The organism is Gemmatimonadota bacterium, assembly GCA_040388625.1.
Lineage (GTDB): Bacteria > Gemmatimonadota > Gemmatimonadetes > Gemmatimonadales > Gemmatimonadaceae > Fen-1247.
The window spans coordinates 460,770-518,440 of record JAZKBK010000004.1 but is presented as its reverse complement, the minus strand read 5'-3'; the positions used below and the strand labels follow the sequence as shown (position 1 = coordinate 518,440).

Sequence of the window (57,671 nt, the reverse complement as noted above, 5' to 3'; positions counted from 1 at the left end):
ATCGTCGAGTAGACGATCCGGTTGTCTTCGTTGTCTTCTACGAGTAACACTAACTTTCCAGATTCGCTCATCCACTCCTCGCACGGGTATTGCACGCCGTCTCAAGCAAGATTCTTACCAGCTTCAGTTCTCACAAGACTAATGGATACTATTCACGACTCACCCGAAGAAACATTTGGCGCACGTTCGCGGCGCTTCTGGAGGCCCAAACTCAGCCGCAAAAAGAGCGCTGACGCCACCAATATTCCACGCGGCCGCCCATTCAAGCGCGAAGCCGACTGGCGCTCGGTCGCCCTGGTCGCTGCAGGGGTTGCCGCTGGCGTGGTACTCGGCGCCGGCATTGCACTTCTGGTCGCTCCGCAGTCGGGGGCCCATACCAGGCTGGCCCTGAGTCGTGAGCTCCGGCGTCGCCGCCCATGGCGCCGCAGTCCATGGGAGCAACTCGGCAAGGAGTTGAACAGGGCGGCGCGGACGCGCGCCGGCCAACGTCGTCCGGCCGACGTCGCATAAGGCGGTTTCAGCGAACGGCATTCGGGGCGGACGGGTTCCCGCTTTCGCGGCCATCGACGGGCCGCCCTGTGCCGCAGCACCAACCTCGTCACTGCAGCTTTTTCAACGCCTCAGCCGCTTCGGCCTTGTACTTCGGGTCGTTGTAGTCGACAAGCTCGCCTGACAGGACGGCCTGATATTCCGTTTTCGCGAGTGAGGGGAGACCCATGTCGACGTACACCTTTGCGAGGTCAAGGCGATGCACGATCCGGCGTGGATCGTTGGTCACGGCCTGCTCCAGATAGCTCCGCGCGTTGGCCCAGCTTGCCTGGCTGAAGACCTGACCTCCGAGGAAGTTGCGCGCGATCATGCGCGTGAAGCCGTTGAGGCGCATTACTTCGGCGTTCCATACTCCCATTACGTGCAGGCATCCGGCATGCTTTGGCTCGATCCTGAGACACTCGAGTGCCTGGTCGCGCACCTTGCCTGCGTATTTCACGCGATCGCGGGCGCCAAGTGTGAGCGCCATGCGTCCGAGCGCTTCGGCCGATACGAAGTGGCCATCTGCGCCGGAGGGGTTGACCTGAATGGCGTGAGCCGCCTCGTCCTGCGCCGCCTTGTACATGGCGCTCCGCTTGCCCGCGTCTGATTCGCTCAGTGCGAGGTCCACCTGCGAGCGAGCTGCACGCCACGACGCGTCATAATTGTTCGGCTCGATTGCGAGCGCTTTTTGATACGCTTCCAGTGCCGCGGTCGCGTTGCGGGCATCGTAGGCCGAATCGCCACGAGCTACCCACGTAACCGCAGACTGGGCGCCGGCCGAAAGTCCCGGGATGGCCAGGGACAGGGCGATCAATCCCGTGGTGGCAAGCTTACGAACCATGATTGGCATCTCCAAGAGCGTAAACGTTGCTTAGAATACCCCGATGATCGTTCCACGGCTTATCGAGCGCAAGCGCGACGGCGACAAACTTACGTCGTCCGAATGGCGCGAGCTCATTCATGCGTATTCGGCAGGCGACGTGCCGGATTATCAGATGTCGGCGCTGTTGATGGCGGTCTTCTTCCGCGGCATGTCTCGTACCGAAACCGACGCGCTGACCGATGCGATGCTCAGCAGCGGCGCCAGGCTGGATCTGTCGGACATGGCCATCCCCCGACTCGACAAGCATTCGACGGGCGGCGTGGGCGACAAGGTGTCGCTCGTGCTTGCCCCCCTTATAGCCGAGCTTGGCGTGGCGGTGCCCATGATGTCGGGGCGCGGGCTGGGACACACGGGCGGCACGCTGGACAAGCTGGAATCGATCCCCGGATTCCGGACCGACCTGTCTCTTGCGGCCGCACGTGCGCAGCTGGACCGCATCGGCTGTGCGCTCATCGGGCAGACCGGTGAGATCGCCCCTGCGGACCGCAAGTTGTACGCGCTCCGCGACGCAACCGGAACTGTCGAGGCGATACCGCTCATCTCGGCCAGCATAATGAGCAAGAAGCTCGCCGAGGGACTGACGGGTCTGGTACTCGATATCAAGAGTGGCAGCGGTGCGTTTCTCCCCGAGCTGGATCGCGAGATCGAGCTCGCGAAGACGATGATCGAGCTGGGCGCCGATCGCGGCTGTCCCGTGGTCGCGCTAGTCACAGCAATGGACCGTCCGCTCGGTGACGCGTGCGGCAATGCGATGGAGGTGCGCGAGGCGATCGAGTTTCTGCGCGGCCATCCGCCCGAGGATCTCGCGGCGGTAACGTATGCGCTTGGCGCGGAGATGCTGCTGCTCGCCGGCGTCGCAACAACGCATCAGGATGCTCAACTGCAGATGCGCGAAGCGATCAGGAGCGGCAGGGCTGCAGAGCGCTTCCGAGCCATAGTCGCGGCGCAGGGCGGCGATCCACGCGTCGTCGACGATGTATCACTGCTTCCGTCGTCGCCACTTCGTGCTGAGTACCGTGCATCGCGCGACGGAATCGTGCAGCGCGTGGAGCCGCGTGCCATTGGTCATGGTGTGGTCGCGCTTGGCGGCGGCCGGCGCGCAATGCACGATGTCGTCGATCCGGCCGTCGGCTTCGACATAATGGTGAAGCCGAACGCGGCCGTTACGGAAGGCGACGTGATTGCATTCATTCACGCTGCGGACGATGCCGGCGTGGCGATCGGCCGCAGCGTGCTCGACGCTGCGATCTCGATTGGTGATGCGCCGGTTGATGTCCTGCCGCTGGTGTCGCATCGAATAACGTCGGATGCTGTCGAGCGGCTTCAGTAAGCAGCGTCACGGCGCTTCGTCTCTCCTTGCGGCAAGGATGGCCGCAACGGGGTTTGCCTGGAGCAGCATGTTGCGCGGTACGTCATGCCGATCTGTGGAAAGCGACACGGCGACGGAATTCCCGTCGAGCGAAGCTTCGGGCGGAATTGGGATCGTCCAGCGCGGCCGCATGGTGCGATACACCGCGATCTGACGATCGGCGGTCGCGACGAGATGGCCCGCGGAGTCGTGCACGATGAGGTGAGCGACACCGATGAATGCACCGTTGCCGTTCCGCGTGAGCGTCGCGCGCACGTCGATCACACCGCGTCGTGCGACGGCCTCAACCGATCCGATCGCGACTCCGGTGGAAACCATACCCTTGCGGAAGAATACCGGGAGAACCGTCGCGGTCTCCAGTGCGATATGCAGCCGCGGTGCGGTCGTATCGGCCGTATCGATTGAAATGGGCGGTGCGTCGTCTCGCGCGTGAACGGTAATGCGGGCCCAGTACTCACCGTCGGCAAGTATTGCTGGCGGTCGCGCGAGGAGCCGAACGGTGCGGGTCGCACCAGGCTTCAGCACAAACCGACTGGGATATGGAATGATCCATCCGGCCGCGCTTGCGTTGTCCGGCTCGTCGTTCAGCTCGACGCGCAGCTGTCCTGCCGAATCCGTGGTCGCGTAACCAAAGCGCAGATCGACGCTGAACTCCGCACGCGTTGCGTGCGGGTTCAGCACCGTTATCTCTCCGGCGGGACGGGCCGGCGTCAACACGACCATGTGCGGATCGACGCCTATTCCGGCAACCTGCGCACCGGCGAGCCTGCCGAGTGCGCACCACGCGACTCCGGTCTTGGCCGCTCGGCCACCGACGAGACGCAGCCTCACAGATCGGAATACGCGACCGTAATCTGGCCGGTGCCCGTGTAGGCCGTGGTGGGTTGGGCTGCGGAGGCCTGCACCGTCGCGCCGATTCCGAAGTACAACTTCGTCGTACCGGCAAACGTCTGAAAGTGCGCCGCGATCGGGTCGCTCGTACCGGAGTTGAAGGTGACCGGTGTTCCGGTCAGCGTTGGGCTGTCGCCGAGGAGGTAGGTCCAGTTCGTGACCGGCAGGTTGGTTCCGGCCGGCGGATTGAGCTGCGACGGCATCGATAGCGTCACGGTGACTGCGGAGCCGCCCTGGCCGATCAGCTCGAAGCGGCCACCAGTCGCCGCGCTCGGAGCGATGGTCTTGGTAGTGGCCGTGAGCATGCGGCCGAAATCGAGTGCGTGTGTTACGATGAGCTGGAGCGGTGCCACGACCTGTGCGGTGATGGCGATCGAGCCCGACGCGCTGGACTGCGCATGGGCCGGCGTTGCGATTACCGTGGCGGCGATCAACTGCGCCGCGAGCAACGTTCGGCGAATTACTCTCTGCATTATGACACTCCTGCCGCATCAGCGGCGAATCGGATGAGTGATACGCGCCGAGTATAGGGCGGAGGAGTGGGCGCGAGACCAAGCTGGGGTAAGCGGGTGTGGGCGATTCGTTGCTGCAGGACGCGTCGCCCGATTCTGTGAAGCAGGTAACGCAAGAGCCCGGCAATCGATGGAAGATTGCCGGGCTCTTGCGTTCGTCAAATCGTCTTACATGGACGTGTGCTACACGTCCAGATTGCTCACGAACTTCGCGTTTGCCTCGATGAACTGTCTGCGCGGCTCGACGTCATCTCCCATGAGTGTCTGGAAGATCTCGTTGGCCTGTACGGCGTCCTGCATGTCGACCTTGAGCAGGGTGCGCGTGTTGGGGTCCATCGTGGTTTTCCAGAGCTGGTCGGGGTTCATCTCACCGAGCCCCTTGTAGCGCTGGATGTTGACCGACGTCTTGCCGTCGTTGCCGCCAAGGCGCGCGATGAGATCGTCGCGCTCCTTCTCGTCGTAGGCGTAGTACTCTTCCTTCCCCTTGGCGACGCGATAGAGCGGCGGCTGAGCGAGGTAGATGTAACCGGCCTCGATGAGCTCCGGCATCTGCCGGAAGAGGAAGGTCAGCAGCAGCGTGCGGATGTGCGCGCCGTCAACGTCGGCATCCACCATGAGAATGATCTTGTGGTAGCGCGTCGATTCAAGTGTGAAGTCGTCGCGGATGCCGGCTCCGATCGCCGTGATGATCGTGCGGATTTCCTCGTTGGACAGCACCTTGTCGATACGTGCCTTCTCGACATTGATGATCTTGCCGCGCAGAGGAAGGATCGCCTGGAAGTTGCGGTTGCGGCCCATCTTGGCCGAGCCACCTGCGGAGTCGCCCTCGACGAGATACAGCTCGCAGAGAACCGGATCGCTGAGCGAGCAATCGGCCAGTTTGCCTGGCAGGTTGCCGACGTCGAGCGCACTCTTCTTGCGCGTGAGATCGCGTGCCTTGCGCGCAGCTTCGCGAGCGCGCGACGCGGAGAGCGCTTTCTCGATGATGATGTTTGCGACCTTCGGATGCTCGTCCAGATAGCGGTTGAGCAGGTCGTTCATCACCGACTTGACGGCGCCTTCGACTTCGGAGTTGCCGAGCTTGGTCTTGGTCTGACCTTCGAACTGCGGCTCGTGAACCTTGACGGACAGGACGGCCGTGAGACCCTCGCGCACGTCGTCGCCGGAGAGTGTCGACTCCTTGTCCTTCTTGTTGAGATTGCTGCGGCCGAGGTACTGGTTGATGACGCGTGTCAGGCCGGACTTGAAGCCCGTGAGGTGAGTTCCGCCTTCATGGGTGTTGATGTTGTTGACGAAGGAGAAGACGTTCTCGTTGTAGCCGTCGTTGTACTGAAACGCGATCTCGATCCCGATGTCGTCGTGGGTGGTGTCGATGTACACGACCTCGGGATGCAGCGGCTTGGTGCGCGCGTTGAGATACGCGACCATCTCCTGCAGACCGCCGCGGGCGATAAATGTCTCCGCCTTCTCCTGTCCGACGCGCTCGTCCGTCAGCGTGATACTGACGCCCTTGTTGAGGTACGCCAGCTCGCGCATGCGATTGGCAAGCGTGTCGTACTTGTAAACGAGGTCGGTGAATATCAACTCATCCGGCTTGAACCAGGTCTTGGTGCCGGTGTCGTTTTTGGGAACCGTGCCAACGACCTTGAGCTTGGTGACGGTCGTGCCGCGGTTGAAATCCATGTAATAGATCTTGCCGTCGCGCTGGACCCACACCTTGAGCTGCGACGACAGCGCGTTGACGACTGAAACGCCGACTCCGTGCAGACCGCCCGAAACCTTGTAGCTGTTCTTGTCGAACTTGCCGCCGGCGTGAAGCACGGTAAGTGCGAGCTCGACACCGGGCAGACCTTCGGTCGGGTGCACGTCGACCGGAATTCCACGTCCGTCATCGACTACGGTGATCGAGTCATCCTTGTGGATCGTGACTGAGATCTCGCTCGCATGTCCGGCGAGCGCTTCGTCGATGGAGTTGTCGACGACCTCGTAGACGAGGTGATGAAGACCAGTTGCGGATGTCGATCCGATGTACATGCCGGGCCGCTTGCGAACCGCCTCCAGCCCCTTGAGAACCTGAATGTTCTCCGCATCGTAATGCGAAGTCGTGCGATCGATCTTTTCTTTGACAGCCATTTACGCGACCAAAATTGGCGTGGGACGGCTACCGAATAAATACCGAATGCAACGGTGCCGTAGACTCTATAATATAACCGGAACGGACCCCATTGGCAAGCGTCGTGGCACGCTGTAAGCTATTGTGCGACAACAACTTGGCGGTGTCAGACCGGCCGCGCCAACTGGAACCGGAGCTTTCGGACCCGCGGGCGCGCGGGATCGGTATTCAATGCCCTTACCAGCTGCGGCTCCATGAGCTGCAGCTCAGTCATCCAGGCATTTGTCCGGACCGCCACGAACAGCGATCCGTCGGGCGTCACGAACAGCGGCTCGGTCACGGCGGCAATGTCGCGCCCAACCAGCTCGGCCCATTCCGGCACGACTGCGGACTGGACCATGCGGACGTCCAGCCCGGCTTCCTTCAGGTAGAAACTGAGTGCGTCGGAGATCCGTTCAGGAGTGCGTTTTTTATCGGACACTCTCGCCCCCGGGTGCCACTCCAGACGCGATCGCGCCGGCGGCTATGTGCCACCGCACCAGTCTGCTCAGGTTTGGCGGTATGTCGCCCGCGCGTGGCACGGTCAGGATCGTCTGCCCGGTCACAGCCTCCTGAAGCAACGCGAGGATGTGCGCGCTGCGACGCACGTCCAGCTCCGCGAACGGATCGTCCAGAAGCAGCAACGGATCAGTGCCAGCATGCGCCTTGAGTGTCTCTGCCTCCAGCAATCGGAGCGTGATGGCGGCGGTGCGCTGCTGACCGCCGGAGCCAAAAGTGCGCAGATCATGTCCGCCGATCTGCATTGCAACGTCGTCCCGATGCGGCCCGGCGTGCGTCAATCCCCTGCGAATATCCAGCGTGCGCTTGCGAGCGAGCGTGTCGCTCAATTCGTCGGCAGCGTCTCGCGGATTCGCGGTCGACGTCACGTAGCGCATGGTCATCGGCTCGGGCTCGCCGATCGCGGCGGTGATGCGCGTGTACTCGCGCTCGTGCTGATCCATCCACGCGATCCGCTCAGCCAGTAGAACTGCACCGCTCGCGGCAAGCGCGGGCTCCCATGCAGCCACGCTTTCATCGGACTGGACTCCGCGCGCAACTCCGCGCAATGCGGCGTTGCGCTGCGTGAGTGCCGCACGGTACTGCTGCAGCGCGCTGAGGTAGCGTGGTGAAGTGAGCGCGAGCGCGACGTCCAGAAATCGCCGTCGCTCACTCGGCGATCCGCTCACGAGCGCGACATCGCGCGGCGATATCACGACGGCCGGAAGCGAACCGAGCGCGCCACTCAAGCGCTTCACCTCCGCGCCGTCGGCGGTCACGCGCTTTCGCCCGCGACCGAACGCGGCGGAGATCTCGTGCTCACCGTTGGTTGCAACTGTTGCGTGCAGATGAAACGCGCTTGCGCCGAAGCGCACGAGATCTGCGTCGCGCGCTCCGCGAACCGAGCGGAGAAGCTGGAAGTAGTAGATCGCTTCCAGAATGTTTGTCTTGCCCTGGCCGTTGTCGCCAATGATGACTACACCCTCGGCCGGAAACGCGAGCTCTGCACGCACGACGTTGCGGAAGTCACGGATCGATAGACGATCGAGAAGCGCCATTGGTATGCAGCCAGCCGTCAGGGCGACGCTTCCGCGTCTCCGTCAGCGTCCGTTGAAGCCCGGCGTGCGCTTCTCGAGAAATGCCGACATTCCTTCCTTCATGTCGTCAGTTGCGGCGAGCAAGCCGAAATGATTCGCCTCGAGTGTCAGACCTTCGTCGAGAGTCATGCCGAGTCCACGGTCCACGGCTTCGATGCTGAGCGCGACCGCGAGCGGCGCGTTCTGCATGATCTGCTTCAACATTATCTGCGCGGCTCCGATCAGCTCGGCAGCGTGCACGACGCGGTTCACGAGTCCGATGCGAAGCGCTTCCTCCGCGTCGATCATCTCGCCCGTCATGAGCAGCTGCAGCGCGCGCCCCTTGCCAACGAGGCGCGGGAGCCGCTGGGTGCCACCGTAACCGGGAAGGATGCCGAGCTTGACTTCGGGCTGGCCGAACTTGGCGTGCTCCGATGCGATGCGCACATGACACGCCATGGCGATCTCGCATCCGCCGCCCAATGCGAATCCATTGACCGCCGCTATGACGGGTTTGGGGCACATCTCGTAGCGGCGAAAAACTTCCTGGCCGGCGCGAGAACGGCCTTTCGCCACGAATGGCGATTGCCCCTGCAGCTCACTGATGTCCGCGCCGGCGATGAACGCGCGTCCGGCGCCGGTGAGAATCACGCCGCCAACGTCCTGTCGCACTCGCGCGTCGTCGATCGCCGCGCCGAGCTCGGCGATCGTAGCGGAGTTGAGCGCGTTGAGCTTGTCGGGGCGGTTGACCGTGATCGTAGCGATCCGGTCGGCGACTTCAAAGGTGATAAAGTCATAGGAAGACATGCGCTGAATATAAGCGCCGCCGGACCGCCGGTCCCGGAAGGCAGCCTTCTTGCTTGGATCGCCGGACATGCGCCAAACCTGGCTCTCGAGAACCGGCAGGAAGCGCGGGCGTTTCAGCTACGTGACGTCGTCGGGGAAGGCGGTGAGTGCTGCACGCGCCGCGCAGATCGACGCGCTGGCGATCCCGCCCGCGTGGACAGACGTTCATATCGCTGCGAGCGAACGCGCCGCGATTCAGGCGTGGGGTTTCGACGCTCGCGGTCGCAAGCAGTACCGCTATCATCCGAATGCGGTGAAGCGCGGCCAGCGACGGAAGTATTATCGCGTTCGGCAGATGGCGCGCGATCTGCCGGCGATTCGGCGGCGCGTGTCGGAAGATTTCCGGCGAAAGGATTTCTCTCCCGAGAAAGTCCATGCTGCCGTGATCCTTTTGCTTGCGGACGGCTTCTTTCGAATCGGGAACGATCGATACGCGAAGGAGAACGGCACGTTTGGTCTGACGACGCTCAGCAAGTCGCACGTCGCAGTGGACGGCGACAGAATCAGCTTCGACTATGTAGGTAAGCGATCGATCAGACATCGCAAGACGGTTGTGAATCGGGATCTTGCGCGGTTCGTAGAGTCGCTGCTGAAGGTTCCCGGCCGGCGGCTGTTTCGATATCGGGACGGTGACAGTGCATGGCACAACGTGGAGTCCGGCGAGGTCAACGACTACCTCCAGGAGATTGCGGGATTTCCATACAGTGCCAAGGACTTCAGGACCTGGGGCGGCACGTTGCGCGCGGCAACGGTGCTCGCGGATATTGGCGCCGCGCAATCGGAGCGCGAAGCAAAGAAGAATGTTGCGACCGCAATCAGACTCGTCGCCGCCGAGCTCGGCAATACGCCGACGATCTGCAGAGAATCGTACGTGCATCCGGTGGTAATCGAGCGGTACCTGGAGCATGGTGATACAATACGATTACCGGCATCCACCAATCATAGGTCTGCGCGCGGTTCATGGACGCCGGAAGAGCGCGCGCTGATTCAGTTTCTGGACGAATATTTTCCGGACCGTCGTCAACGGAGACGCAGCGGTTCGGAGTAGAGGTGTATTTCGCGAATGTCTGGTGGGTTGCTCGAGCGCGACGCCGGGCTCGATCTCGAACGAGCGCTGGAGCGGCACTGCGCCGCGTTGAGTGCGTGCCGCGCGTGCGGCGACAGGGTTGCGGGAGCGATTCCCATACTGTCGATGGCGCGCCGCCCGCGCGCGATGCTGGTGGGGCAGGCGCCCGGGCAGGTCGAGATAACCGGACAACGGCCGTTCGCAGGGCGGGCTGGCAAGACTCTGTTCAGGTGGCTGGCGCAGGCGGGTCTCAGTGAAGAGGAGGCGCGCGAGCAGATCTATATCGCCGCGATCACACGTTGCTATCCCGGTGCGAGCGCGAGCGGACGCGGCGACCGCGTGCCGTCGCCAGCAGAGCAGGAGTTGTGCAGCCACTGGCTGGATACGGAACTCGCGCTGATCAGGCCCGCGGTGGTGATCCCCGTCGGGCGCCTCGCAATCGACCGATTTCTCCCCCGCGCGCCGCTCGACCTTCTGATCGGCCGAGAGCACATTTGTGAGCTGAACGGGCGGGAGACAACTGTAATTCCCTTACCGCATCCATCCGGCGCGAGCAGCTGGGTCCACGGCGCGGGGCACAAGGCACTGCTGGATGAAGCCCTTTCGCTGCTGCGGCGCCGGCTACGCCCTGAGTAACCTGACAAACATCTTACCCAGCGACGGCGCCAGTCAGGTTAAATAAATAAGTCAAGGAAAACCTGCACTTATTTAGAGATCGGCATTCGGCCGCCCCTGTGCGAGGCGCGCTGGAGACCGGTCAGAACCGAAAAGGAGCCGAGGCATGTTGTCAGGATCGTGGATCGAGCGCACACTGGAGAAGGGTCGGGGGAGTGTGCGTGATTGGTTCCAGGCGTGGATGCTGCTCTTCCTTATAAGTGGGTCGGTGGTGTCCGTCGTCGCGTGTAACAGCGATCGCAATCCCGTGGAGCCGCCGCCGTCGCCGCAGCTGATTGCGAGCGGAAAGCAGATCTTCAGGTTCGACACGTTTGGTGACGAGAAATTCTGGACGGACACGCTGCACATGGAGCGCGTGATCCAGGCAGCCGTCGATCCCACGACCGCGCTGTCGGTGGGGCTCAAGGTGGACATGGATACGCTTCCTGCAGCGCTCGTGCAGGCGATTCAGGCGGGCCAGGTGGACCTGAAGAGTCCGGCCACCACCGTCGCGCTCATCAAGCTCGGCGCCGTGGTCGGAGTGCGCGGGACGGTGGTGACTGTGAACGGACGTGACTCTCTGACACGGGTCGGAATCACCTGTGCGCTGTGTCACTCGACTGTGGACGACGCATTTGCTCCAGGGATCGGGCACAGGCTGGACGGGTGGCCCAACCGGGACCTGAATCCAGGGGCCATCATCGCTCTCTCGGGCGCGCTCACGCCGGCGCAAAAGGCCGTGTACAACTCCTGGGGAGCGGGGAAGTACGATCCACGTTACAACTTCGACGGGAAGAATGGGCCGACCGTCATACCGCCGGCGTACGGGCTGGCGGGGCTGCATTCGGTGACATTTACGGGTGACGGGACGGATCTGGAATACTGGAACCGGTACGTCGCGGTCACGCAGATGCACGGGCAGGGCAATTTTTCGGAGCCGCGTCTGGGAATCAACGTGCAGCAGCCGGCGCCCAATCTGGTCGAGCCGAAGCTTCCGGCTTTGCAGGCGTACCAGCTGAGCCTGAACGCGCCTGCGGCACCGGTCGGGTCGTTCGACGCGACTGCGGCCGCGCGCGGGCAGGTGGTCTTCGCGGGCCCCGGCAAGTGCGCGCAGTGCCACGTTGGCCAGGAATTCACGGACGGCAACACTCGTCTGCACGCGCTATCCGAGATACCGACCGATCCGGCGTACGCCTTGCGGACGGCGACCAAGCAGTGGAGGACCTCGCCGCTCAAGGGAGTGTGGCAGCATCCGCCGTATTTTCACGACGGGAGCGCGGCGACGCTGGCGGACGTGGTGGAGCGGTACAATTCGAAGCTGGCGCTGAACCTCACCGCCCAGCAGAAGGCCGATCTCGTGCAGTATCTCAAGTCGTTATGACCGTTGATGGGGCGCGCGGCGATGGCCAAAGCGCCGTGCAGGATCCCGGACGGCGCCGCCCGGAGCGCAAGGGTCGGTCGGTGCCGCCGGTCACCTCTTGTTTTCGCCGCAGGCGCTCCATTTGCGGCGGTGACAGACGATATATTTCCCTGCTGTGAAAGCGAGCACCAAATTCCTGACTGGCGGTGCGCTGATACTCGGCGTGGCCGGATATCTGATGGCGAGCTCCATCAGTAAGACGGCGACGTATTATCTCACGCCGACGGAGCTTTCGAGCAAGATCGCGACCGATCCCACGTTCTACAACACGGGCGTCAAGGTTGGCGCGCGTGTTGTGAGCGGTTCGATCGTGCGCCAGCCTGGCGGTCGCGAGACGTCGTTCCGAATGACCGACGGGACGCACACGTACAACGTGGATTATCGTGGCATCACGCCGGATACGTTCACGGACAGCGTGGACGTAGTGGTGGAGGGTCGCCTCGGGCGCGACCAGGTATTTCATGCGACGACACTCCTCGCCAAGTGTGCCTCGCGGTATGAGAACGCGCCGGATCGTCCAGCGCGCGCTCAGACGTGACGACAGCGCGGCCATGACCGCGCTCTACTTCTCCTTACAATGATTCTCGTTGGTGAGCTGTCGCTGTGGGTCGCCTTGTTGATGGCGGTCTGGACGGCGACCGTGTCTTTTGCCGGCGGCTCGCTCAAGCGCCAGGATCTTATCGCGAGTGCTGAGCGCGGAACTTACGCGACGTTCGCGATGGTGGTTCTTGCTTCGGCCGGGTTGTGGACGGCGATCTTCACCCACGACTTCTCCTTCAAGTACGTAGCGTCGTACACCAGCGCGAATCTACCGAAAGCCTATCTGTTCACCGCGTTCTGGGGCGGGCAGGCGGGCTCGATGTTGTTCTGGGTTCTCATCCTCACCTTCTTCTCGTCGATTGCGGTGCTGACGAGTCGCAGCCGCAATCGCGAGCTGATGCCTTACGTGATCGGCACGCTCGCCGTGATCGCGATCTTCTTCCTCGCGACGCTCTGCTTCGGCTCGAATCCGTACGAGCGGCTCGACTGGCTGCCGGTCGATGGGCGCGGAATGAATCCGCAGCTCCAGAATCCGGGAATGGCGATCCATCCGCCGAATCTCTATCTCGGTTACGTCGGAACCAGCATTCCATTCGCATTCGCGATCGCGGCGCTGGTTACTCGCCGGCTCGACGCGGAGTGGCTGGTCGCGGTGCGGCGCTGGGCGCTGGTCAGCTGGTTCTTCAACACGACGGGCATCGTGCTTGGCATGTGGTGGGCGTATGTCGAGCTCGGATGGGGCGGCTACTGGGCCTGGGATCCGGTCGAAAATGCCAGCCTGCTCCCGTGGCTCACGACGACTGCGTTTCTGCATTCGGTGATGGTGCAGGAAAAGCGCGGCATGCTGCGCAAGTGGAACGTGACGCTGGTCATTTGCTCCTTCCTGTTGTCGATCTTCGGAACGTTCATCACTCGCAGCGGAGTGATATCCAGCGTTCACTCGTTCGCTCAGTCGCCCGTTGGCAACTGGTTCGCCGGATTCCTCGGCGTCGCGATCATCGTGAGCGTGTATCTCGTCACCACGCGTCTCAAGGACCTCAAGGCCAACGCGGTGCTCGAGAGCATGGTGAGCCGAGAAGCGGCGTTCCTGTACAACAATCTCGTACTGGTTGGAATCGCGTTTTCGGTTTTGTGGGGAACGCTCTTCCCGATTCTCACCGAAGCGGTGCGCGGCACCAAGATCACGGTCGGTCCGCCGTTCTTCAATGCGGTCAACGTTCCGCTGGGACTGCTATTGCTGCTGCTGACCGGAATCGGTCCCCTGATTGCGTGGCGTCGTGCGTCGGTCGCGAACTTGCGGCGACAGTTCACGTTTCCGGCATCGGCGCTCGTCATCGTACCGGCGCTGTTGTTTGCCGCTGGCATGCGAAGCATGTCCGCGATGATCGCGTACGCGTTCGCGGGCTTCGTCGCGGCGACCATTCTGCAGGAATTCTACAAGGGTGTTGGCGCGCGCCATTCGATGTACGACGAGGCAGTGCCAGTTGCATTCGTGCATCTGATCGCGCGGAATCGCCGGCGTTATGGCGGATACATCGTACATGCCGGCGTGGTGATCATCTTCTGCGCGTTTGCCGGACTCGCGTTCAAGACGGAACATGATCTTACAATTTCCGCTGGCGATACCAAGACCCTGGTCGATCCGTTCGGGCACACTTGGACGTTCACGAGCCAGGGTGTGTCGCGCTACGACGTTCTGAATCGTGAAGTAACCGCGATAGCACTCGAGACGAAACGCGACGGCAAGCGGATGGGCGTCATCACGAGTGAGAAGCGGCAGTACTTCTCCGGCAACGACCCGAACAATCGCGTTCCGACCTTCGAGCCGGCGACGGCGGTGGGAATCAAGGGCTCGTTCAGGCAGGACGTGTACGTGACGCTCGCCGGTGTGACTGGCCAGGATACGGGCGAGATACGAATCACATTCAACCCGCTGGTGCGCTGGGTGTGGCTCGGCGGAATGTGCATGGCGGTCGGCGGTCTGATCGTGATGTGGCCGCAGGCAGAGCGCAGGAGAAAGCAGGGCGGATACGTGACGACGCTGCGTCCGGACGCGATACCGGTGGAAAGCGCATGACGATGGGGCGCAGACAGTTTCTGCTTTCTGTCGCGAGCAGTCTTGCTGTCGCGCGCGTTGCGAGTGCGCAGGGGTCGGCGAATTCGATGGACATGGACATGAGCGCCGCCACGTACAAGCCGGTGCGACTGCCCGCGAAGCCGAATGCCACTCCACTGCTGAGCGACGCGCAACGGGACGACCTCGAACACCACATTCACTGCCAGTGCGGCTGCAACCTCGACATCTATACTTGCAGGACAACCGATTTCACGTGTCCTGTCTCGCCGTCGATGCACGTGGACGTGATGGGGCTGGTCGGGGGCGGATACGGTGCGCAGGAGATCCTGGCTGCGTTTCGCTCGGTGTACGGTGAGCGCGTGTTGATGGCGCCTGCAAAGGAAGGCTTCAACTGGCTTGGCTATCTGGCTCCATTCGTGACGCTTGGCGCTGGCAGCGTGCTGGTGTTTGCGCTGTTGAAGCACTGGAGCAGGCCGGAGGCAGAGCCAAACATCCCGGAGGATACGGTTCACGCCACGCCGGAAGAGCTTGCGCGTTTGCACGAAGTAATGAGGGACGACGCATGATTGCGATGATCGTTGGAACCGGGCTTGCCATCGTGGCGCTCTGTTTCGTGCTGTATCCACTATTCCGGGAGCCGCTCGGGATGAAGTCGGTGCCGCGGGTGGTGAGCCGAAGCACCGGCGTCACGACCGCGGTCGACGCACTGCGCGAGATCGAGTTCGACCATGTAACCGGGAAGCTTTCGGATACTGACTACGCAGAGCTCAAGTCGTCGTACACGCAGAGTGCCGTAGCCGCGATGCGCACGGGTGAGCCGGCGCCGGCGAGTGAAGTGGTCTGCGCGCGCTGCGGGCCGCGTCCAGAGAGTGACGCGGCTTACTGTTCCGAGTGCGGGAACGTTCTGGCGGCCTGACCGGGTGTTCTATCAAACGCTGTCGATGGTCGGCGCGGCCTTCTTGCTCATCGGGTTCGTGTCGCTGCAGGCGGGCAAGATGCGAAACGACGGCGCGGCATTCAATGTGCTCAACTTTGTTGGATCGGGGCTGCTCGCCTGGGTCGCGATCCATGACCGGCGCGCCGGGTTCATCATCCTCGAAGTGGTGTGGGCGCTCGCCTCCCTGCCGCCATTGTTTCGCGCGTTCCTTGGAAAGACAATCGAGGGAAAGACGTTGTAGGCATCGATCCGGAGGTTCAGATGCACTGGTCGCCCGTGCGGATCTCAAGAGGTTCAGCTGTAATGCTGCCTGCGCTCCTGATCCTGAGCGCGTCGCCGGCGTTGACCCGCAACGCTGCCGCGCAGGGTACCATCACCGGCACCGTGCGTGACTCGGCCGGTGTTGGAATCAACGGAGCAAAAGTCTCCGTAGCCGGCACGGCGCTCAGCGCCGAGAGCGACGATTCCGGCCGGTTCATCCTCCAGGGAGTCCCTCCCGGCACAGGATCGTTACATGTTCGGCGCCTGGGCTTCTTACCGGTGTCCATCGATGTTGTCGTCACCAACCGAACGACCACGCACGTCGACGTGACGATGAAGGACGTGCCGCACGAGCTCAGCCCGGTGGTCGTGCGCGCAAAACTTCCGCGCCACTACGAAGGTTATCTGGCGGGATTCTACGAGCGACGAGATCGCGGCTTCGGGCACTTCATCACGGCTGACGAAATTGCGGAGCGCGCGCCGCTTAAGATCACAGACATGCTCCGGATGGTTCCGGGACTTCAGATCACCGAAAGCAATCCGGACGAGTCTCATGTTCGCATTCGCGGCAATAGCTGCTGGCCGTCGGTCTGGATCGATGGCACGCCCGCCAACTCGGCAGAGTTCGATCTGGACTGGGTGACGCCGAGCGATATCGTTGGAATCGAGATCTACTCGGGCATCGCCACCGTTCCGCCGCAGTTCGTCGATCGGCTCGGTCCCATACTTTGCGGAACCATCGTTGTCTGGACCCGCCAGGGCGAGCCCAGAAAGAAGAAATCGCTCACCCCGGCGGAACTCGCCGACCTTGTCGACCGTCTCAAGGTCTACACCGCCGATCAAGTGGACATACCCGCGCGAGTGGACTCGTCCGCTCCTGCCACGCCCTGGTATCCCGATCCACTCTACAAGGAGCGCGTCCCCGGACGAGTCCTGGCGGAGTTCGTGGTCGACACTGCTGGGCGCCCCGAGCCGGAAACGATTGGCATCGTCTCATCGACCGATCCTCGGTTCGCGGCCTCTGTAGTCCGGGCGCTTTCGGAAGCCCGATTCATTCCCGCGCGCCTCCGCGGCCATCCCGTTCGGCAGCTGGTTCAGCAGCCGTTCACATTCGTCGGGCCTGCGCTATAGCTCCAGTGCGGTCAACCGTCGCACCGCCAGGTGGATCGGTGCAAGAGTTGCCGTCAGACACAACGCCGCGGCGGCTGAGAAGGCGATTATCATCTCCGTCGGGTCGATCGGACTCCCGAACGATCGCGCCAGGAGATACGTGTATACCGGCCGCGCCTCGAGCACGATCACGGCACCGATGAGCGAAATGGCGGTCATCATGAATATGAGACCGCCGAACGATGTAGGTATCTGCGCCGCGTTCTCAGTTTCGAACTGGGGGAAGATGGTTCCAGCGCCGATCGCGAGGCCGGATATTGCGAAGGTAAGCAGCGTGATCGTACCGATCGAAACCGCGGTCATGAACTCGCTCACCTCGAGAAGCACGTCGGTCGTGAAGACGATCGCGAGCGCCAACGCGAGAAGTGGCATCGTACCCACCCAGAACTTCGCCCACAGCAGATCGCGCATCGAGAGTGGGCTGGCCTTGAGCAGCCACCACGAGCGTCCTTCCAGACTCACCGACGGAAAGATGAACCGCGCAGCGATCGAGGCGAGCACGAATCCAGCGAGGACGAGATTCAGGAATGGAACTATGTTGGCGAGGAAGAAGGTTATTCCGTCGCCGCGCAACGGAAGAAAGCGAACGTTGAGCACGTACACGACGACGAGCACGACCAGCAAGATCAGCTGCGACCACTGCGTCGTATCGCGGAAGAACAGGCGCAGTTCCTTGAGCACGAGCTCTCGCCGCGTCGCGGGAAGCATGTTCAGCAGCATGCGCGACCGTGCGCGGCCGCGTGTCGCCGTTCTGCCGCTTCCTTCCTGTGATTTGCTGAATCCAGCGGCGTAGAGGGTGCGATGCAGTATCGCACCCATGACGACAAGCGCCGCAGCGGTCGACCACAGTAGATAGAACGGCAGCGCATCCGGCTCGTAACGCAGCCAGCCGAGCACGCCCGTCTGCACCCAGTCACTCGGGAGCCACGGCGAAGTGGGCGTCCGCAGAACTGCAAGAAAATCGACGAGGGAGCGAAAGCCCTCCGGTCGGGCGAGTCGTTCGGGACGCAGCAATCTGAACGCGAGTATGACGCCGCCAGCGGCGAGCACCGTGATCACGCTGAGAATGTCACGCGTGCGACGCGCGGGGAAAATGTTGACAAGCAGCAGCGTGACAGCTGCGCCGACGGCAGCCGGAATTATCAGAAACGGAATCACTGCGGCGACAGCAACGAGCGGATACCACCAACCTCCGTCGTACGCGATTCCGTATGCCGTGAAGATGGGAAACGCCATCAACACGACCATCCAGCTCGAGTTCACCAGCGTCTCGATGAGTTTCGCACCGTATACGGACAGCCAGTCGACTGGCGTTCCAACAAGCAGATCCAGATCACGAGCGAGGAAGAAGGTGGACAGCGCGGTGATGACGTTGGATAACAACAGAAGGCCAAAAAAGCTCACGAGGACCAGGCCGAGCAGCTTTGCGGCGAGCAGCGTGCCGATCTCGGGAACGTTCCTGAAGTACGTCAGCAGCCGGTAGGTGACGCCGAATACGCAGAGCCAGAACACTCCGCCGACACTCGACAGGAGAACAATTCGCGCGCCGCGTCCGCGCGATCCCCGTCGCGCAACGGCGCGAAGCGATTGCACTTTGGGAGACAGTACGTGCAGTAGCTGCCGGACCATGATGTCGCCGTCAGACCGACAGAACTTCCAGCGCCGTACGCCCTGCCTTCTCTCCGGTCAGCCGGAGGAAGATGTCTTCCAGTCCGGAATCGTAACCGGTACTGGTGCGAAGCTCGGTCATCGTTCCCATTGCTGCGATCCTTCCGTTCTGGACGATCGCGATCCTGTCGCACAACGTCTCCGCCACTTCGAGCGTGTGTGTCGACATGACTATCGTATTACCACGATCGACGTAGGCGCGAAACAGGTCCTTGAGCAGACGTGCCGCTTTTGGGTCGAGTCCGACCATCGGCTCGTCGACGACTATGACTTCCGGACGGTGAACGAACGCGCTGGCGATGATGAGTTTCTGGCGCATGCCATGACTGTAGGTTTCGACCAGCTCGTCCTTCCAATCGACGAGATCGAAGAGCGCGAGCAGCTCTTCTCCACGCCGGTCGATTTCATCTCCACCCTGACCGTACAGACCGGCGACGAAGCGCAGGAATTCGGTGCCCGTGAGCTTCTCGTAGATGAATGGGCGATCCGGGATAAAGCCCAACCTGGATTTGGCCGCGACGGGATCGTCGGCGAGACTGACACCGCCAATCGCGATGGTTCCGGCCGTAGGCTGAAGAATGCCGGCGATCATGCGCAGCGTGGTGGTCTTGCCGGCGCCATTCGGGCCGAGGAGGCCGAACAATTCACCTCGTCGCACCGACAGATCCATTTCTGCAACAGCTGTGAAGTTGCCGTAACGCTTCGTGAGGCCTGCAAGCTGGATCAAGGTTTCGGGAGCTTCGGGTTGAGCGTGGCGATCTCGTAGGTACTGCGCGTCATCGACAGTCCGCCGGGCTCGCTCGCGGCAACGAGCCGGCCGCGTGAATCCACCCAGGCAGAAATCGCACGAGAGGGTGGTACGAGCTGCCAAGCGCGTACCGTGTCGATGTGAGCGGCTACCCAGTGCTTCCGTGCAGTGTCGAAAACGGCGCTATCCGCCACGCTGAATAAGGACTCTGCAGCAATGCGGAGCGTCACGGGTTCGACGCGCCGGCTGAGTGGATTGTAGATGCGGGTTGCAGTCGACGCCCCGATGTGGGGCGCGCGCGTGAGCATTATCGCGATCGGCGCCAGGGAGGGAAGCAGAACGCCTGAGCCTGCGGGAGGCGTTTCCCGGAGCTGAAGCGGATGCTCGATTCCGTTTACGGTGAGCGCGAAAGTATCTAGCGCGAATGCGCGGGTGAGGTGAGCGGTTGACGACGCGATTACCGATTGGCTGTCGCCGGCGATGAGCGCGCGCACCCGCACCGCCCCACGAGCCGTGAAGCCGCTTGCGGTGGTATCGAGCGATGAGCTAGCCCAGCCGATTGGCTCGCCCGTCTGATCGATCGTGTAGAAGTAGGTTGCCGGCTCGAGGCGGAGGACACCCAGTGCGAGGCGGTCAGCGTCGGAGACGTCGTGGCGACGTCTGACCATCCAGGCCAGCCCGATTGCCCAGCAGAGAAGAGCCGCCGCGGCGAGAACCCGGCGGTCCAGGTTCAGTTTCACGCGATCGAGAGGCCGGTCTCGTCCGCGATCCAGCTGAGGTACTTCGGCAGGCCGGCGGCGACCGGAAGGACCAGCAGCTCGGGCAGCTTGTATGGGTGGAGCGTCTCGAAAGAGGCCTGAAGGGCGTCCAGGCAGGCGGACCGGGTCTTGAGCATCAGGACTACCTCGGTCTCGTCGGCAACCTTGTTGTCCCACCGGTAGATGGAGCGTGCCTTTGGGAGCATCGTCCCGCACGCCACAAGGCGCCGCTCGAGAAGGGCCCGGACGAGGGTTGCGGCATCGTCCTCCGTCCCGACCGTCGTCAGGACAACTACTGCGTCGGAGTGTGGCATACCCGAATTTACACCGTAAGTCCGTTAGGTTTAGATGGCTATGGCAGAAGAGGCACTGATAGTTCGAGGCGCTCGCGAGCACAATCTCCGCGACGTCAATGTTACCATCCCGCGCGACAAGCTGACGGTGATCACCGGCCTGTCGGGCTCCGGCAAGTCGTCGCTGGCCTTCGATACCATCTACGCCGAGGGTCAACGGCGGTACGTGGAGTCGCTGTCCGCTTACGCACGCCAGTTCCTCGGGTTGATGGAAAAGCCCGATGTCGATTCGATCGAGGGACTGTCACCGGCGATATCGATCCAGCAGAAGACGGCGGGCCACAATCCGCGCTCTACCGTCGGGACCGTAACGGAAATCTACGATTACCTGCGTCTCCTTTACGCGCGCGCTGGCACACCGCACTGCCCCACGTGCGGCCGTGCGGTTGAGCGTCAGAGCGCCGCGCAGATCGCGGACACGATCCTGCAGTGGCCAAAGGACACGCGCATCGAGATTCTCGCGCCGCTCGTGCGCGAAAGAAAGGGCGAGTTTCGTGAGCTGTTCGAGAGTGCACGCCGCCAGGGGTTCGTGCGCGCCGTCGTCGACGGCGATCTGATCGAGCTTGCGTCGCCACCAAAGCTGAACAAGAAGCTGAATCACAGCGTCGCCATCGTCGTCGACCGCGTTGTCGTCAATCGCGACGACCGCGGCCGCCTGGCGGATTCGGTGGAGACTGCACTCAAGCTGTCCGACGGTCTGGTCGAAGTGAAACGTCACGACGACGATTCGTCGAACCTGTTTTCCGAGAAGTTCGGATGTCCCGATTGCGGAACGTCGCTCACAGAGCTCGAGCCGCGTCAGTTCTCGTTCAACTCGCCGTTCGGTGCGTGCCCCAAGTGTGGCGGACTCGGAACTCGTCGCGAGGTAAGCGAGGATCTCATACTCGGCGACGCCAGTCTGACCATTCCGGAAGGCGTGGTTCTCCCTTGGGGTGAGCCGGACGGATATCTGCGACGCACCATCCTTCCAGGACTCGCGCGCGAGCTCAAGTTCAATCTCGATACGCCCTGGGGCGAGCTGCCTCAGAAGACGCGCGACGCACTTCTTTACGGATCGGGCGGACGCCGCGGCGGTCCGCGCTCTGCCGACATCAAGTGGGAAGGAATCATCTCCAACGTGCAGCGCCGTTACGACGAGACTGAGTCGGATTCGGTGCGTCTCGATCTCGAGCAGTTCATGACCGCGCTTCCGTGCACTGCCTGTGGCGGACGACGGCTCAAGCCCGAGTCGCTCGCAGTGACGATCGCTGGCGTCAACATCGGCGACGTGGTCGAGTTATCTGTTGGCGAAGCGGTTCACTTCTTCAATGACATCAAGGTTCGATCGGGATCGCAACCCGGGCTCGACGCCGACATCGCCGGCCCAATCCTCAAGGAAGTACGCGAGCGACTGCGCTTTCTGGTCGACGTAGGTCTCGACTACCTGACGCTTGGCCGCGCGGCGGAATCGTTGTCCGGCGGCGAGGCGCAGCGCATTCGCCTCGCGACACAGATCGGCTCGCGACTCGTTGGCGTGCTGTACATACTGGACGAGCCGTCGATCGGTCTGCACCAGCGAGACAACGCTCGATTGCTCGCGACGCTGCGACAGCTGCGCGATCTCGGCAACACCGTGATCGTCGTGGAGCACGATGAGGAGACGATGCGCGCCGCGGATCACCTGATCGACCTCGGACCCGGCGCCGGAAAGCACGGTGGTTTTGTCATTGCCGAGGGCACGGTGGAGCAGGTAACCAACGATCGCGCGTCGGTGACTGGGCGCTACCTGCGCGGTGATTCGGTGATTGCTGTTCCGGAAAAGCGGCGCCCGCAGGATGGCGACCGCATGCTGTGCATAGAAGGTGCGACCGAGCACAATCTGCGCGACGTGACGGCGGAGATTCCGCTCGGCAATTTTGTCGCGGTGACGGGTGTATCCGGATCGGGCAAATCGACGCTCGTGGAAGACATTCTTCACAGTTCGCTCGCGCGCCACTTCTATCGTGCGCGCGTCATCCCCGGAAAGCACAAGCGCATCACCGGACTGGAGCACATCGACAAGGTCATCGACATCGATCAGAGTCCGATCGGGCGCACTCCGAGATCCAATCCGGCGACCTATGTCGGACTGTTCACACCAGTGCGTGAGCTCTTCGCCGAGCTTCCGGAGGCAAAGATCCGCGGATACGGACCGGGCCGCTTCTCGTTCAACGTGAAGGGCGGTCGTTGTGAAGCATGCGAAGGCGACGGCCTCGTGAAAATCGAGATGCACTTTCTGCCCGACGTGTACGTGCCGTGCGACGTATGCAAGGGCAAGCGGTACAACCGCGAAACGCTCGAGGTGCGTTTTCGCGGACTGAGCATCGCCGACGTTCTCGAGCTGACTGTCGAAGACGCTACGGAAGTATTCGTCAACCAGCCGCGCATTCACAACAAGCTCGTCACGCTCAATGAAGTCGGACTGGGTTACATCCACCTCGGTCAGAGCGCCACCACGCTTTCGGGCGGAGAAGCGCAACGTGTCAAGCTTGCGTCCGAGCTGTCCAAGCGGGACACGGGACGCACTTTCTACATTCTGGACGAGCCGACCACCGGTCTGCACTTCGAGGATGTGCGCATGCTGCTCAAGGTTCTGCACACGCTCGTGGATCGTGGCAACACAGTCCTCGTCATCGAGCACAATCTCGATGTCATCAAGACAGCCGATTACATCATCGATCTTGGACCCGAGGGTGGTTTGAAAGGCGGTACGATCGTGGCGAGCGGGACACCTGAACAGGTTGCACGTGTGGCAGCATCGCACACGGGGCAGTATCTTCGCCACATGCTTCCAGCAATGTCCCGGCGCAAGGCGGGCTGATGGTCTCTCTTCTCGATATCATCGGCCCCGTAATGGTCGGGCCGTCGTCATCTCACACGGCTGGTGCGTGCCGGCTCGGATTGCTGGCGCGCGGCCTCGTGGGTGGCACGCCGCAGACGGCCCTGCTCGAGCTGCACGGATCGTTTGCACGTACAGGCGAGGGGCACGGCACCGACAAGGCACTCGTAGCAGGCCTGCTTGGTTTTCGCCCGGATGACGAACGAATCAGAACTGCGCTCGAGATTGCCGACGGGGAAGGGCTCCAGTACAGCTTCGAGAAGACGACGATCAGCGACGAATCGCATCCGAATACGGTGCGAATCACTGTCGCGCGCGGCCCGCGTCGCGCCGTCATGGTTGGATCATCGCTCGGTGCTGGCCGCGTGCTCGTCACGGAAATCGACGGTTATCCGGTCGACATCAGCGGCAACTTCTACAGCATCGTGATTCTTGCCGCCGATGTGAAGGGGTCGATCGCGCGCGTCACGCACATTCTGTCCAACCACGACATCAACATCGCGACGCTCAAGCTCACGCGTAAGCAGCGCGGTGGTGACGCATTCATCGTGATCGAGTGTGATGACAATCCAGGCGAGGAAGTTCGCGACGAGATCCGCGAGCTCGCCTGGGTTCGCTGGGCGATGCGGCTGGATCGAGTCTCCGGCGGTTGAGGCAGTCGAATGTATAGATCACTCGCCGAGGCCATAAGCGACGCGGAAGCCCGCGGGGCCACGCTCACAACTGTCGCACTCGACCTGGAATCGCAGGATCAGGGACGCAGCGTTGCGGACATCCGCAACTCGCTCGCTCGTGCGCTCAATGTGATGCGTGGCGCAGTCGAGGCGGGGATGACCGGCGCAATGCGCTCCAACTCCGGGCTCGTTGGTGGCGATGCCGCGAAGCTCGTCAACAGCACCGCTGGACCGCTGGCCGCGACGCCTTTCCACGACATCCTCATACGCGCGCTGGCAGTTCAGGAAGTGAACGCGGCCATGGGCGTAATCGTCGCTGCGCCAACGGCGGGCGGCGCTGGCGTTCTGCCCGCAGTGCTCACTGGCATAGCCAGTGCGCGCGGTATCTCCGATGAGCAACTCGTTGATGCACTTGCAACCGCCGGTCTCATCGGCGCAGTGATCGCCGAGCGCGCATCGCTGTCTGGTGCGGAAGGCGGATGTCAGGCGGAGACGGGCGCGGCTGCTGGAATGGCGGCGGGTGCAGCCACGGAGATGCTGGGCGGATCGCCGCGCCAGGCGGGCCACGCGACGGCGCTTGCAATGCAGAGCACGCTCGGCCTCATCTGCGATCCGCTTGGCGGTCTCGTGGAGCTGCCATGTGTATTCCGGAACGCTACAGGCTCGGCGATTGCGCTTGCAGCGATCGAGATGGCGCTCGCAGGAATCGAGTTCGCGATTCCCGTGGATGAGGTGATCGACGTGATGGGGCAGATCGGTCGCGAGATGGACGTCCGTTATCGCGAGACAGCAGGCGGTGGCCTCGCCGCGACGCCTACAGGGCGCCGTCTCGCCAAGGAGAGGCTGTACCAGATCAAGCGGGCGTAGGTCGTGACCGAGCAACCCGCCCCCGTGTGGCAGTGGGCGCACTTCCATGAGCTCACACCGCTTGATCTGTACGACATCGTCGCGCTCCGCACCGCGATCTTCATCGTCGAGCAGAACTGTCCGTACCAGGATTCCGATGGCGCAGATCGCGTATCACATCATCTGTGGACGCGCGGTGCCACCGGCGAGATAGCGGCCTACCTGCGCGTCGTTCCGCCTGGCATCAAGTACGTCGAGCCGTCGCTGGGGCGGATCGCAACGGCTTCATCGGCGCGAGGAACCGGACTCGGGCGTGCACTGGTGCGGGAAGGAATCGCCCGCGCCGAGCGGCTGTACGGCCCCGTTCCGATTCGCATCGGGGCGCAGAGGTACCTGCTCCGCTTTTACGAGCAGTTGGGCTTCGTCTCGACCGGTTACGAGTACGACGAGGACGACATACCGCACACCGAAATGGTTCGTCCCGCAGGCAGATAAGCGGAGGGCCCATGCGATAACATGGGCCCTCTCCAAAGTGCTTGTGAGCTTGCGTGTTCAACCGTTCCGCCGGCGCTTCCGCATCATTGGGATGATCCCCGCGAAGCCGGTGCCGAGGAGCGCGAGCGAGGATGGCTCGGGCACCGTCGTCGGCGGCGGGACGACCTGCCCGTTGCGCACCGAAAAGATGTACCGTCCAAGCTGGGTGCTGTTCTGGTCGTGGCTGATCAGCGCGTCGACTCCGCCGTCGAGGAAGGCACCGCAGACGCCCGAGCCTGTCAGCTCGGCTGAGTTGTTGGAGGCACCGGTGAGGCCATTGGAGTAGCCCGCGTGCGCGCAACTGCCTCCCAGTCCGCCCGATCCCCCGCTCGCATCACCAGTCTCCCACTGAGTCTGGTTGTAATTGAACTCGAAATCGAAATTTCCCGCACCAGTGTCACTGCGATCAATCAGGACCAGCTGGAAGATGTTCGTCTTGTCGATGTGGCCGGAGTAGTATCCGACGCCGGGCCAGTCGACGCCAAACGCATTGTGTCCGCCGATCGAGCTCGTGCCGTACGTCATTAGTGGGCCGTTGTCTGTGTCCACATCAGCGAAGAACGGTGCGATGATCGGTGGGACGCCGCCACCTGTCAGACCAAATGGGGTGAAGGTCGAGAGGGGCGCGTTGAACGTGATGTTGCCGTTGTTGTTGACGTACGCCTGCGTGTACGTCGTGCCAAAGAAGTTGGCCGAGAATCCAAGGTTGATCAGGCCTGTAGATCCGTCGTCGTTGGCTGGAAGGTTGTTCGTGGTAAAGCCTGCGTCGGTTCGGACGGCCTGAGCCCGTACCTGCGCCGAAAGCGTACACAACGCCAATGCACTGGCGCCAAGGGCCAGCTTGGAGCGTAACATAACCTTCGTCCTCCTGGGAGAGAGTGTGTAAATGCGTGACATCATAGCGGATGCCAACGAATGCGAAATCGCGAGCGATGTGTGAGGTATTCGACTGGCCATCAGATTCTCCAGAGTGGAAAGTGCGCACGGTTTATCGCGCAATCCGCGTGAGCAATTCCAGGGCCCCGTGCCAGACCGGGATCATCGGCATGTCATTTCTCGTCAACACGTTGTCCGTCAACGGCTTAGCCAATACATCCTTTGTGTCGGCAGCGACGAAACGGGTGTCTCCGGGGCAGCCTGACTGTTGTGTCGTCGCGACGGAATTGGCCATCCCGTATGGGTAGAGACAACACGTCGGAGACGCAGTTCGGACGGCGCCATCCGCGCGCTGCAGAACGCCGGCCTCCCTGCCTCGGTTCGCAACGGTCGGCTGTGCGCCAGGTTGGCCGGCCGGGTAGCCAGATCGACCCCGTCAGAAAGCCACCGGACCGAGCCATCGGCGGTCTGGAGACCGCCAATGCACCCGCTCATTGGTATTTGTTTATTCTTTTATCTGGTGGCCGGCGCTAGTATATAGGCAGCACAGACAGCACCGGCTCAGCCTTGCCTGGCCTGGTACGTGACGACCACCCGCTCCACGAACTCCGACCAATTCTGTCCGCATGGGCATCTTTGAAAGCATAGCGCGTCTCTTTCGCGCAAACGTGAACGCCGCGATCTCGGCTGTAGAGCAGCCGGACAAGATGTTGACCCAGATCATCGCCGACATGCGGACGCAGCTCGTGCGAGCCAAGCAGCAGGTCGCCGCCGCGATCGCCGATGAGAAGCGCCTCGAAGACCAGACGATGGGCGAGCTGCGCGAGGCCGAGGAGTGGGAGCGACGCGCCATGCTCGCCGTCAAGGAAGGGCGCGACGAACTCGCCAAGCAGGCGCTCATGCGCAGAAACGAGCACGTCTCGCGCGGCCAGCAGATGCAGATGACATGGGAGGCGCACAAGCAGGAGACCGATCGCCTCAAGAATTCGCTTCGTGATCTGAACGACAACATCGAAGAAGCAAACCGCAAGAAGACACTGCTGCTCGCGCGCCAGCGTCGTGCCGAAGCGCAGAAGCGTATTTCGGAAACCATGTCGTCGATGTCCGACAAGTCGGCATTCGATGCGTTCGCGCGCATGGAAGAGAAGATCGAGCAGAACGAGCGACAGATTCGCGCGAGCGTCGAGATCGATCAGGAGTTCTCGGGCGACGCGCTCAGCAATCAGTTCAAGCAACTGGAGTCGTCTGCGGGAGATGCGACCGCGGATCTGCAGCTGTCGCAGCTCAAGCAGAAGATGGGACTGGTCGGCTCTGGCCAGGCGCCGCAGTCGCGGCAGCTGGCGCCCGGTGAAGTGGCCTCTGATCCGGCGCGCGGACTTCCCGCACCGGATGCGAGCGAGAACAAGCCGGAAACTTGAGTCCTGTCTCCGTAGGTGGAGGAAAGGCCGCCGGAACGATAACCGCGGTCACTCTCCTGATCCTCCTTCTCTGGATGTTCCAGAGAACGGTGGATGTGTTTCTGCTGCTTTTCATCGCCGTCATACTCTCGCTGTACCTTGGGGCGGTGCGTGATGCACTAGTGTCGCGCGCGCAGGTGCCCGCACGTGTCGCATTCGCGGCGAGCGTGTTCCTCACGATCGGGGTCGTGGTCGGTCTGTTCTGGCTCCTCGTGCCCGCCGTATTCGGACAGACGCGAGAGCTCGTGGATGTCCTTCCCACCTACATCACGAGTTGGGAAGCGTCGTTCGATCGCTTCGTGCTCAGCCTCCCCGGCACGAGCGGCTACTGGAAGACCGGCCAGCATCAGGTATTGCGTGCACTGTACGATCAGATGTCGAGCTACGCGCAGGGAATGTTCTCGCGAGTGTTCTCCATCGTCGGAATTCTGATCGACGTGTTCTCTGTATTCGTGATGAGCATCTATCTCGCGCTGCAACCCGGTGTGTATCGCGAATGGCTCATCGCGCTGTTTCCACCGCGACATCGCGATCTCGTGCGCGACATTCTTCGCGATGTTGCGGGCTCGCTGCTTGCCTACATCGTAGGCCAGCTGACGACGATGACGGTCCTCGCGATTCTCACCGCGTTCTTTCTGTGGGTGCTCAACGTGCCGTACTGGCTCACGTTCGGCGTGTTCACGGGAATGGTCGCAATAGTTCCGTTCTTCGGCTCACTCCTCAGCACAACGTTGCCGGCGGCTTTCGTCCTCACCGGTCCCAATGGCGGAACGCGCGCGCTGCTCGTGCTCGGCGTCGGCGTGATAGTGCATCTCATCGAGGGCAACCTCGTCTCGCCGCTCGTAATGTCCAAGCAGGTCGAGCTACCGCCGGTGCTCACGATCATGGCGGTGCTCGTCGTTGGGAGCCTGCTCGGGCCGCTCGGACTCGTGGTTGCACTGCCAACTCTCGCGATGGTGATGGTAGTGGTGCGACGGATTCTCATCAACCGCATCTACGAGGGAAAGGGCTTCCGCAAGGGCGGTCGCGATCGGAAGCTCGTGCTTCGCGTACCGGTGCCCGACGGAGGGGTACTGCTCGCCGAGGGAGGCCCCGTCGATATGGAAGCGTTCAAGACGCGGCTCAAGGCCTAGCTCCGAGCCGAACTCCGATCGAGCGCTTCGCGGACCTTGCTCAGCAAGGCGCTCTGTGAAAAGGGCTTTTGCAGAAACAGCGTATCGTGCTCCAGTACGCCCGCGCGCACGACTATGTCGTCGGTGTAGCCGGACATGTAGAGCACTTTCATCGCCGGGACCCGCGCCGAAAGCTTCTCGGCCAACCCTCGCCCACTCATCTCGGGAAGCACCACGTCTGTAAAGAGAAGGTCGATATCCGTCGCGTTGGTGTCCGCAATGTCCAGCGCCTCTTCTGGTGATCCCGCAGGAATCACGCGATATCCCGCGGCGGTGAGGATACGCGTCGTGATGCGTCGGATCGCAGGATCATCTTCCACCAGCAACAACGTTTCGGAACCGGCCGTTGCGCTCGTCGTAGCGGTTGGCGCGACGGCTTCCATCTCGGCATCGCTGCGCGGAAAGTAGGCCCTGAACGTCGTCCCGTGGTTCGGCTCGCTGTAAACAGCGATCGATCCTCCATTCCTCGTCACGATCCCGTAAACGGTCGATAGGCCCAGGCCAGTACCCTTGCCAGGTGGCTTCGTCGTGAAAAATGGTTCGAACACCCGCGCCGCGGTTGCTGCGTCCATCCCGGTGCCGGTGTCGCTCACGGAGAGCATCACATAGGGACCGGTCGCCGCGGTGCCGTGAATGCGCCGATACGCAGAGTCGAGCTCGACGTTGCTGATCTCCAGCGTCAACGCGCCGCCGTCCGGCATGGCGTCGCGCGCGTTGATCGCAAGGTTGAGTATTACCTGCTCGATCTCACTGGGATCCGCAACGACGTTGCCGCCGTCGCGGGGAGCACGCACGACGATCTCGACGTGCTCGCCGATCAGGCGGCGCAGCATCGGCTCGACGCTCAGCAATGATTCCGACAGACTCAATGCTCTCGGCGCCAGAAGCTGTCCACGGCTGAACGCGAGCAATCGACGCGTCAGAGCGGCCGCTCGATCCGCGGCAGAAAGCACCTCTGCGATGTTGTGTGCGGCTTCGCTGTTCGGCTTCATGTTGTCGCGCAGGATGCTTCCGTAACTCTGAATGACGGTGAGCAAGTTGTTGAAATCGTGCGCGACACCGCCCGCCAATTGTCCAACTGCCTCCATCTTCTGCGATTGCCGGTACTGTTCCTCCAGTGCGCGTCGCTCCGTCACGTCCAGCGCGATGCCGGCGGCGCGTATCGGAGTGCCGTCGGCGTTGTAGAAGGAACGCCCAACGCCGCTGATCCAGTGGACGCTCCCATCGGGCCAGACGGTGCGATACAGAAGATTCGAATCGGTGCGTTGCTGCATCGCCTTCTGGATTGCAGCCCTGACCTGCTGTCGATCATCCGGATGGATCCGGTCGATGAACGCTTCCAGCGTCCCGCCGTATGTGCCCGCGGCGACGCCGTGAAGCTCCTCCTGGATGGTCGACCACGTCGAGGCACCTGTCGCGACGTCTACTTCCCACGTTCCAACTCGCGAGGCGGCCAGCGCGAATCCCATGCGGTCTTCCGCCTCGCGTAGTGCGCGCGCGGCTGTCTGCTGGTCGCTGATGTCGCGGATAATGCCCGTGAATATGCGCGCATCGCCTTCGTTGCGAACACCGAACGAGATCTCGAGGGGAATCTCGTGTCCGTCTCTGTGCAGGCCGGTGAGTCGCTTCGCTCTCCAGTCGAGGGTCGGTGCGCCCGTCGTCACGTACCTGTGCAGTCCGGCCTTGTGAAGTGGCCGAAACGATTCGGGCATGAGCATGTCGAGATTGTGTCCGATGAGTTCATCGGGCGCGTAGCCAAAGATGTCCATCACGGCAGCGTTCGCGAAGCGCACGCGGCTGTCGGTGTCGATCGTCACGATTGCGTCAGTCGCCGCCTCCACGACCGAGCGGTAGCGGTCCTCGCTCTCACTCTGTCGGCGCGCCGATGCCTCGCGCTCCGCCACCACAGCTGCCGGGATCAGCGCGCACAGGCTCGTCACAGCGAGATACGTGTACGTTTGCACGGCTGTGTCGATCACGGACAGTGAACTGCCGGCGAATGGACCCAGATGCAGCGCCGCGTTCCACGTTGCAATTGCCGCAACCACCAGCGTCGCGGCCGCCGCGCCAAACGGGCCGAAGCGCAGACCGGCCCAGAGAAGCAACGGAAACGTGGCGAACGGCCCGGATCCCGTCGCCCATGAGTATCCGGGGCCGAGCGTGATCTGAGAGATGACGGCGAGTGCGGCAAACACGAGCACTGCCTCGACGGCGGATCGAGTCCTGAATCGCGGGTGTCTCGCAGCCAGGACCCCCGTGATAACTACGGGCGCCACTATCAGCATTCCGAGACCGTCGCCGATCCACCAGAAGAACCATGCATGCAGCAACGCCGACTGGAATCGTTGATGCATGGCTATCGCGCCGAGGATCGCGGTTGCTGCGTTGCTGAGGATGACGGCGCCAAAGACCAGTACACCCACGTCGCGGAGACTTGAAAGCGTTATGCGGTGCCGCAGCCGCGAGGTCACCAGCAGAGTCGCTGCGAGCGTCTCGCCGACATTGGCGACAGCGGCGCCCGCCGCGAACACGACGCCGTAGCCGGATCGCGTGTCCGAGACGACGCTTCCGATGAGTCCCCCGACAAGGATTGCGGGCCAGTCGCGCCGTTCGCTCGAGAGCATCAGTCCCAGCATGACTCCGCTCGCGGGCCACAGCATGACCGCGCCGCCGGGAATCGCAAAGCGGTAGCCCAGGCGCGCACCAGCGTAGTAGCCCAGCGCGGCGAGCGTCGCGACAAGTGCTTTGCGGACGCGAGGCCGCGTTTTGAATTCTCCGGGTTCGCTCAATCGCCTGGCTGCTGAATTTCGCTCATTCGACCGTCCGTGTTGACGAGATCACCGCGGCAGGACTGGCACGGGCGCCATCGAATCACTGGAGGCGGCGTCACGCGGGGATTGCGGCATTGATCGTGGCTGGCACAATCCGCGATCACACGATGGCGCGCGGGCGCTCCGGTTCAGCTTGCTTGACGGACGAGAGCGGCGTTCGCAACATCGCGGCCTCTAGGCTGCGTACTTACCTTTGTACGATGCCTCAGGTTCGCCTCTACAACACGATGACGCAGTCGGTCGAGCCATTCGCGCCCGCGGACGGCAGGGTGGTGCGCATGTATACGTGCGGACCGACAGTGTACAATCCGGCGCACGTTGGAAACTTCAGAACGTTTCTGTTCGAGGATCTGATGCGACGCGTGCTTCGGCTTGCAGGATGGCAGGTCGATCAGGTGATGAATCTCACCGACGTGGACGACAAGATCATTCGTCGCGCATCGGAGGCCGGTGTCACGATCGGTGAGATCACCGGGCCCGTCACCGAACGATTTCACGCCGATCGGCACTATCTGAGGATCGAGGACGCGGAGCGCTACCCTCGCGCCACTGAGAGCATTCCGGAGATGATTGCTCTGGTGGAGCGATTGGTCGCGCGAGGCGTCGCATATCAGGCTGACGACGGATCGGTGTACTTCGCTATCGACAAGTTTCCCGCGTACGGCAAGTTGTCGCGCCTGGACAAGCGCGAGATTCAGAGCGGCGCACGCGTAGCGCAGGATGACTACGCCAAGGAGAACGCGCAGGACTTCGCGCTGTGGAAGGCGGCGAAGCCCGAGGACGAGGCCTCCGGTGCCGCCTGGGACTCGCCATGGGGCCGCGGCCGTCCCGGCTGGCATCTGGAGTGCTCCGCGATGGCAATGCGGTTTCTTGGAGAGACGCTGGACATTCATTGCGGCGGGATCGACCTCGTCTTTCCTCACCACGAGGACGAGATCGCGCAGTCGGAGGCCGCGACCGGCCACGAATTTTCGCGCTTCTGGTGCCATGGCCAGTTTCTTCTCACCGACGGAGCCAAAATGGCAAAGCGGGTGGGGAACGTCGCGACGGTCGCGGACATGCGGGAGCAGGGCGTCTCGGGCGCGGCGTTCCGGCACTTCACCTTCTCCACGCACTATCGCAAGCAGCTCAACCTGTCGCCGGAGGCGCTCGAAGCGTCGCTCGAGGGTGTGCGTCGAGTTGGCGACTTCGCCGAGCGGTTGGAACGGGCGACGGGCGGGACCCCCGAGCTCGCTGCTGCCGCGGCAGACCTGGAGAGCGAGGCGAAAGCCGCGTTGTTCGACGATCTCAACGCGCCGGAGGCGATGGGTGCGCTGTTCAGGTTCATCAGGCGTGCAAATTCGGAGCTGGACAGATCCGGCACCGATGTGGCGGCCCTCGAACGGGCGAGGGAGGCATTTGCGCTCGTGAACGGGGTTCTCGACATAGTCCCCGACCGGGTGGAGGGTGATGCCGAGCTGGCGGCGTACGTGGAAGGACGCCTCGCCGACCGTCGGGCGGCGCGCGCCAAGCGGGATTTTGCCACGAGCGATGCAATTCGGGACGAGCTGACAAACCGAGGGATCGCGATCGAGGATGGGCCGCAGGGCACTCGTTGGAAAAAGCTGTTGTAGCCGTTGACTCTTGCCCCGGAAACAGGGTATTTTTCCAGGCTTGCGTGGAAACGCGTTGCTGACGTAGCTCAATTGGCGGAGCAGTCGATTTGTAATCGACAGGTTACCGGTTCGATTCCGGTCGTCAGCTCTGCGGGAAAGGGGGGTTACATGCGGCACACGGTGGTCGCGCAGGACTCAGGTGGGGTACCCAAGCGGCCAACGGGAGCAGACTGTAAATCTGCCGGCTAACGCCTTCGAAGGTTCGAATCCTTCCCCCACCATTGTTCGACCATTGTTCAGCACTGTCGCGGGAGTAGCTCAGTTGGTAGAGCGCTAGCCTTCCAAGCTTGATGTCGCGGGTTCGAGTCCCGTCTCCCGCTTGCTCGGGACGGATATTGAGATCCGTCCATCGTTGGGAAAGGGCGGCCACAGGGGCTGTCAGTACGAGGTTGTTGGTGAAGGAGAATGTGGGGATGGGCCCCGTGCCCATCCAGTAGGACGAATCGCTCGTGTAGCTCAGTTGGTAGAGCACACCCTTGGTAAGGGTGAGGTCACCGGTTCAATCCCGGTCGCGAGCTTTCGGTGGTAAAAACGAAACGTTTCAAAAACGAACCGAACAAAGGGAATCAAGGACACCATGGCGAAGGCGAAATTTGAGCGGACGAAGCCGCACGTAAACGTTGGCACGATCGGTCACGTGGATCACGGCAAGACGACGCTGACGGCGGCGATCACGACGATTCAGGCAGCCAAGGGTCTGGCATCCAAGGTCGCCTTCGACCAGATCGACAAGGCACCGGAAGAGCGCGAGCGCGGCATTACGATCGCGACGGCTCACGTGGAGTACGAGTCGGACAAGCGGCACTATGCGCACGTGGACTGCCCGGGCCACGCCGACTACGTGAAGAACATGATCACCGGAGCGGCCCAGATGGATGGCGCCATCCTGGTGGTCTCTGCGGCCGACGGCCCGATGCCCCAGACGAGAGAGCACATCCTGCTCGCCCGTCAGGTGAACGTGCCCTACGTGGTCGTCTTCATGAACAAGGTGGACATGGTGGACGACCCGGAGTTGCTGGAGCTGGTCGAGCTCGAGGTTCGTGAGCTCCTCTCGCAGTACAACTTCCCGGGCGACGAGACGCCGATCATCAAGGGCTCGGCCTTGAAGGCACTGGAGTCGGGTGATCCGAATAGCGAGTACGGCAAGAAGATCGGCGAGCTGATGGACGTTCTGGATTCCTATATCCCGGAGCCCAAGCGTGACGTCGACAAGCCGTTCCTGATGCCTGTCGAGGACGTGTTCTCGATCACGGGTCGTGGCACGGTTGCGACGGGTCGTATCGAGCGCGGCAAGGTTAAGGTGGGCGAGGAAGTGGCGTTGGTGGGCTTCAACTCGGACAAGAAGACGGTAGTGACCGGAGTTGAGATGTTCCGGAAGCTTCTGGACGACGGTCAGGCCGGCGACAACGTGGGTCTGCTGCTCCGAGGCGTGGGCAAGGAAGACATCGAGCGCGGGATGGTGTTGTCCAAGCCGGGCTCGATCACGCCGCACACGAAGTTTCAGGCCGAGGTGTACGTGTTGACCAAGGAAGAGGGTGGCAGACATACGCCGTTCTTCAAGGGTTACCGTCCGCAGTTCTACTTCCGCACGACTGACGTGACGGGGAGTGTGGAGCTGCCCGAGGGTATGGAGATGGTGATGCCGGGCGACAACGTCCAGATGACGATCGAGCTGATAACGCCGATCGCGATGGACGAGGGGCTCAGGTTCGCCATCCGCGAGGGCGGCCGCACCGTCGGTGCCGGCGTCGTCGCGAAGATACTGCAGTAGGAGGAGTAGTAGGATATGTGTAGGGGCGACCTGTAGGGGCCGGCCGCCGTGCCGGCCCATCTGGTCGCGATATACAGAACGTCTTTTGTTACACGATCTCAAATACTCGAGTTAAAACATGCCACGCGATAAGATCATCCTAGCGTGCAACGATTGTAAGAACAGGAACTACTTCACCACCAAGAACCGTCGTCTGCATCCAGAACGGGTCGAGTGGAAGAAGTACTGCCCGCGTTGCGATTGCCATAAGGTTCATAAGGAAACGAAGTAGATGGCCCGGGAAGCGGTTCCTGCGACAGTTGAGCCACACGTCAACCCTGTTGTGCGTTGGACCAGGGAACTCGTCACGTTCTACAACGAAGTGATCGCGGAGATGCGCAAGGTTGTCTGGCCGGACCGTGCGCAGCTCAAGGACATGACGATCAAGATCATCATCTTCGTGCTGTTCATCGGAGCGGTGATCGCCATCATCGACGTGATATTCCAGGCGATACTCGTGCGCGGTATTCCGTCGCTGTTCGCGGGGCACTAGGCCGTGGATTTCCGATGGTATGCGGTTCAGACGACATCCGGGCATGAGAACAAGGTGCGGACGCTGATCGATCGCAAGATCGAGGGCGACTCGCTGCCGCCTGATCAGCGCATGATCCGTCAGGCTCTGGTTCCGACGCAGGAAGTCGTCGAGATAAAGAACGGCAAGAAGGTCAACGTCGCACGCAAGATCTTTCCGGGTTACGTGCTGGTCGAGATGGTCCTGAACCAGGACACTCTTCACACGATCAACGGAATCCAGGGCGTCATCAAGTTCGTGGGCCACAAGGACCGCGAGCCGCACGCCCTTCGACCCGACGAAGTGAACCGCCTGCTCGGCCTCGCCGAGGAAGAGGAGACGGTCGCTGCGAAGGAAGAGATCCCGTTCATGGTGGGTCAGGCGGTAGCGATAACGACAGGGCCGTTCACGGATTTCAACGGGACTGTCGAAGAAGTGCTTTCGGAGAAGGGCAAGGTTCGCGTGTCGGTGTCGTTGTTCGGGCGACCGACGACGGTAGAGTTGGATTACCTGGATCTGAAGGGGTATTAGGTAGGGGCGGCACTCCGTGGCCGCCCTTGGTTGGGCAGGCACAGGGGCCTGCCCGTACATACGCGGCGCGATCGGAGCATCGGTCCGCCGTTAGTCGGATACCACAACGACTCTAAACACACCGTGGGGGTTCGAAGCCCGCAGTGGATCGCGGGTGAAAACGTTTAAGGAGTATCATGGCAAAAAAGGTCATCGGATTCGTCAAGCTGCAGATCCCTGCAGGTAAAGCGAACCCGGCGCCCCCCGTCGGTACGGCTCTCGGACCGCAGGGAATCAACATCATGGCCTTCTGCAAAGAGTTCAACGCTCGGACGCAGGGACAGGATGCGATTCTCCCGGCAGAGATCACGATCTACGCGGACAAGTCCTTCACTTTCATTCTCAAGACGCCGCCCGCGGCGTTCCTGCTGAAGAGAGAAGCTGGTGTGGAGAAGGGCTCAGGTGCGCCGAATCGCAACAAGGTGGGATCTGTCACAAAGGCACAGGTGCGCAAGATCGCGGAGCTCAAGATGCCCGATCTCAACACTGAATCCATCGAGTCGGCAATGGCGATGATCGCCGGCGCCGCCCGCTCGATGGGTCTGGAGGTGCGCGACTGATGCGCAAGCACGGAAAGAAGTTCGTCAACTCCGCCAAGCGTGTGCAGGAAGGCCTGGCGTATGAGGCTACAAAGGCGCTCGAGCTCGTGAAGACGGGTGCGTTCGCCAAGTTCGACGAGACTGTGGAGGTCGCGGTTCGTCTGGGTGTCGACCCGCGTCACGCTGATCAGATCGTGCGTGGAACGGTCGTTCTACCAGCTGGTACCGGTAAGTCCGTACGCGTGCTAGTGATCGCCGTGGGCGACAAGGCACGTGAGGCGGAGGCTGCGGGCGCCGATTTCGTCGGCACCGAGTTCCTCCAGAAGATCAAGGACAACTGGCTCGATTTCGACGTGCTCATCGCGACCCCGGACCAGATGGGGCAGCTGGGCGCGCTCGGACGCGTACTCGGACCGCGCGGACTGATGCCGAACCCCAAGGCGGGTACGGTGACGTTCGACGTGGGCCGCGCTGTGAAGGAAGTGAAGGCCGGTAAGATCGAGTTCCGCGTCGACAAGGGCGGGAACGTGCACGCAGCCATCGGGAAGGTCTCCTTCGCGCTGGACGCGCTGCAGACGAACTTCGCGGCATTCATGGATCAGATAGTTCGCTCCAAGCCGGCTGCGGCGAAGGGCGTGTATGTGCGGAACGTTGCGGTGTCCAGCACCATGGGCCCGGGCGTCACCGTAGACACCACGCCGTACCGCTAGGAGATAGACATCATGAAGAGAACCGAAAAGGAACAGCTCGTCACCGAGCTTACCGACAAGATCAAGGGCGCCTCGGCGGTGTATTACACCGACTTCACCGGATTGAATGTGAAGCGGATGACCGAGCTGCGCCGACGCCTGCGTCGTGCGGGCGTGGAGTACGTAGTCATCAAGAACACGCTGGCTCTGCGGGCGGTGAACGAGAGTGGTCTCGCCGGATCGCGGCTGCGTGGACCGACCGGAATCGTGGTGGGCAAGGACGCTGTAGCGGCGGCCAAGGTCCTCAGCGACTTCGCCAAGGAGAACGAGCAGAAGCCCGAAGTGAAGGGTGGCCTGCTCGACGGCCGCGCCATTCAGCCGGCGCAGGTGCAGCAACTCGCATCACTCCCCTCGCGGGAGCAATTGCTGGCTGAACTCGGAGCCGGCCTCATGTCCCCTATGGCAGCCTTTGCGGGCGCCATGAACGGACTGTTGTACATGTTCGCAGGGGCGCTCGATGCGCTCAAGACTCAGCGCGAAGGCGCCTAACACACCACGGAGATTTACTACAATGGCTAACGCTACCTCTCTCAGCAAAGACGAAATCCTCGACGCGATCGGCAACATGACCGTGCTCGAGCTGTCCGAGCTCGTCGATGCATTCAAGACCAAGTTCAACGTAACAATTGCAGCCGCTCCAGTTGGCGCGGCTCCTGCAGCAGGTGGCGCCGGTGGCGCCGCTGCACCGGCCGCCGAAGAGCAGACCGAGTTCACGGTCAACCTCAAGGAAGCCGGCGCGAAGAAGATTCAGGTCATCAAGGTCGTGCGCGAGCTCACCGGTCTTGGCCTCAAGGAAGCGAAGGATCTCGTTGACGGCGCACCGCAGGCTGTAAAGACCGGTGTGACCAAGGACGAGGCTGCCACAATGAAGGCGAAGCTGGAAGAGCAGGGTGCGGTTGTCGAGGTGAAGTAACCATCACAACTGAAGGTCCTGTAGTTCCCTAGCGCTCCAACCCGGATGCCACGAAAAAATCGTGGCATCCGGGGCGGAGCTGTTTGCGCCTGTGCCCAAAGGTGAATGTATGCCCCAAACGTTGAAGCAAATCTCGTTCGCAAAGTTGGAGACCGGCATGGAAATGCCGCATCTCCTGGATATCCAGGTGCAGGCCTTTCAGTCGCTGCTGCAACGCGACGCGGCCGAGCACGAGCGCGAAGACTTAGGTCTCGAACGCGTCTTCAAGGATCTCTTTCCAATCACCGACGTCCACGAGAATTTCTCGCTGGACTTCAAGAGCTACACGGTCGGCGAGCCGAAGTACTCCGTAGCGGAGTGCATCGAGCGCGACATGACCTACAGCGCGCCGCTCAAGGCAACGCTCCAGCTCATAGTGTTCGAAGAGACCGCTGATGGCAAGCGGCCCAAGAATATTATCGAGAAGGAAGTGTACCTCGGCGAGCTGCCGCTCCTGACTTCGCTCGGAACGTTCGTGATCAACGGCGCCGAGCGTGTCATCGTGAGCCAGCTGCACCGCTCTCCGGGTGTGGTGTTCGAGGAAGCGACGCACCCAAACGGACAGCGTCTGATTTCCGCGCGCATCATCCCGTTCCGCGGATCGTGGGTCGAGTTCACCGTGGACATCCACGACGTGATCTACGTCCACATCGACAAGAAGAAGAAATTCCCGGCGACGGCTCTGCTGCGCGCGCTGGGGTACGGCTCCAACTCGGACATTCTGCGACTCTTCTTCGCCATTCGCGAGCTCGATCTCGTGAAGAAGCGCGAGAGCCGCATGGATCTTCGTGAGGTGGTCGGCGCGATCATCGCCGAGGACATCAATCTCGCCGGTGAAGCGTCCGATCCCGAGGCGCCCAAGCTCAAGACCAAGAAGGCCCGCGCGCAGCGCGAGCGTGATGAGTCAGAGCTGCTCGTCAAGGAAGGCGACGAGCTGACAGAAGAAGTGTTCAACCGCCTGCGTCGTCTCAACATCGAGACGGTCAAGGTGTTCGCGTCGTACACGCTGGTCGACGTCCGCGATGAGATGGACGCGGTCGAGCGCGGCGAGCGTCCGGCGCGCCGTACAATCGCAATTGACGCAGTCGACAACAAGACGGGTGAAGTGATCGCCGAAGCTGGCGAGCAGCTCACCGACGCCGTCGTGAAGCGGCTGCGCGACGCGGAGATCGGCAAGGTTTACGTGTTCGTCCCGTCGGGACGCGCAGAATCCACGCTGATCCGCAACACGCTGCTCAAGGATCCGACCAAGTCGGAAGACGAGGCACTCAAGCAGATCTATTCGCTGCTCCGGCCGGGCGATGCGCCCAACCGCGAGACGGCGCGAGACGCGCTCAACCGACTCTTCTTCTCGCCCAAGCGTTACGATCTCGGCCGCGTGGGACGTTACAAGATCAATCAACGCCTGAACACCAATCGCCCGGCGGGCGAGACGGTGCTCACCAAGGAAGATTTCGTCGCCATCATCCGCTACCTCATCGAGCTGCACGAGGGACGGGGCGACGTGGACGATATCGATCACCTCGGCAACCGTCGTATCCGGTCGGTTGGAGAGCTGATCGCGAACCAGTTCAGTGTTGGTCTGTCACGCATGGCGCGCCTGGTCAAGGAGCGCATGTCGATCAATACCGATCCGGAAAAGATCTCGCTCGATGATCTCGTGAACGCGCGCACCGTCTCGGCGGTGATCCAGGCGTTCTTCGGGTCGTCGCAGTTGTCACAGTTCATGGATCAGACGAATCCGCTCGCCGAGCTGACGCACAAGCGTCGTCTTTCGGCGCTCGGACCGGGTGGTCTGACACGCGAGCGCGCAGGCTTCGAAGTGCGCGACGTGCACTACTCGCAGTACGGCCGCATGTGCCCGATCGAAACGCCTGAAGGTCCGAACATTGGACTCATCACGTCGCTTGCGACATTTGCTCGCGTGAACGATCTCGGCTTCATCGAGACGCCGTACTTCGTGGTGAAGAACGAGAAGGTCACCAGGGAAATCGCGTGGCTCGACGCCAACCGTGAGGAAGGTGCGATCATCGCGCAGGCAAATGCGGCGCTCAATCCGGACGGTTCGTTCATGGATGAGCTGGTGCTGTGCCGCCAGGGTGGCGACGTGCCGCTCTCGGCGCCCGACCGTATCGATTACATGGACGTCGCGCCCGAGCAGCTCGTCTCGATCGCAGCGGCGCTCATTCCGTTCCTCGAGCACGACGACGCCAACCGCGCGTTGATGGGCTCGAACATGCAGCGTCAGGCAGTTCCGCTCCTCAATCCGCGCACGCCGATGTGCGGTACCGGACTGGAGGAGAAGGTCGCGCGCGATTCAGGCGCGGTCGTCATTGCGCTGCGTGCTGGTGTGGTGTCGAGCGTCACCGCCGACGAGATCGTCGTCGATGCGGATGAAGCTCAGCAGAAGAAGCACAGCGATCGGCCGCTCGCGCGTCTGACGCAACACGACAGGTACAAGATCAAGAAGTACTGGCGCACCAACCAGGACACCGCGATCAATCAGCGACCGCTGGTATATCGCGGCCAGAAGGTTGCAGCCGGCGACGTACTCGCCGACGGTGCGTCCACGGAACAGGGCCAGCTCGCACTCGGCGCGAACGTCACGGTGGCGTTCATGCCGTGGTACGGACACAACTTCGAGGATGCCATCGTGTTGAGCGAGCGTCTGGTGAAGGACGACGTGTATTCGTCGATCCACATCCAGGAGCTCGAGCTGCACGTTCGCGACACGAAGCGTGGCCAGGAAGAAATCACGAAGGAAATTCCGAACGTCGCCGAGGAAGCGCTCACCGATCTGGATGAGCGCGGAATCGTCCGCATCGGTGCGCACGTCAAGCCGGGCGACATTCTCGTCGGCAAGATCACGCCAAAGGGCGAGACGGAGCTGTCTCCCGAAGAGAAGCTCCTGACCGCAATCTTCGGTGAGAAGGCGAAGGATGTGAAGGATTCCTCGCTCAAGGTGCCGCCCGGAATGGAAGGCGTCGTCATCGACGTCAAGATCTTCTCGCGTGTCGAAGATCAGGTCGTCGAGAAGGATCGCGGCGAGCGCATCGGAGAGATCCGGCGCGTTGAAGGTCTCGAGAAGATTCGCGTGAACGCCGTCCGTGACGGCGAGCTGCTGGATCTGCTCGCAGGCCAGACCGTCGCGCTCGCACTCAAGTCGGGTACGGTGGAAGAGGCGATTCCGCAGGGAACGCGTCTCACGCCTGAAGTGCTCGACGAAGTCAACTTCGCCGCCCTCGACCTCAAGACGCTTCGCGTCGAGGACAAGGACGTGAACGAGCGTATGCGCGTCATCATCGACGCCGCAAACGACGAGAAGGCGAAGCTCGAAGAGAAGGCTGAAGAGCGGATCGACCGTGTGTTGCAGCCGGATGAGCTGCCGCCGGGCGTGATCCAGCTCGTGAAGGTTTACATGGCCGAGAAGCGCAAGATCTCGGTCGGTGACAAGATGGCCGGCCGACACGGCAACAAGGGTATCGTTGCCCGTATCGTGCCTGAGGAGGACATGCCGTTCCTCCCCGACGGACGGCCCGTGGACATCGTTCTGAACCCGCTCGGCGTTCCGAGCCGTATGAACGTCGGACAGATTCTCGAGACCCACCTCGGGTGGGCCGCGAAGCTGCTCGGCTTCTACGCCAAGACACCGGTGTTCCAGGGTGCGAACGAGCGCGAGATCGGCATGCTGCTCAAGCTTGCCGCGCTCACGTGGGTGCGTGACGCTCTGCAGCTGGGTGGAACGAACTTCAGGATGACGGACGAGGAAGTGCGCGTCCTGTTGAACGACATCAAGCCGGAAAGCTCGGAAGCCACACGTACCGAGCTGCTGTCCGATGCAACGCTCAACGATCTCGGAGCGAAGGGTCGTGGCGCGGGAACGAAGGCGATCTATGCTCGCGTTCGTGACTTCGTCGCTGCCACAACGAAGGATCTGGTTGCGCGTGAGGAGGCCGAGTTGGAGACCCAGCTCGCCTTCCACAAGTCCGCGATGGAGGATGAAGAATACACGCAGTTGCATCGCGAATCGTTCGAAGCGCAGCTGAAGAGTCTGGAGAAGCAGCGCGCAGCAGGCGCGACGTCGTTGCTCCGCAGTCAGGAGCTTCCGGCGCTCGCGAGCACGATCGAGTCGAAGGACTTCGACGTCGATGCGGCTGCGACGGAGCTGATTCGCCTGGCAGGCATCACGCCTGGCGGAAAGGTTCGTCTGCGCGATGGACGTAGCGGTGAGACGTTCAACTCGCCTGTTACGGTTGGAACGATATACATGCTCAAGCTGTCGCACCTTGTCGACGACAAGATTCACGCGCGCAGCATCGGGCCGTACTCATTGGTGACGCAGCAGCCACTGGCCGGCAAGGCCCAGTTCGGCGGCCAGCGTTTCGGAGAGATGGAAGTGTGGGCGCTGGAAGCGTACGGTGCCGCGCACACCCTGCAGGAGATCCTCACGGTCAAGTCGGACGACGTGAACGGTCGTAGCAAGGTTTATGAAGCAATTGTGAAGGGACAGAACCTGCCGGAGCCGGGAACGCCAGAGTCGTTCAACGTTCTCGTGCAGGAGCTGAAGGCGCTTGGCATCCACGTACGAATGGGTGCCAACGAATCCGGGTTCGCCGCCCGGATGAACGCCGAGCGTGACGGCCTCATCGCCGCTGAGAGCAATGGCAGCGGCAACGGGAGCGGGGAGTAAACTATGATTGATTTTCGCAATTCGCGCGAGACACGCGCGTCGGCGTTTGACTACATCCAGGTCCGGATCGCCTCGCCCGAGGAGATCCGTGGACCCAAGGATCCCAAGGAGCGCGAGCGGCTTGCAATGGCCGGTCTGCGCGACTGGTGGTCCTGGGGCGAAGTTCTCAAGCCTGAGACGATCAACTACCGGTCGTTCAAGCCTGAGAAGGACGGCCTGTTCTGCGAGCGCATTTTTGGCCCGGTAAAGGACTGGGAATGCCATTGCGGCAAGTACAAGAGGATCCGCTATCGCGGCGTGATCTGCGACCGTTGCGGCGTCGAAGTAACCCTGTCTCGCGTTCGTCGCGAGCGCATGGGTCACATCGAGCTCGCCGTTCCCGTCGCGCACATCTGGTTCTTCAAGACGCTGCCGTCGCCGATGGGAAACCTCGTCGATCTGACGCTGCGCGATCTCGAAAAGGTCATCTACTACTCGAACTACGTCGTCATCGATCCGGGCCAGCAGGAAGTGCGTCCGAATCAGCTGCTCGACGAGGAAGAGTTTCTAACTCTCAAGACGAAGGCGCGCGAGGAGAACGACGCTGCATTCCTCGCCGACATCGGAGCACCCGCCGTCCGTGAGCTTCTGCGTCGTCTCGACGTTGACAGCCTCGCAACGACGTTGCGCGACGATCTCGTCGACGAGAATTCACAGCACCGCAAGAAGCAGCTTCTCAAGCGTCTCAAGATCGTCGACGCGTTCCGCAATTCCGGTGACACTGGCGAGCCTCGCAACAAGCCCGAGTGGATGATCATGGACGTGGTTCCGGTAATTCCTCCGGATCTTCGCCCGCTCGTTCCGCTCGATGGTGGCCGCTTCGCGACTTCGGATCTGAACGATCTGTATCGCCGCGTCATCAACCGCAACAACCGCCTCGTCAAGCTCATCGCTCACCGTGCGCCGGAAGTCATCCTGCGCAACGAGAAGCGTATGCTTCAGGAAGCGGTGGATGCACTGTTCGACAACGGTCGTCGCTCCAAGGCGATCCGCGGTCGTGGCAAGCGTCCTCTCAAGTCACTGTCCGACATGCTCAAGGGCAAGCAGGGCCGGTTCCGTCAGAACCTGCTCGGCAAGCGCGTGGACTACTCGGGCCGTTCGGTGATCGTCGTTGGTCCGGAGCTCAAGCTTCACCAGTGCGGTCTGCCGAAGGCGATGGCGCTTGAATTGTTCAAGCCGTTCATCATTCACAAGCTCGTCGAGAAGGGAATCGCCGAGACGGTTAAGCGCGCCAAGAAGATCGTGGAGAAGGAATCACCCGAGGTGTACGAGATCCTCGAGGAGATAATCCGCGACCATCCGGTGATGCTGAACCGTGCGCCTACGCTGCACAGACTCGGCATCCAGGCTTTCGAGCCGGTGCTGGTGGAAGGCAAGGCGATTCGTATTCACCCGCTCGTGTGCGCCGCGTTCAACGCGGACTTCGACGGCGATCAGATGGCAGTACACGTGCCGCTCTCGTTCGAGGCGCAGCTCGAGTGCCGTCTGCTCATGCTTTCGAGCAACAACATTCTCAAGCCGTCCGACGGACGCCCGGTTGCAGAGCCCAGCCAGGACATCGTGCTCGGCTGCTACTTCGCGACCAAGGCACCACCGAATTTCGAGAACATTCGCGATACCGCGAAGACATTCTCTAACATCTCGGAAGTCGAGATGGCGATGTCACGTGCCCGCGTGCAGTACAGCACGCCCATCCTTTACTGGGTGGACGACAAGGACGGCGCGCGCTGGGAGTACACGACTGCGGGTCGCGCGATGTTCAACGCGATCGTTCCGCCGGAGCTTGGCTTCCAGAACAAGGACATGAAGAAGAAGGCTCTTGGCGAGCTTGTCTTCCAGTCGTACCGTCAGGCCGGGCTGAGCACCACGGTGCAGCTGCTCGATCGTCTGAAGGAGTTCGGTTTCCGCAACGCAACGCGCGGCGGTGTATCCATCGGTATCGAAGACCTGCACATTCCAGCCGAGAAGGAGACGTTGCTGCGCGAAGCCGAGCAGCGCGTCGAGCGGTTCGAGCGTGCTTATCAGACTGGTAACATCACGAACGGCGAGCGCTACAACAAGGTCATCGACACCTGGACGCACGCGAACAACGATGTCGCGGACGCGATGGTGAAGGCGATGCGCGAGTCGCATCAGGGCTTCAACCCTGTGTTCATGATGTTCGATTCCGGCTCGCGCGGTTCGCGCGACCAGATCCGTCAGCTCGCCGGTATGCGCGGACTGATGGCCAAGCCGCAGAAGAAGCTGACAGGTGGAATAGGCGAGATCATCGAAAGCCCGATCAAGTCCAACTTCCGTGAAGGACTGTCGGTGCTGGAGTACTTCATCTCGACACACGGCGCACGCAAGGGTCTGGCGGACACTGCACTCAAGACCGCGGACGCTGGATACCTCACCCGTCGTCTGGTGGACGTCGCACAGGATGTGACGATCACCGAAGAGGATTGCGGAACCGTGCACGGTCTCGAAGTCGGCGCTCTCAAGGAAGGCGAGGACGTCATCGAGCCGCTGTCGGAGCGCATCGTCGGAACTGTCGCGGCCGAGGACGTGTTCGATCCGCAGGAGCGCGACGCGAGCAATCGCTCCACGCTGCTCGTCGAAGCGGGTCAGCTCATCAGTGAAGAGACAGCGCGTGCAATCGAGGATTCCGGACTGGAGACGGTCAAGATTCGCTCGGTGCTCACGTGTGAAGCAAAACGTGGTCTGTGTCAGATGTGTTACGGTCGCAACCTCGCCACCATGGGTATGGTGGACAAGGGCGAGGCCGTCGGCATCATCGCGGCGCAGTCGATCGGCGAGCCGGGCACGCAGCTCACGCTGCGCACGTTCCACATCGGTGGAACGGCTGCACGTATCGCCGAGCAGACAGCACGCAAGAGCAAGGTGGCCGGTGTCGTCGAGTACGGCGATCGCCTCGTCACGGTTACGAATACCGAAGGCGGCAAGATCGTCACGTCGTACGAAGGTGAGCTCACCATTCGCGCGTCAGGCGATCGCTCGACGGGTGTTGGCGCGCGCCTTCAGGTGCCACTCGGTGCCACGATGATGGTGAAGGATGGCGACGAGGTGAAGAAGGACCAGGTGATCTTCACCTGGGACCCGTACACCACGCCAATCATCGCCGACGTCGAAGGTGCCGTGAAGTTCGTCGATCTCGTCGAAGAGGAGTCGGTGTCGGAGGAGCTCGATGAGCTTACCGGTCTGCGCCAGCGCGTCGTCATCGAGGATCGTGAAAAGAAGTTGCACCCGCACATCGAGATCTGGAACGTCAAGGGCGGCAAGGATCAGCGCGTCCGCGACTTCGTGATCCCGGTTGGCGCTCAGTTGATCATCAACGACGGCGACCAGGTTACGCCTGGTACGATCATCGCCAAGATCAGCCGCGAGGCGTACAAGACTCGCGACATCACGGGCGGTCTGCCGCGTGTCGCAGAATTGTTCGAAGCGCGCAAGCCCAAGGACCCTGCCACGATCTCCGAGATCGACGGCGTGGTTCGCTTCGGCGACATCAAGCGCGGCAAGCGCGAGATCTTCGTGCAGCCAATGCGTGTCGAGAACGGCGTTTCGGTCACGGACGACGCTGTCGAGGCGCAGGTGTACGAGGTCGCGGCAGGCAAGCACCTTCGCGTGCACGAGGGAGACCGAGTGCGCGCCGGTGATCGTCTGTCGGAAGGTCCGGTCAATCCGCACGACATTCTGCGGATCAAGGGACCGCGCGCGGTGCAGGAATATCTGCTGAACGAAGTGCAGGAAGTGTATCGCCTGCAGGGTGTGAAGATCAGCGACAAGCACATCGGCGTGATCGTTCGCCAGATGTTGCAGAAGGAGCGTGTGCTCGATTCCGGAGAGACAGAATATCTGGAAGCCGAGCATGTCGACCGGACGATGTTCCGCGAGACGAACGCGCGCGCCGAGAAGAAGGGGAAGAAGCCGGCCACGTCGGAGCCTCTGCTTCTTGGTATCACCAAGGCGTCGCTGACTACGCAGTCGTTCATCTCCGCCGCTTCATTCCAGGAGACGACCCGAGTGCTGACGGATGCAGCTATCCGTGGCGCCAAGGACGACCTCATGGGCCTCAAGGAGAACATCATCATCGGCCACCTGATTCCGGCCGGTACTGGTGTGTATCGCTATCAGGAAGTGGACATCGAAGGCGTGTCGGTGCCAGCACCGATCGTCGAGGAGCCACCCGAGCCGACGATGGAGGAGATTCTCGCCGCTGGTGACGAGGACGAGGATTTCCGTCCGGGCAAGGCAGGAGCCGCCGCAGGTGCAGCGGCGAGCCCTCCGGGGATTGCCAAGCTGCTTGGCGAACTAGAGTAACACGGCGGGACACGGGTAACGCAGGAGGCGCATCCAGTCTGGATGCGCCTCTTGTCTTTTCACTCCAGAATTTCCGGTCGGCCGAACAGAAGTTGTATCATCGGGTCCGCTTGGGGCGATGCGAGCACATACACGTGATCACCCGGTTGCAACTGGGTCGCGCCCTCGGCGACCAGCAACGCCGTGCCGCGAACGATCATCGTGACAGCGGCGCCGTCCGGAAACGGGACTTCGGATAGTGGCACACCGCATACGGGCAATGCCCTGTCCACGAAATACGATCTGAGCGAGCTCTGCATCGGCTCGCTCGATTCGATCACGATCGTCGCCGCCGCCTCGGGTGTCGCCGCTCCGACCACACCCAGCTTGCGCGCGAGCCACGCCACGATCGTGCCTGGCATCAGCGTGTTCAGCACGACGATGAAGAACACCACATCGAAGATGCGGCGCGCGCCGGGAATGCCGGCCATTACAGGGATGGTTGCAAGTACGACAGGAACCGCGCCGCGCAGTCCAACGATGCCGATGAACGTCGTTTCGCGGAGCGAGTAGCGAAACGGTGCGAGACACAGCGCAACGGCGGCTGGGCGCGCGACCAGCGTGAGCACGAGTGCGAGGCCGAGGCCCGGCAGTGCTGCGGCTGCAAGACGCGTGGGAAATGCGAGCAGCCCGAGCACGAGGAACATCCCGATCTGCGCCAGCCACGCGAACGCATCGTGCACGCGAAGAATTGCTGGCCGGTGTGGCAGTTGCGTGGCGCCTGCGATCACGACACCCGCGACATAGACTGCCATGAAGCCGCTTCCGTGCAGCAGGGTGGTAACGCCAAAAACCGTCATCGCTATGGCGAGCGTCAGCACCGGATAGAGGCCGGCGGACTCGAGGCGTACCTGAGTTATGAGTTTTGTCGACGCCTTGCCGGCGAGCCACCCTGCGACGCCGCCAACCACGATCTCGAATGTCGCGGTGAGTGGGAGTGTCCAGACGCTCCCGCCATTCTCGATCGTGCGATACAACACGAACGTCGTGAGAGATATCGTGAGGATGATCGCGACAGGATCGTTGAGTCCGGACTCCGCTTCCAGCAACCGGCCAACGCGTGATTTGAGCGAGGTGCCGCTGCCGCGCAACGTCGCGAACACCGCAGCTGCATCGGTCGATGAAACCACCGCGCCGATGAGCAGCGCGATCGGCCAGTCGAGGCCGCCGGCAAGGTGCGCGAACGCAGCGAGTACTCCAGCTGTTGCAACCACACCGACGGTCGCGAGCAGGAGGGCCGGCGCGGCAACCGGACGCAGCGACGACGGCGGCGTGTTGAGCCCGCCGTCGAAGAGGATGAGCACCAGTGCGACGACGCCTGCACGGAACGCGAAGCTGTAGTTCTCGAACGCGATGTGGCCGATTCCTTCGGAACCGGCCAGAAGTCCCACCGCGATGAAGCCAAGTGCGATTGGAATCCCGATGCGTCCCGTGAGGCGGGTCAGAACGACGGAGCCGCCCAGCAGAATGCCGACCGTCGCAAGTATCGCCGCGATCGCAATCGGTGCGTTCACGGGATTCGCGGCACGGGCCGCGAACGCCGCCCTGCGCAGGTCACATCACGCAAGGGCGACGTCCGCCGCTTCACTGTCGATCAGCGCCAGCCGGTCATCGGAAATCCTGATGCTTGTCTGGGCCATGGCGCAGCGTTAGAAGGGTGCCGATCACGACGAGCGCGATCGCAGGGTAGAATGCCATGGTACGTTGTTCCTGCGGCAGCAGCAATGCAAGAAGCATCACTCCGAGGCCGAGGAAGATGGCCGCAAGTCCTGGTTCGCGTCGGAACCAGCTTCGCCGTACGGGTTGAGCATCACCGGAGCGGCGTTCGGCCGCTGTATATGTATTGTCGGGCATGTTGGGATTGACGGATTGGGGCGCCAGGCCCCCTTCCGTCGATCCCGACGGTCAGGCAGGCCGCGCCAATGAATTCGTGAAAGGCGACATGTCGAGGTGCTGTGGAGGTCCGGTCGCGCGATACCCTCGCCTTAGAGGCTGGATACGCGCGTGGTGGGCAGCGGCCGACTGGCCGCGCCCGGTCTCCTGCTCTGGAACGGTGAGCGCGAGTGCGGCGAACGCAGTGCCGTGCTGTCGAACAGCATGGGGCGCTACGTCGCGCGTGACCGGTGCGAGAACGACCGGGGCTGGCGCGGTCCAGGCCGGATCTGCGGCTGGAGCCTCGTGACTGGAATCAGCGGCAGAGAGGCCGATCGCAAATACAGATGTGTGTTCATGCGCCGGCGCGTTCTGCCCAACGGCCGCGAAGCTGGAGCGAGCTCCGGTCGCGGTGAAAAGGCAGAGAAGCAGGGTTACGAGACGCCGCATGATGCATCCAATCTAACCGGACGGGGCGGTATCGAGAATCGAGATGGGCATGCCGGGTTGCTGCGGCGGGCTCCGCCCTCTAGATTATCCAGGCTGTGGCCACTCCGTTGTGGAGGGCCTTTCCTTGTCGATCCATGGTAAATGCCGACAATCAATCAGCTGGTACGCCAGAGCCGCAGCGATGTGGCCAAGAAAGAAAAGGCGCCAGCGCTCAAGTCCAATCCCCAGAAGCGTGGCGTGTGCACTCGCGTGTACACAACCACCCCCAAGAAGCCTAACTCCGCCCTCCGGAAGGTTGCGCGCGTTCGTCTCACCAACGGCTTCGAAGTCACCGCATACATCCCGGGCGAGGGTCACAACCTGCAGGAGCACTCGATCGTGCTCATTCGCGGTGGTCGTGTGAAGGACCTGCCTGGCGTTCGTTACCACATCGTTCGCGGCACTCTCGACGCCTCCGGCGTGAATGGCCGCAATCGCAGCCGCTCGAAGTACGGGACCAAGAAGCCGAAGGCCGGCGGAAAGGCCGCACCGACCAAGGGGAAGAAGTAAATGAGCCGTCGCAAAAAGTCAGTCAAGCGCACCATCCTTCCGGATTCGCGCTATGACAGCCAGACCGTGGCGAAGTTCATCAACGTCATGATGTATCAGGGCAAGAAGAGCACGGCCGAGCGCATCTTCAACGACGCGATGGACAGCGTCGAGGCGAAGACCGCTCAGCCCGGGGTCACGGTCTTCAAGCAGGCGATCGCCAACCTCAAGCCGATGGTCGAAGTGAAGAGCCGTCGCGTCGGCGGCGCCACGTACCAGGTTCCAGTCGAAGTCCGCCCCGAGCGCCGTACGGCACTCGCGATGCGCTGGTTGATCCTCTACTCACGCGGCCGCAACGAGAAGTCCATGGCCGACAAGCTCGCAGCCGAAGTCATCGCGGCAAGCAAGGGCGAGGGCAACGCCGTGAAGAAGAAGGAAGACACCCACAGAATGGCGGAAGCCAACAAGGCGTTCGCGCACTATCGCTGGTAGCAGTCGCAGACGTCTGCAAACAAGAATCCCGCCTCGTCATCTGCACGAGGCGGGATTCTTGTTTGTCATCCACGTTAGCGCCTCGCAGTGAGCACGCGCACACGCTGTGCGATTGCCGCCACTCGCGGACGGAACTCTGGATCCGCGTTACGCCACGCGGCGAGCACGCGCCGGTAGTGGCTGACCGCGCTGTCGGGCTCGCTTGCGCGATCGAACGCTTGGCCCAGCATCGCTTCGAGATCGGTCTGCGTTAGATAGTAATTCGATGCTTCGAGCGATCCGTGCAGCGGTGCCTGTAACACCGCGATCGCATCGCGCGGCCGTCCCTCCGCGATGAGTACCTTGCCCAGCTCCAGATTCACGCGATTGTATCCGTCGATGGGTGAAACCATCGCGTCACGAAACTCGCGCTCGGCAGCGACGTTGTTTCCGCGCGCTTCGAGGAGAAGTCCACGGACGTAGTGGTGCAGTACACGGTCACGGAAGAACGCGCTCTGTCTGGCCCACAGTGCTACGCTATCGGCGAGCGAGGCTAGTCGCGTGGTGTCGTGTGCCGCAGCGAGCGCCGTGGCAACGTGCGTCGTCATCCAGATTCGGTGACGCGCGAGGAGGCCGGGTGCTTCCCTGGTGAACCCGCGCGAGAACTGCCACTCGTAATTGGAGATCGAGTCGAACTGCGCTGCAGCAAGCTCGAAGTGTCCCATCTCGAAATTCACCTGCGCGATCGCGAGGGCATCCAGAGAGCGAGGCGTGCTGAAACCCGGCGGCTCGTCCGCGCTGGCTCTCACCATCTGCTCTGCAATGGCAAGTGCTTCGTGCAGACGTCCCTGATGCCGAAGGCTGATGATGAGCCACCACAGTGCGTCACTTCGCCGTGCCGCGTTGGCATCCTGTGCCTGTGCACTCAACAGCTGATCCGCAGCGGCGAACCGACCTGCGCCGATTGCGATCGTCGCGCGCGTTATGACGTCTCCAGCGGGATCGGATGACAGGCGCTCCGCGGTGTGCTCGGCGGCGAGCGCGCTGTCGTAACGATTCTCGCGTGCGAGCATGGACGCGAGGTACCACCACGGTTCCTGCGTGTGCGGCTGCATGCGGGTCCAGTCTCGCGTCACTCGCTCGGTCGCGTCCATCGAGTCCGCGCCAATGTAGGATGCGATCGCGAGCTCCAGCGCGTCGCACGCACGACACCACGGACTCCGTCCAGCCAGACTGAGAGAGTCCATGTGGATCACGCGCTGGAGATGCGGAATGGCGCCGAGGAAGTCGCCGCTCCATCCGAGTGCGCGGCCGAGCGCCAGTTCGCCGTCCGGATCACCAGGGTAGCCCGCCACCAGCGACTCGGCGATTGCGAGCTGTGCTGGATCGTTGGTGGCGTATGCCCAGGTCTGCCGAATAATCAGTCGCTCACGATCTGGAGCGTGGCTGGCAAGACGAAGCGCTAGTGCAAGATCGCGTCGCGCGGCGAGTCCATCGGTCTGTTCCTCGCCGACACCGGCGTAATACGCCGCCATCGCAAATGTTGAATCCTCGTCCAGCGCCGCGTGAAACAACCTGACAGCAGCCGGCACGTCGCGACTGTAGAACGTGCGCAGTCCCTCTTCATAGAGACGCTGTGCCGTCAGTGACGTCGTTGTCACACCGGTCAGCGGCCTGGTCGGTGCGCGAAGTCCGAAATCGATTGCAATCTGCGCAGTCGCACGATCCGCAAGATCCACAACGGTAGTTGCGTGCAAGGTCCGCATTCCGTGAGTTGTGCCGGTCGCAAGATCGACGCGGCGAACGTCGAGGCGGATCGTGCTGTCCGTGGCGCGCGACAGCACCGCCTCTATGAGCTGCGTTGCACCAGCGCGTCGTGCAGCGTCGGCGATAGCCGATGGCGTCTCGTCATGCGCACCGAGCTGACCAAGCACATCATACAGCCTGGCGCGGCTCACAACTCCGAGGCGCGGGACGCGCGCGAGATCGGTCGCCAGCAATTCCGCAAACGTTCGCGTGATCGCACCGGTATCGGCGCCGCTGGGATCCTGAATCCATCCCACCGCCACTATCGGTGGCGTATCCGCGCGCCGGAAGTATCGCGTAGCCAGGACGGCGACTGCGACGAGTATGAGAAACGGGAGCACGAGGTATGCGCGGTCACGAGCGAACGTGCGTCGCGTGCCGGTTGATGCGAATGAATCATGCGCTGCCGTAGTTGGTGCCACCGAGGCCAGTGCGGTTCTGTGCGACAGCTCGGGTGGCTGCATCCTGTCAGCATCGTCACGCGTGTCCTGGTTCTTTTTCGCCGACGTCCACGCGACCGCATGCGATGGTTCTGTGCGGCTCCGCACCGCTTCGATCAGCGCACGGGTCTCCGCCGATGGCTCAGCAGCGAACTCGGTCGCAAGTGATGCTGCGAAGTCTGCATACGCCCGCAGTGCACCCGCCCGGTCACCCTGGCTATCCAGCAGCCGGATGAGACGTTGCAGCGACCGCTCGTCGTCCGGATCGAGTCGGCTCGCGTATCGGCCCCAGTGGGCAGCCTCGCTCGAACCGCCGCGACTCGCAGCCTCGTCAGCCAGCGTCCACGCGGCGTTGGTTGCGATGTTCCGTAGCTCATCCCGTGTCGAATAGAGCCAGTGCTCGAAAGCCGGCGATGGCTCGTCCACGAAGAATCCAGCGAGAAAGTCGCCATGATAAAGCGCCAGGGCGTCTTCGAGCCTGCCCCGCTGGTAGAGATCCAGGAAGGCGGAAACGTCACAGCGGAATACCGACGGGTCGACGCCGATCTCGTCGGCTCCGCGGTTGGCGACCACCGGTTCGCCCAGCGAGTGACGCAGAAAATAAAGCGACTGTCGCAGTGCCTGGCGAGCCTGTGGCTGGCTGAGTTCCGGCCAGAACAGTCCGAACAGCCGGTCGCGGCGCTGAAAGCCACGCGGCGATTCGACGGCGAGATAGCACAGAAGTGCCAGCCGCTTGGGTTGGGTAAGCACCGATCGCAGCTCACCGCCCTCAGATCCACGCAACGCGAGCGCGCCCAACGTATCAAGGCGAATCATTGTCAGCCTTAGGCGAGGCCTTACCGCAGCCTGAATATGCTATTCGCCCTCGTAACTCGGCAAGTGACGGTCTCGTGACGGCCCCGTCACGGACGACCATTTTCATGTCGCAATTCAATAACCGCCGCGCTGGCGTCACCTTCCCGAGCGGATTCAGACGGCCTGCGGACAAGTTCCATGGAGGCAAGAGTGAGCAACGGATTTCGAAGACTGGGCGTGGTCATGAGCCTGACGCTGGCCGTGACTTCGCTCGCGGCGAGCTCGGCGGGCGCCCAGGAGTTCTCCGCCGACGTCGTCAGCACACCGGCGAATGGCACGAACACGTCCCGAGTCTACGTCGGCAAGACAAAGATGCGGATCCAGACGCTCCAGAACGGCCAACCGGAGGGAAGTGTGATCTGGGACGCCGGCCAGAAATCGACCGTGATAGTGATGGACAAGAACCGCTCGTACATCGGCGGCAGCAACTCCCCGATAGTGAACGCGGTGTTGAACGGTTCGGGGGCGCCCACGCTCGTGCGCCTGTTCGCGCCCGCCACCAGCGATCCGTGCAGCGCCTGGAACCAAGCGGTCCTTCGCTTTCAGGACAGCACGCACAAGGCGCCACACTTCACCTGTCAGAGCGCGGGCTCCGACGTCGTGAACGGCCGTCCGGCTCACAAGTGGGCGGTCACGACCACCGATGCGAACGGCACCACCCAGTCAGGCTACGCATGGATAGACAATAAGCTTCATGTCGTAAGCAGGTCGCAGGACAAGAACAGCGAGATGGACCTCCAGAATGTTCAGGAAGGGCCCCAGCCGGACGCTGTATTCCAGATTCCCGCGGGCTACCACCAGCTCGACGAGAGCGCGCTGCTAATGCAGCTGAAAGGCGGCAGCACGGCGATTGCCGACATGTTCGGGGCGGCTGCAAAGGACGTCGGCAACAATGCGGCGAGCTCCACAGCTGACGCGGCCAAGCAGAAGGCAAACGACGCGGTTAAGAAGACGATCAAGAGCGTGTTTCACTTTCCGTGAGATCGGGACTGTTCCGCTTCCGTACCGTTACGGAGCGGAGCAGCGCTGGCGGGACCGTTTTCGTAGTTTATGGATGGAGGCAGGCCATCCATAACGCCGATCCCGATTCGCCATGCTCAGTCGTCTGATTCGCAATGCTGTCACCGGTGGTACGTGCGCGTTGTCGGTCCTCATGCCGGCGCCACGCACGTATCACCCGCCGCCGATCAAGCACGTATTCATCATCGTCCTCGAAAACCAGTCTTTCGAAACCACGTTCGGCGCGGACACCCAGATCCCGTACCTGGCCGACAGCATGACGAAGGCAGGGGCATTCCTCCGTCAGTACTACGGAACCGGCCACCTGAGTCTCGATAACTACATAACGATGATTTCAGGGCTCGCGCCGAATCCGGCGACACAGGCCGACTGCGGCCGCTACGTGGAATTCGTCGAGACCGGAATGGCACCCGGCGGCCAACCTATCGGACTCGGCTGCGTCTATCCCGCGCACGTTCAGACGATCGCGAATCAGCTGTCCGCACGACACCTGAAGTGGAAAGCGTACATGGAAGACATGGGCAATGACACGACGCGTGAAGCGCGCGCCTGCGGACACGCCGTAATCGGACAACGCGACCCGACGGAGCGTGCCACGCCGACCGATCAGTATGCGGCGAAGCACAATCCGTTCGTGTATTTCCATTCGATCATCGATGACACTGTGTCCTGTCAGCGCAACGTCGTTCCGCTTACCGCGCTCGGCGCAGATTTGAGCTCGGCACGGCGGACGCCGAGCTACAGCTTCATCTCACCCAGTCTCTGTCACGACGGACACGATCGCCCGTGCAAGAGCGGTGAGCCGGGCGGATTGGTCTCGGCCAATGAATTTCTGAGCCACTGGGTACCGATCATTACGCACTCACCGGCATTTCGCGACGGCGGATTGCTCATCGTGACGTTCGACGAGGCGGCGAGCGCGGATGCGTCCGCGTGCTGCAACGAGCCGTCCGGGCCAAATACCAATCTTCCCGGCGCTCACGGCCCTGGCGGTGGTCGCATCGGCGCCGTGTTGATGTCGCCGTTCATCAAGCCGGGGACGGTATCAGATGTGCCGTACAACCATTATTCCATGCTTCGCAGTGTCGAGGACCTGTTCGGCCTGGAGCACCTCGGCTACGCCGGCGAAAAGGGCCTCGCGAGCTTTGGTCCGGACATCTACCGCAAGACCACGGCGGGCCGGTAATTGCCGTTAACAATCGATGGACCGCCAGGTCTCACAGAGTGTACCATTGATTCACATAAACCTCTCAACCGGAGACTGCGGTGAACGAAAAGCCACGACACGATTCACACGTGGCGGCCCGGGGAAGCAACTGGCTCGGTATCGCCCGCAGAATCCCCGTTTTCCGCGTCCTGGGTGCCGCGGCACTGGTCGCAGGAATCACGTCGACCGCAACGGCTCAGAGCTCGGGAAACGGCTTTCTGTTCGAACAACCCGCCGGTAGCCTGACGCTTAGCGGCGGCTACGCGCACGCCAATGCGGGCAGCGATATTTTCTCGTTCACCACAAACCAGTTATCGGTCAACAAGAGCGATTTCAGTGGGATGACCGTCGGTGCCGACCTCGCAATACGTGTCGCCCCGCGTTTCGACATCGTGCTCGGCACGTCGTATTCCGGCACATCCACTCCGTCGAGCTATCGCCATCTGGTCGACCAGAACAATCAGGAGATTACGCAGACTACCGACTTCCGCCGGGTTCCTGTGATGGTGAGCCTCAAGGCCTATCTCGCGGATCGTGGTCGATCCGTCGGACGGTTCGCGTGGGTGCCGTCGCGCTTTGCACCCTACGTCGGAGTTGGTGGTGGTGCGATGTGGTACAGATTCCGCCAGCACGGCGACTTCGTCGACGCCAACACCAGCAACGTCTTCACCAGCGATCTGAATTCATCCAACTGGGCGCCGGCAGCGCAGGGACTGGCCGGTCTTGATTTCACGCTCACGCCACACCTCGCGCTCACGGGTGAAGCGAAGTACATCTGGGCGCACGGCAAGTTGAGCGACAGCTTTTCGGGCTTCGACAATATCGACCTTTCCGGTCTGTCGACGACGATCGGCTTAACCTTCAGGTACTGACAGGAGCCGGCATGCGCAGTCACAAGTACGTTCTCAGGCACACTCGGTTGGCAACCGTCGTCGCTGCCGTAGCGCTCGTCGTTGGTGCTCCGTCCACGGGCTGGGCGCAACAGACGCAGCAAGTGTCGCAGACCGCGCAGCTCGATGCGCGGTGGCAGCCGTGGATCGGTTGCTGGCGTCCCGCAGCTCCTCCATCGGCCGATCCCATCTCTTACTCCACGACGCCGCGAAGCAGCGATGCTCCGCTCGTATGCGTCGTTCCGGCGAGCGGTGGAAACATGTCGTCGAGCGTCAACGTCGTAACCGTAAAGGACGGCAAGATCGTTTCGCGCGACACGATAGTTGCGACGGGTCACAACGTCGCACGCAGCAAGGATGGCTGCGACGGGACCGAGCGCGCCAAGTGGTCGGCGGATGGTCACCGCCTCTACGTCAGCTCGGACTTCACCTGCCCGGGCGGGTTGAAGCGCACGTCGTCGGGACTGTTCGCGATTTCGCCGCAGGGTCAGTGGGTCAATGTCCAGAGCGTGAACGCGAGCGGAAGTACCGCAGTGCGCACGTTGCGCTACAGCGATGCCGGAGCGCCGACCACTTTGCCGTCCGAGATATCGGATGC

52 protein-coding genes and 4 tRNA genes (2 of these 56 cut by a window edge) are annotated in these 57,671 nt (G+C 62.1%); 38 read left to right on the top strand and 18 right to left on the bottom strand.

Going from position 1 to position 57,671, the window contains the following annotated elements; genetic code table 11:
* Window positions 1-71: the beginning of a response regulator gene (locus V4529_10990; protein ID MES2358847.1), read on the bottom strand. The gene continues 319 nt to the left of window position 1, outside the view; the window shows 71 of its 390 coding nt (coding positions 1-71); its start codon is at window positions 69-71; its stop codon lies beyond the left edge, outside the window.
* 70 nt (window positions 72-141) lie between these two features.
* Between V4529_10990 and V4529_10985 the strand changes: the two genes are divergently transcribed.
* Window positions 142-510, top strand: a complete 369-nt coding sequence (locus tag V4529_10985; protein ID MES2358846.1) for a hypothetical protein — start codon at window positions 142-144, stop codon at window positions 508-510.
* An 88-nt stretch (window positions 511-598) separates the two neighbouring features.
* On the opposite strand, the gene V4529_10980 is transcribed toward V4529_10985, so the two are convergent.
* The gene (locus tag V4529_10980; protein MES2358845.1) at window positions 599-1,372 is read right to left on the bottom strand and encodes a hypothetical protein; all 774 of its coding nucleotides are present in this window, start codon (window positions 1,370-1,372) and stop codon (window positions 599-601) included.
* Between the two features lie 43 nt (window positions 1,373-1,415).
* Between V4529_10980 and V4529_10975 the strand changes: the two genes are divergently transcribed.
* Entirely contained in the window at window positions 1,416-2,744 is a 1,329-nt protein-coding gene (locus V4529_10975) for a thymidine phosphorylase (GenBank protein ID MES2358844.1), read from the top strand.
* A 6-nt stretch (window positions 2,745-2,750) separates the two neighbouring features.
* Here V4529_10975 and V4529_10970 read toward each other — a convergent pair whose 3' ends face one another.
* The 6 genes from V4529_10970 to V4529_10945 all read right to left on the bottom strand — a co-directional run bounded on the left by V4529_10970 (window position 2,751) and on the right by V4529_10945 (window position 8,719).
* Window positions 2,751-3,614: a hypothetical protein gene (locus V4529_10970; protein ID MES2358843.1), complete on the bottom strand. Its 864-nt coding sequence runs from the start codon at window positions 3,612-3,614 to the stop codon at window positions 2,751-2,753.
* Window positions 3,611-4,147 (bottom strand): DUF4402 domain-containing protein, encoded by a 537-nt coding sequence (locus V4529_10965; GenBank protein MES2358842.1) that lies wholly within the window; start codon window positions 4,145-4,147, stop codon window positions 3,611-3,613. Before V4529_10965 ends, V4529_10970 begins: the two co-directional genes overlap by 4 nt.
* Window positions 4,148-4,369: 222 nt before the next feature.
* Entirely contained in the window at window positions 4,370-6,319 is a 1,950-nt protein-coding gene (gyrB, locus tag V4529_10960; GenBank protein ID MES2358841.1) for a DNA topoisomerase (ATP-hydrolyzing) subunit B, read from the bottom strand.
* Between the two features lie 146 nt (window positions 6,320-6,465).
* Entirely contained in the window at window positions 6,466-6,780 is a 315-nt protein-coding gene (locus V4529_10955) for a DUF721 domain-containing protein (protein MES2358840.1), read from the bottom strand.
* Window positions 6,770-7,894, bottom strand: coding sequence for a DNA replication and repair protein RecF (recF, locus tag V4529_10950; protein ID MES2358839.1), 1,125 nt, complete (start codon window positions 7,892-7,894; stop codon window positions 6,770-6,772). Before recF ends, V4529_10955 begins: the two co-directional genes overlap by 11 nt.
* 42 nt (window positions 7,895-7,936) lie before the next feature.
* A complete protein-coding gene (locus tag V4529_10945; protein MES2358838.1) occupies window positions 7,937-8,719 on the bottom strand; it encodes an enoyl-CoA hydratase-related protein in 783 nt (260 codons plus the stop codon).
* 67 nt (window positions 8,720-8,786) lie between these two features.
* Here V4529_10945 and V4529_10940 point away from each other — a divergent pair, with 67 nt between their 5' ends.
* The 9 genes from V4529_10940 to V4529_10900 all read left to right on the top strand — a co-directional run bounded on the left by V4529_10940 (window position 8,787) and on the right by V4529_10900 (window position 16,844).
* Window positions 8,787-9,806, top strand: a complete 1,020-nt coding sequence (locus V4529_10940; GenBank protein MES2358837.1) for a DNA topoisomerase IB — start codon at window positions 8,787-8,789, stop codon at window positions 9,804-9,806.
* Window positions 9,807-9,821: 15 nt separating this feature from the next.
* The gene (locus V4529_10935; GenBank protein ID MES2358836.1) at window positions 9,822-10,460 is read left to right on the top strand and encodes a uracil-DNA glycosylase family protein; all 639 of its coding nucleotides are present in this window, start codon (window positions 9,822-9,824) and stop codon (window positions 10,458-10,460) included.
* A gap of 145 nt (window positions 10,461-10,605) precedes the next feature.
* Window positions 10,606-11,859 carry a hypothetical protein gene (locus V4529_10930; GenBank protein ID MES2358835.1) on the top strand — a complete coding sequence of 418 codons (1,254 nt, stop codon included), beginning with the start codon at window positions 10,606-10,608 and terminating at the stop codon, window positions 11,857-11,859.
* Between the two features lie 154 nt (window positions 11,860-12,013).
* Entirely contained in the window at window positions 12,014-12,436 is a 423-nt protein-coding gene (locus V4529_10925) for a cytochrome c maturation protein CcmE (GenBank protein MES2358834.1), read from the top strand.
* A gap of 39 nt (window positions 12,437-12,475) precedes the next feature.
* A complete protein-coding gene (locus V4529_10920; GenBank protein ID MES2358833.1) occupies window positions 12,476-14,515 on the top strand; it encodes a heme lyase CcmF/NrfE family subunit in 2,040 nt (679 codons plus the stop codon).
* The gene (locus tag V4529_10915) at window positions 14,512-15,081 is read left to right on the top strand and encodes a cytochrome c-type biogenesis protein CcmH (GenBank protein MES2358832.1); all 570 of its coding nucleotides are present in this window, start codon (window positions 14,512-14,514) and stop codon (window positions 15,079-15,081) included. Before V4529_10920 ends, V4529_10915 begins: the two co-directional genes overlap by 4 nt.
* Window positions 15,078-15,431: a hypothetical protein gene (locus tag V4529_10910; protein MES2358831.1), complete on the top strand. Its 354-nt coding sequence runs from the start codon at window positions 15,078-15,080 to the stop codon at window positions 15,429-15,431. The genes V4529_10915 and V4529_10910 overlap by 4 nt, the downstream gene beginning before the upstream one ends.
* Complete coding sequence (locus tag V4529_10905) at window positions 15,385-15,693, top strand: hypothetical protein (GenBank protein MES2358830.1); 309 nt, start codon at window positions 15,385-15,387, stop codon at window positions 15,691-15,693. Before V4529_10910 ends, V4529_10905 begins: the two co-directional genes overlap by 47 nt.
* A 62-nt stretch (window positions 15,694-15,755) precedes the next feature.
* Window positions 15,756-16,844 carry a TonB family protein gene (locus V4529_10900; protein ID MES2358829.1) on the top strand — a complete coding sequence of 363 codons (1,089 nt, stop codon included), beginning with the start codon at window positions 15,756-15,758 and terminating at the stop codon, window positions 16,842-16,844.
* Here the strand turns inward: V4529_10900 and V4529_10895 are convergent.
* Genes V4529_10895 through cutA form a run of 4 tightly spaced genes read right to left on the bottom strand, consistent with a single transcriptional unit; the run spans window position 16,839 to window position 20,371 of the window.
* Entirely contained in the window at window positions 16,839-18,512 is a 1,674-nt protein-coding gene (locus V4529_10895; protein ID MES2358828.1) for a hypothetical protein, read from the bottom strand. The genes V4529_10900 and V4529_10895 overlap by 6 nt on opposite strands.
* A 10-nt stretch (window positions 18,513-18,522) precedes the next feature.
* Window positions 18,523-19,278 carry an ABC transporter ATP-binding protein gene (locus V4529_10890; protein MES2358827.1) on the bottom strand — a complete coding sequence of 252 codons (756 nt, stop codon included), beginning with the start codon at window positions 19,276-19,278 and terminating at the stop codon, window positions 18,523-18,525.
* Window positions 19,275-20,039 carry a hypothetical protein gene (locus tag V4529_10885; GenBank protein MES2358826.1) on the bottom strand — a complete coding sequence of 255 codons (765 nt, stop codon included), beginning with the start codon at window positions 20,037-20,039 and terminating at the stop codon, window positions 19,275-19,277. Before V4529_10885 ends, V4529_10890 begins: the two co-directional genes overlap by 4 nt.
* On the bottom strand, window positions 20,036-20,371 hold the full coding sequence (gene cutA, locus V4529_10880; GenBank protein MES2358825.1) for a divalent-cation tolerance protein CutA: 336 nt from the start codon (window positions 20,369-20,371) through the stop codon (window positions 20,036-20,038). The genes V4529_10885 and cutA overlap by 4 nt, the downstream gene beginning before the upstream one ends.
* A gap of 40 nt (window positions 20,372-20,411) precedes the next feature.
* On the opposite strand from cutA, the gene uvrA reads away from it, so the two are divergent.
* Genes uvrA through V4529_10860 form a run of 4 tightly spaced genes read left to right on the top strand, consistent with a single transcriptional unit; the run spans window position 20,412 to window position 25,282 of the window.
* Window positions 20,412-23,249, top strand: coding sequence for an excinuclease ABC subunit UvrA (uvrA, locus tag V4529_10875; protein ID MES2358824.1), 2,838 nt, complete (start codon window positions 20,412-20,414; stop codon window positions 23,247-23,249).
* The gene (gene sdaAB, locus V4529_10870; GenBank protein ID MES2358823.1) at window positions 23,249-23,920 is read left to right on the top strand and encodes an L-serine ammonia-lyase, iron-sulfur-dependent subunit beta; all 672 of its coding nucleotides are present in this window, start codon (window positions 23,249-23,251) and stop codon (window positions 23,918-23,920) included. Before uvrA ends, sdaAB begins: the two co-directional genes overlap by 1 nt.
* A gap of 9 nt (window positions 23,921-23,929) precedes the next feature.
* Entirely contained in the window at window positions 23,930-24,808 is an 879-nt protein-coding gene (sdaAA, locus tag V4529_10865; protein MES2358822.1) for an L-serine ammonia-lyase, iron-sulfur-dependent, subunit alpha, read from the top strand.
* Between the two features lie 3 nt (window positions 24,809-24,811).
* Entirely contained in the window at window positions 24,812-25,282 is a 471-nt protein-coding gene (locus V4529_10860; protein ID MES2358821.1) for a GNAT family N-acetyltransferase, read from the top strand.
* 57 nt (window positions 25,283-25,339) lie between these two features.
* Here the strand turns inward: V4529_10860 and V4529_10855 are convergent, their stop codons facing one another.
* Window positions 25,340-26,176, bottom strand: coding sequence for a nidogen-like domain-containing protein (locus tag V4529_10855; GenBank protein MES2358820.1), 837 nt, complete (start codon window positions 26,174-26,176; stop codon window positions 25,340-25,342).
* A 647-nt stretch (window positions 26,177-26,823) separates the two neighbouring features.
* Between V4529_10855 and V4529_10850 the strand changes: the two genes are divergently transcribed.
* Both V4529_10850 and V4529_10845 read left to right on the top strand, forming a co-directional pair.
* Window positions 26,824-27,615, top strand: a complete 792-nt coding sequence (locus V4529_10850; GenBank protein ID MES2358819.1) for a PspA/IM30 family protein — start codon at window positions 26,824-26,826, stop codon at window positions 27,613-27,615.
* Window positions 27,612-28,787, top strand: coding sequence for an AI-2E family transporter (locus tag V4529_10845; protein MES2358818.1), 1,176 nt, complete (start codon window positions 27,612-27,614; stop codon window positions 28,785-28,787). The genes V4529_10850 and V4529_10845 overlap by 4 nt, the downstream gene beginning before the upstream one ends.
* Here V4529_10845 and V4529_10840 read toward each other — a convergent pair.
* A complete protein-coding gene (locus tag V4529_10840) occupies window positions 28,784-31,615 on the bottom strand; it encodes a PAS domain S-box protein (protein MES2358817.1) in 2,832 nt (943 codons plus the stop codon). The genes V4529_10845 and V4529_10840 overlap by 4 nt on opposite strands.
* Before the next feature lie 242 nt (window positions 31,616-31,857).
* Here V4529_10840 and cysS point away from each other — a divergent pair, with 242 nt between their 5' ends.
* The 15 genes from cysS to rpoC all read left to right on the top strand — a co-directional run bounded on the left by cysS (window position 31,858) and on the right by rpoC (window position 47,495).
* Entirely contained in the window at window positions 31,858-33,270 is a 1,413-nt protein-coding gene (gene cysS / locus V4529_10835; GenBank protein ID MES2358816.1) for a cysteine--tRNA ligase, read from the top strand.
* Window positions 33,271-33,327: 57 nt separating this feature from the next.
* Window positions 33,328-33,400 (top strand) — tRNA-Thr (locus V4529_10830).
* 50 nt (window positions 33,401-33,450) lie between these two features.
* Window positions 33,451-33,533 (top strand) — tRNA-Tyr (locus V4529_10825).
* A 26-nt stretch (window positions 33,534-33,559) separates the two neighbouring features.
* Window positions 33,560-33,632: transfer RNA gene (locus tag V4529_10820), tRNA-Gly, on the top strand.
* 125 nt (window positions 33,633-33,757) lie between these two features.
* A tRNA-Thr gene (locus V4529_10815) sits at window positions 33,758-33,830 on the top strand.
* Window positions 33,831-33,889: 59 nt separating this feature from the next.
* Window positions 33,890-35,083 carry an elongation factor Tu gene (tuf, locus tag V4529_10810; GenBank protein MES2358815.1) on the top strand — a complete coding sequence of 398 codons (1,194 nt, stop codon included), beginning with the start codon at window positions 33,890-33,892 and terminating at the stop codon, window positions 35,081-35,083.
* 118 nt (window positions 35,084-35,201) lie between these two features.
* Window positions 35,202-35,354 (top strand): 50S ribosomal protein L33, encoded by a 153-nt coding sequence (gene rpmG, locus V4529_10805; GenBank protein ID MES2358814.1) that lies wholly within the window; start codon window positions 35,202-35,204, stop codon window positions 35,352-35,354.
* The gene (gene secE, locus V4529_10800; GenBank protein ID MES2358813.1) at window positions 35,355-35,615 is read left to right on the top strand and encodes a preprotein translocase subunit SecE; all 261 of its coding nucleotides are present in this window, start codon (window positions 35,355-35,357) and stop codon (window positions 35,613-35,615) included.
* Window positions 35,616-35,618: 3 nt separating this feature from the next.
* Window positions 35,619-36,164: a transcription termination/antitermination protein NusG gene (nusG, locus tag V4529_10795; GenBank protein ID MES2358812.1), complete on the top strand. Its 546-nt coding sequence runs from the start codon at window positions 35,619-35,621 to the stop codon at window positions 36,162-36,164.
* A 176-nt stretch (window positions 36,165-36,340) separates the two neighbouring features.
* The gene (gene rplK, locus V4529_10790) at window positions 36,341-36,763 is read left to right on the top strand and encodes a 50S ribosomal protein L11 (protein ID MES2358811.1); all 423 of its coding nucleotides are present in this window, start codon (window positions 36,341-36,343) and stop codon (window positions 36,761-36,763) included.
* On the top strand, window positions 36,763-37,452 hold the full coding sequence (rplA, locus tag V4529_10785) for a 50S ribosomal protein L1 (protein MES2358810.1): 690 nt from the start codon (window positions 36,763-36,765) through the stop codon (window positions 37,450-37,452). Before rplK ends, rplA begins: the two co-directional genes overlap by 1 nt.
* Window positions 37,453-37,464: 12 nt before the next feature.
* Window positions 37,465-37,980: a 50S ribosomal protein L10 gene (gene rplJ, locus V4529_10780; protein ID MES2358809.1), complete on the top strand. Its 516-nt coding sequence runs from the start codon at window positions 37,465-37,467 to the stop codon at window positions 37,978-37,980.
* Between the two features lie 22 nt (window positions 37,981-38,002).
* The gene (rplL, locus tag V4529_10775) at window positions 38,003-38,404 is read left to right on the top strand and encodes a 50S ribosomal protein L7/L12 (protein ID MES2358808.1); all 402 of its coding nucleotides are present in this window, start codon (window positions 38,003-38,005) and stop codon (window positions 38,402-38,404) included.
* A gap of 109 nt (window positions 38,405-38,513) precedes the next feature.
* Window positions 38,514-43,133, top strand: a complete 4,620-nt coding sequence (gene rpoB, locus V4529_10770; protein MES2358807.1) for a DNA-directed RNA polymerase subunit beta — start codon at window positions 38,514-38,516, stop codon at window positions 43,131-43,133.
* A gap of 3 nt (window positions 43,134-43,136) precedes the next feature.
* Complete coding sequence (gene rpoC, locus V4529_10765) at window positions 43,137-47,495, top strand: DNA-directed RNA polymerase subunit beta' (protein MES2358806.1); 4,359 nt, start codon at window positions 43,137-43,139, stop codon at window positions 47,493-47,495.
* Between the two features lie 59 nt (window positions 47,496-47,554).
* Here the strand turns inward: rpoC and V4529_10760 are convergent, their stop codons facing one another.
* The 3 genes from V4529_10760 to V4529_10750 form a co-directional block, all read right to left on the bottom strand.
* Window positions 47,555-49,048 (bottom strand): potassium/proton antiporter, encoded by a 1,494-nt coding sequence (locus V4529_10760; protein ID MES2358805.1) that lies wholly within the window; start codon window positions 49,046-49,048, stop codon window positions 47,555-47,557.
* A gap of 94 nt (window positions 49,049-49,142) precedes the next feature.
* A complete protein-coding gene (locus tag V4529_10755) occupies window positions 49,143-49,388 on the bottom strand; it encodes a hypothetical protein (protein ID MES2358804.1) in 246 nt (81 codons plus the stop codon).
* A gap of 51 nt (window positions 49,389-49,439) precedes the next feature.
* Window positions 49,440-49,856, bottom strand: coding sequence for a hypothetical protein (locus V4529_10750; GenBank protein MES2358803.1), 417 nt, complete (start codon window positions 49,854-49,856; stop codon window positions 49,440-49,442).
* Window positions 49,857-49,997: 141 nt separating this feature from the next.
* Here V4529_10750 and rpsL point away from each other — a divergent pair, with 141 nt between their 5' ends.
* Window positions 49,998-50,405, top strand: coding sequence for a 30S ribosomal protein S12 (rpsL, locus tag V4529_10745; protein ID MES2358802.1), 408 nt, complete (start codon window positions 49,998-50,000; stop codon window positions 50,403-50,405).
* The gene (gene rpsG, locus V4529_10740; protein MES2358801.1) at window positions 50,406-50,876 is read left to right on the top strand and encodes a 30S ribosomal protein S7; all 471 of its coding nucleotides are present in this window, start codon (window positions 50,406-50,408) and stop codon (window positions 50,874-50,876) included.
* Window positions 50,877-50,950: 74 nt separating this feature from the next.
* Here the strand turns inward: rpsG and V4529_10735 are convergent, their stop codons facing one another.
* Window positions 50,951-53,917 (bottom strand): BTAD domain-containing putative transcriptional regulator, encoded by a 2,967-nt coding sequence (locus tag V4529_10735; GenBank protein ID MES2358800.1) that lies wholly within the window; start codon window positions 53,915-53,917, stop codon window positions 50,951-50,953.
* 189 nt (window positions 53,918-54,106) lie between these two features.
* Here V4529_10735 and V4529_10730 point away from each other — a divergent pair, with 189 nt between their 5' ends.
* The 4 genes from V4529_10730 to V4529_10715 all read left to right on the top strand — a co-directional run.
* Complete coding sequence (locus V4529_10730) at window positions 54,107-54,937, top strand: hypothetical protein (GenBank protein ID MES2358799.1); 831 nt, start codon at window positions 54,107-54,109, stop codon at window positions 54,935-54,937.
* Between the two features lie 112 nt (window positions 54,938-55,049).
* On the top strand, window positions 55,050-56,162 hold the full coding sequence (locus V4529_10725; protein MES2358798.1) for an alkaline phosphatase family protein: 1,113 nt from the start codon (window positions 55,050-55,052) through the stop codon (window positions 56,160-56,162).
* Between the two features lie 80 nt (window positions 56,163-56,242).
* Window positions 56,243-57,055: a hypothetical protein gene (locus V4529_10720; protein MES2358797.1), complete on the top strand. Its 813-nt coding sequence runs from the start codon at window positions 56,243-56,245 to the stop codon at window positions 57,053-57,055.
* A gap of 11 nt (window positions 57,056-57,066) precedes the next feature.
* Window positions 57,067-57,671: the 5' portion of a hypothetical protein gene (locus V4529_10715; protein MES2358796.1), read on the top strand. It continues 751 nt past the right edge of the window; only the first 605 of its 1,356 coding nucleotides appear in the window; its start codon is at window positions 57,067-57,069; its stop codon lies off the right edge, out of view.

Excerpts from the sequence above, each read along its gene's own strand:
- V4529_10945 (MES2358838.1), bottom strand. The coding sequence starts at position 8,719 with ATGTCTTCCTATGACTTTATCACCTTTGAAGTCGCCGACCGGATCGCT.
- rplJ (MES2358809.1), top strand. The coding sequence starts at position 37,465 with ATGAAGAGAACCGAAAAGGAACAGCTCGTCACCGAGCTTACCGACAAG.
- tuf (MES2358815.1), top strand. The coding sequence starts at position 33,890 with ATGGCGAAGGCGAAATTTGAGCGGACGAAGCCGCACGTAAACGTTGGC.
- uvrA (MES2358824.1), top strand. The coding sequence starts at position 20,412 with ATGGCAGAAGAGGCACTGATAGTTCGAGGCGCTCGCGAGCACAATCTC.
- V4529_10980 (MES2358845.1), bottom strand. The coding sequence starts at position 1,372 with ATGGTTCGTAAGCTTGCCACCACGGGATTGATCGCCCTGTCCCTGGCC.
- V4529_10930 (MES2358835.1), top strand. The coding sequence starts at position 10,606 with ATGTTGTCAGGATCGTGGATCGAGCGCACACTGGAGAAGGGTCGGGGG.
- sdaAB (MES2358823.1), top strand. The coding sequence starts at position 23,249 with ATGGTCTCTCTTCTCGATATCATCGGCCCCGTAATGGTCGGGCCGTCG.
- V4529_10940 (MES2358837.1), top strand. The coding sequence starts at position 8,787 with ATGCGCCAAACCTGGCTCTCGAGAACCGGCAGGAAGCGCGGGCGTTTC.
- V4529_10895 (MES2358828.1), bottom strand. The coding sequence starts at position 18,512 with ATGGTCCGGCAGCTACTGCACGTACTGTCTCCCAAAGTGCAATCGCTT.
- rpmG (MES2358814.1), top strand. The coding sequence starts at position 35,202 with ATGCCACGCGATAAGATCATCCTAGCGTGCAACGATTGTAAGAACAGG.
- recF (MES2358839.1), bottom strand. The coding sequence starts at position 7,894 with ATGGCGCTTCTCGATCGTCTATCGATCCGTGACTTCCGCAACGTCGTG.
- V4529_10850 (MES2358819.1), top strand. The coding sequence starts at position 26,824 with ATGGGCATCTTTGAAAGCATAGCGCGTCTCTTTCGCGCAAACGTGAAC.
- V4529_10920 (MES2358833.1), top strand. The coding sequence starts at position 12,476 with ATGATTCTCGTTGGTGAGCTGTCGCTGTGGGTCGCCTTGTTGATGGCG.
- V4529_10855 (MES2358820.1), bottom strand. The coding sequence starts at position 26,176 with ATGTTACGCTCCAAGCTGGCCCTTGGCGCCAGTGCATTGGCGTTGTGT.
- V4529_10735 (MES2358800.1), bottom strand. The coding sequence starts at position 53,917 with ATGATTCGCCTTGATACGTTGGGCGCGCTCGCGTTGCGTGGATCTGAG.
- V4529_10755 (MES2358804.1), bottom strand. The coding sequence starts at position 49,388 with ATGCCCGACAATACATATACAGCGGCCGAACGCCGCTCCGGTGATGCT.
- V4529_10965 (MES2358842.1), bottom strand. The coding sequence starts at position 4,147 with ATGCAGAGAGTAATTCGCCGAACGTTGCTCGCGGCGCAGTTGATCGCC.
- rpsL (MES2358802.1), top strand. The coding sequence starts at position 49,998 with ATGCCGACAATCAATCAGCTGGTACGCCAGAGCCGCAGCGATGTGGCC.
- cysS (MES2358816.1), top strand. The coding sequence starts at position 31,858 with ATGCCTCAGGTTCGCCTCTACAACACGATGACGCAGTCGGTCGAGCCA.
- rpoB (MES2358807.1), top strand. The coding sequence starts at position 38,514 with ATGCCCCAAACGTTGAAGCAAATCTCGTTCGCAAAGTTGGAGACCGGC.
- gyrB (MES2358841.1), bottom strand. The coding sequence starts at position 6,319 with ATGGCTGTCAAAGAAAAGATCGATCGCACGACTTCGCATTACGATGCG.
- V4529_10900 (MES2358829.1), top strand. The coding sequence starts at position 15,756 with ATGCTGCCTGCGCTCCTGATCCTGAGCGCGTCGCCGGCGTTGACCCGC.
- sdaAA (MES2358822.1), top strand. The coding sequence starts at position 23,930 with ATGTATAGATCACTCGCCGAGGCCATAAGCGACGCGGAAGCCCGCGGG.
- secE (MES2358813.1), top strand. The coding sequence starts at position 35,355 with ATGGCCCGGGAAGCGGTTCCTGCGACAGTTGAGCCACACGTCAACCCT.
- V4529_10975 (MES2358844.1), top strand. The coding sequence starts at position 1,416 with ATGATCGTTCCACGGCTTATCGAGCGCAAGCGCGACGGCGACAAACTT.
- V4529_10910 (MES2358831.1), top strand. The coding sequence starts at position 15,078 with ATGATTGCGATGATCGTTGGAACCGGGCTTGCCATCGTGGCGCTCTGT.
- rplK (MES2358811.1), top strand. The coding sequence starts at position 36,341 with ATGGCAAAAAAGGTCATCGGATTCGTCAAGCTGCAGATCCCTGCAGGT.
- V4529_10985 (MES2358846.1), top strand. The coding sequence starts at position 142 with ATGGATACTATTCACGACTCACCCGAAGAAACATTTGGCGCACGTTCG.
- rpsG (MES2358801.1), top strand. The coding sequence starts at position 50,406 with ATGAGCCGTCGCAAAAAGTCAGTCAAGCGCACCATCCTTCCGGATTCG.
- V4529_10935 (MES2358836.1), top strand. The coding sequence starts at position 9,822 with ATGTCTGGTGGGTTGCTCGAGCGCGACGCCGGGCTCGATCTCGAACGA.
- rplL (MES2358808.1), top strand. The coding sequence starts at position 38,003 with ATGGCTAACGCTACCTCTCTCAGCAAAGACGAAATCCTCGACGCGATC.
- V4529_10725 (MES2358798.1), top strand. The coding sequence starts at position 55,050 with ATGCTCAGTCGTCTGATTCGCAATGCTGTCACCGGTGGTACGTGCGCG.
- V4529_10750 (MES2358803.1), bottom strand. The coding sequence starts at position 49,856 with ATGCGGCGTCTCGTAACCCTGCTTCTCTGCCTTTTCACCGCGACCGGA.
- cutA (MES2358825.1), bottom strand. The coding sequence starts at position 20,371 with ATGCCACACTCCGACGCAGTAGTTGTCCTGACGACGGTCGGGACGGAG.
- rplA (MES2358810.1), top strand. The coding sequence starts at position 36,763 with ATGCGCAAGCACGGAAAGAAGTTCGTCAACTCCGCCAAGCGTGTGCAG.
- V4529_10915 (MES2358832.1), top strand. The coding sequence starts at position 14,512 with ATGACGATGGGGCGCAGACAGTTTCTGCTTTCTGTCGCGAGCAGTCTT.
- rpoC (MES2358806.1), top strand. The coding sequence starts at position 43,137 with ATGATTGATTTTCGCAATTCGCGCGAGACACGCGCGTCGGCGTTTGAC.